The organism is Streptomyces sp. RLA012, assembly GCF_056270325.1.
This window is the reverse complement of sequence record NZ_JBWDPA010000002.1, coordinates 1941004-1998674: the sequence shown is the minus strand read 5'-3', so window position 1 is coordinate 1998674 and position 57671 is coordinate 1941004. Positions and strand designations below refer to the sequence as shown.

Below are 57671 nucleotides of genomic sequence, written 5' to 3'. Positions count from 1 at the left end.
GTCGATGTCGGTGTTGACCGCGATGACGGCCGTGACCTCGGCCGCGGGCCGCTCCGTCTCCTCCGCCCGGTGCCGGTGCGCGCTCTGCAGCGGGACGAGCGTGAGCTGAGCGCCGATTCCCAGGAGGCGGTACGGGGACACCGATTCCTCCTGGTACTCCGTGGCGGCGTACAAGAGGTGCCAGGGCAGGTGGAGTTCGTTGGAGACGATCTCGACGCGCGGCGCCGCGTCGGGGCCGAGGGCACCGAGTGCGGCGATGAGCGTGTCGCCGGCCTTCTTCAGATCGAGGCTCCCTCCTTCGGGACGGAACAGTTCCCGGAAGAACCGGATGCCCGACCGGGTCACCGTGCGCAGGTCGGCCAGGTACATGTCCTGCGGAATGTCGAGCGATTCTTCGTACCGCTTCCCCCGCGGTCCCAGCAACAGGCCCCCGATGCCGGCCCGCACGTCCCGCGCCAGGGCGTTCAGCTCGTCCCGGCTGTGCGGCAGTTGCGCCCAGACCGCACCCGAGGGGCCTTTCACACCGATGTGGTGGACTTCGCCGGCGGAGACGACGATGACGGAGACCGGGACCTCGTCGGTGGCCGAGCCGGATGCGATGGCGGAGCCGGACCTCCACGGTGGCAGCAGCGTCTCCTGTTCGACGCCGCCCGCCGGATGCACGGTGATGGGCAGGACCTGGGACGGACGGCCGTCCGGTGTGCTGATGACGGCCAGCAGTCGTACCGGTCGGTCGTCCCGCAACAGCGTGATGTCGAACAGCGCTTCGGCCGGTTCGGCGGACGGGGCCGGAACCGTCCGTCCCACCGTCAGGGACCGCTTCACGGGCTCCACCCGGACGGTTTCCGGAACGCCGTGCACCGCGACGGTCAGGGTTCCGCTGTCCGCGCCGGGGGGTGTGGCCAGCCCGAGTTGGGCGGAGGCGAAGGCGTGCGGATGGGCGAAGCGGTCGACGCCGAGGATCAGCCGGTGGGGGTGGTGGGCCCGCAGGGGCTGGGGTCCGGAGCGGCCGTCGAACCGGGCGTTGATCCACTGCTCGTGTTCCGCCGCCTCCAGCAGCCGGCACAGCGCCGCCCAGTCGGCGGATTCCACTCCGGTCTCGACCGACCTCCGCCCGCTGTGGTAGGCGGCGCCGAGGACGCCGCGCACCTCCGGGTAGGGGATCAGCAGTTCCAGCAGGGACTCGGTGTGTTCGACGCGCTCCTCGTCGGTGCGCGCACGGCGGAGCCGGTCGATCAGCGCCAGTGCGTCCGCACGGACCCGTGGCCAGTCGTGTCCGACCAGCCGCGGTAACGCGGGCCACAACCGCACCAGTTCGGCGGCGGCGTCCTGAGCGGCCATCGGCTGCCCCCTCGATGGTGCGCGGGTGATGGTTGTGTCCCGTATGTCGTTCACTTCATCGTATTCCAGTAGTGCTCGGCGGAGCCGACCGCCGTGGTGGATCTCTGTGCGAAGGATGGCGGGTCAGGAGTCCGCCGGCGGGGTCTCCCGCGCGTCCCCGAAGTCCCAGACGCAGACGACGGTGCGGTCGCCCCCGGGGGACCGCACCGGCACATTGACCTCGGAGAGGAACGAGGTGAGGTAGGGCTGGCGCCCCGCCCACCGGGTGGCGAACCACTCGCCCGCCTCGGGGCGCTCCAGCAGCTCCGCCAGGGACGAGCTGCACAGCGCGAGCAGGTCGCCCGGCCGTGTGGTCAGCCGGACGCAGCGCACCTGCTGGGCGGCCGCGGGCAGCCGCAGACCGCGCTCGGCCACGGTCTCGCCGGGCGTGAACACCCGGGTCCAGACTCCGTCGCGCAACACCATCAGCGCGCCGTCCCCGATCCCGAAGGCCACATGCTCCCGCTGCCGGCTGTCGCCCAGGCGGGACAGCAGCCCGGTCAGCGCCACCTCGATCGCGGCGTCGTCCGGCTCACCACCCGGTCCCTCACCGCGCGTCACCAGCCTCATGGAGTGCCCGACACCCTGCAGCGCCGTCCGCAGCAGCCCGGTCAGATCGTCGTCCGACCCGGACGGCTCGTACAGCTGCTGGGCCAGCGTCTCCCCGTAACGGGCGACCTGGGCGGCGAGATTGCGGCAGGCACGGTCGGCCGCCGACTGCGACCAGCGGCCGTGCGGGACTCCCGCCGCCACCGCGCTGAGCAGGGTCGGCGTCCGGATCTCCTCGACGAACCGGAGCACGAACGCCTCGCGCCGGTGCTCACCCTCGTGCCGGGCGCGGTCGCCGCGCACCGACGCCGCCCGTACGACGACCGGTCCGAGGTCCGCGCCGTCGACACTGCTGTCCGACGTCGCGTCCCGGCCCAGCGGCAGCCGCCGGGGGATCGCCGGGGTCAGCGCGTTCGGACCGAGCGGCGCCCCGCTCTCGGCCTCCGCCTCCGCGAGACGCCGCTTCAGGCCGTCCGCGTCGGAGCGGGCGTCGTCCCGCTCCCGGGCCAGCGTCCGCAGCTCGCCCTCCAGCGTCCGCACCCGCTGCCGCGCCGCGTACAGCTCCTGTTGCAGACCGGCGGGCTGCATGGCCGCCGCGGCCGCCCTGTCCTGCGCCTCCTTCAGCATCGCGCGCACCCGGGCCAGTTCCAGGTCGCGACCCCGCAACAGCTCGTGGGCCGAGGCCAACTCCTGCTGGGTGTACTTCGACTGGGCCCGCAGCGCGGTGAGTTCGTGATCCGATTCCGCCGACCGAGGCAGCACGGCCGGAGCGGGCAGCGGCGGCGGCGTGGCGCGGCCCGCCAGGACCAGCCGTACGGCGAGCGCGGTGTTCACCGCGAACGACAGTACGAGAAGGACGATCAGCCAAGTGGTGGAGGTCATGGTCCGATGGCTCCCCGTGAATCGTGTGGATCGTCGGCAGGGTCGTACGGCTCGACGGGTCCGGCGGATGCGCGGTCCCGGTCCGGGGACGTACCGGATCCGTCGGCCCGGGCGAGCCGCAGCACGGCCCGCCCGGCCAGTGGCACCGCGGCGAACCGGTCCAGTTCGTCCCACAGTTGTTCGGCGGTCACGCCCGAGGCGAGGACCTCGGCCGCGGTCGCCGGTCCGCGGCCCGCGCCGCGCGGAACGTCGTACCCGTCGAGCCGGATGTCGTGCAGTGCCGCCCGGAAGCGGCGGGTGCTGAGCTCGGTCGCGGCCGTGCGCGCACGGCGCAGGGCGGGCGCGAGGGCGGCCGAGCACAGGACGGGCAGTCCGCTCGCCGACCAGTCGTCCCGGGCCCGCGCCAGGGCGGGCGAGGCCCGGTCCGCCGGGCGCAGCAGCACACGCAGGGCGTCCTCGGCGGGTGGCAGCGACACCACGTGCACGGGCAGGCCGCGGGTGAAGGGCCCCACGGTGCGCGGGAGCGTGCCGCGCAGCCAGCCGGCCAGACCGGCGAGGAAGTCGGCGCCGTGCCGCTCGGACACGCAGGACACCAGGGCCGTGAGCGGTCGGCAGGGGCCGCCCACGGACCGCGTGAGCAGCGCCGGGAACACGGCGGGCAGCGGTTCCCGGCCCGCGAGCTGCGGGTGCGGTGCGGCGGCCAGCACCAGGTGGGAGGAGTCCAGGACCTCAAGGGCGTACACGGGCAGGGCCCCGTCCGGCGGCACGGGCAGGTCCGTGACCGTCAGGCGCACCCCGTCGCCCGCCGGCGGCCACGGCAGTGGACCGCCCGCGAACTGCGCCGAGAGCGTCGCCGGTATGTCCGGTATGTCCGGTACGGAGGCGGCGGCCCGGGTGTCGAGCGCCATGCCCGCCACCGTCACGTCCTGTATCCGCCGCCAGGCACGGGCCACGGCGTCCTCACCCCGGTAACGCGTGGCGAAGAAGCGGTCCCGTCCGTGCTCCGCGCGGATCCGCAGCCAGGTGAGCGTGCCGTACCGGTCCGCGGCGGCGGTGCGGCTGCCACGGTCGTCGGTTCCGTCCCGCAGGAGCAGCCGGGCCAGCCGGTCCAGGGCTCGCCTCCGGCCGTCCGGGAGGCTCAACTCCGGTTCTCCGTAGGGCTGGTGGGCGTAGGCCAGGGGTACGACGTCGGCCGCGGCCGGGGGTTCGGGCAGGTGGACCCCGGTGAGCGCGGGGACGAGCCCCGCGGCGGCGACGCCGGTGCGCAGAACGGTCACCCGCAGCACGAGGGTGCCTCGCCGCGCCGGGTTCCCCGACGGATCGTGCAGTGCGGTGAGGTCCGCCACCAACTGCGGGGAGAGACCGTTCGCGCGGCCTGTCGCGCAGGCGCCGAGCAGCCGGCCGAGGGACGCGGCGCCATGCGGCGTGGCGGCGGGGCGCGAGGTCATCGCTCACCGCCGGGCGCCAGGTCGACGCTCACCGCCAGGTGCCCGGTTCGGCCGGGCGCACGACGACTCGGCCCTTGTGCTTGTTGGGCCCGAAGCCCTTCTGGCGCCGCAGCATGGTCCACACCACCCACTGCACCTCGGGTTCGCTGGAGCCGGGGACCCCTTTCACGCTCTCCTCGATCGTGTACTGCCGCACGAAGTCCCGGCCCAGGTCCTCCAACGGCCTGATGATCACCTCGTAGTTGGCCTCGGAGGCCAGCGGGGCCAGGATCCGGGAGACCCGGGTGCGCCACTGGTACCACCAACTGTCCGGTGCGGCCGGGCGCTTGTGCACGAGGCCGCCCAGGAGCATGTCCAGGTGGTGGGCGGCCCCCAGTTTGTTCTCCCTGGGCCAGCCCTCCTTCTCACCCAGTGCCTGCCCCGCGGTGAGCAGGAGCGAGGTCAGCCTGCGCTCGTAGCTGTCCCGGCTCTCCTCCGTGGCGAGGCTGCCCGGTTGGTGGTCGTGGTGGAGCGCGACCTGCAGTTCGGGGTCGAGTGCGGCCAGCCGCACGGCCTGCGCGGCGCGCACCGCCCAGGCCGGCCGGGGATCGCCGGGCGGGAGCTTTCCGAGCTCGGCCGCCGAGAGGCCGAGGGCCTTGTGGAACTTCGGGGGCGCCTCGGCGGCGGCGGCCGACAGGTCGGTGAAGTCCAGCGGCAGCCGTTGCGCGGGGCACAGGTCCTGCGGCAGCCCGGTGACGATCACGTCGAGATCGGCGATGTCCTCGTCCGCCACCGGGTGGCCCGCGTCGGCGGCCGTGGCCGCCGCTGTCGTACGCCACTCCGCTGCGACGGCGGAGGGAAGCCGCAGCAGTGACATGTGGACGCGCCGCCAGGTCCGGGCGACGAGCTCGGCGGGGTCCCCGCCGCCGTCGTCCCGACGGGCCTGGGTCGGCGGCGGGAGATAGCGGACCTGTTCGCGGCGGAGGTTCGCCTCCAGCCGGTCCAGCGCGGTGGCGAACTCCGTCAGCGGGTCCGCCACGGCGACGGCCGCGGTGGGTTCCGTACCGCGCGTGGTCGCGACGGCCGCGGTGGGCTCCGCGCCGCCGTGCGTCGTCGCGTCGGGGGTGCCGTCCTCGCCGGGGGCGGACGGCGCCCGTGGTGGCTCCGGAGTGTGGGGCGAATCCGGTGCCTGTGGGGGATCCGCCGCCGCGGGGGCCGCCGGTCCTGCCGCTCCGTCATGCCCGTTCGGCAGGTCCACCGGTCCTGCCGATCCCGCCGGTCCCGGTGGGTCCTGCTGCGCCGGTGCTTCGTGCTCCTCCGTCGATCGGCCGACCACTTCGGTCCGCTCGGTCTGTTCGACCTGCTCGACCCGATCGACCTGCTCCGTCCCCTCGGCCGGTTTGGTCGGTTCAGGTCGTTCAGGTCGTTCGGGCAGTTCGGACCGTTCGGTCCGCTCGCCCCGGTCCGCTCCGGTCCCCTCGGGGACGGTGTCCCGCGCGGCGGGACCACCGGGCGTGGGCGCCGTGCGGGCCGCCGCCTCGCGCAGTGCCACCCCCAGTTCCGTACGCGCCCGTTCGAGATGCTCGACGACCTCACGGGGGTCGTCCACGTACGGCGGGAGGTGGCCCGCCACGCCCTGCAGGGACTGCCAGCACTGGTGCAGCGCGTCGAACAGCGCCGTACGGCACCCCGAGGGCGAGTCCAGCACGGCGGTGGCGGCCTCGGCGAAGGCACCGAGCCGCAGCGCGTGGGCGCCGCTCGGCCCGTGGTCGTGGGCGTCGGTCATCAGTGCCTCCCGCTGTTGGGGTCCCAGTGGTGGTTGAAGTTGGTGGTGGGCCGGTCCATGCGCCGGCGCAGCACCCGGCCCGGAACCTCCTCCACCTGACGCAGCGTCTCGGCGGGCAGGTACGGCACGACGCCGCGGTGCACCCGCAGTCGTCCCCGCCCGTCCAGGCTGGCGTGGTGCCGGCCGTCCTGGACCGCGGCGAGATAGCCCAGGAAGACGGGCGAGCCGTCACCGCGGTCGAGGAAGAACTCGTAGGTGAAGGTGCCCTTCACCTCGGTGGGCGGCACCGTGATCGGTACGACGCGGCCCGGCATCGGCAGATCGTGCAGGTCGAGAGTGGAGTGGAAGGACTCCGGCAGATAGCCGTCGGCCGACACGGCCGCGTCACCGGTGTGGTCGGGCGAGGAGGGCGGGAACACCTCCACCAGCCTTCGCACGCCGTCGTCGTCGGTGCCGGCGCTCACACAGATGCGGCCGGGCACCGAGCAGCTCGGCAGTTCGGCGTCGAAGGCGAGCCCGGGCGCCGCTCCGTCCAGCTCGATGCCGGGACCGTCGACGAGCAGATGGGCCGGACCGTTGCACAGCAGGATGTACGGCACCAGCCGGTTGTCCATCTCGATCTGGTACTGCACCCCGCGCCCGCTGCCGCTGGGCGGGCGCCACACCGACGACGTGGGCGTGAATCCCTCGGCGCTCGCCGCCAGGGCGAGGTCGAACACGCCCCACTGCAGGGAGTCGCCCGAGCCGATGTAGCGGTGGAGGGACAGCACCCGGCTGAGGGCGTGCCAGCCGGTGCGCACCCCGAGCCGCCCCGACCTGTCGAGTTCGACGTAGGGATCGCCCGCCCGCAGCAGCGGAGTGACCCGGTCCATCTGGCCGCGCGGGCCGAAGTCGCAGGGCAGGCTGGAGAACAGCCCCTGCAGCCTGATGTCCAGATCGCTCAGCCGGATGGTGGCCCCGGCGCGTCCGCCCTTGGTGTGGTTGCGCTCGACCTGTCCGGCGACGTTGCGCACCGAGTGCGCCCAGGCCGCGCCGAGCGAGGTGACCTGCTTGGCGAACTTCACCTCGGCCGACACCTGGGTGGACCTGAGCCGGCCGAGACCGTCGCCGCCGTCGCCGCCGTCCGCGCCGTCCTGCCGCAGCACCGCCTCGACCTCCTGCTTGAGCTGGGCCATGCGGCTCGTACGGCCCGACAGCACCACCTGGTCGAGCAGGGGTTCGGGCAGCTCCGGCAGGCCCTTCTCGCGCCGCTCCTCGTTCTCCTCGTGGATCCGGCGGAACGAGCCGCGTACGAGGTCGGCGCCGAGCGCGGCGGCCCGCCGCAGCACGGGCTGCACCAGCTTGCCGAACTGCCCGGCGTCCAGGGTGATCTGGCCCTGCACCGCGCCCAGCCGGTGGTGCGGGCCGGCGTTCAGGACGTCCGCGACCTTCTCCGGCTCCAGTACGGCGTCCACCGCGCCCGGGGCACTCAGCTCGCGCTTCTTGAGCTCGGCGAGCCGCCACAGCAGCTCGAACCGGGTCTTGCGTTCGTCGCGCTCGGCCGCGTCGCCGACCACGGCCCAGTCCGTGGGCAGTGCCTCCGCCAGGACCGCGCCGACCTCGGGGGAGACGATCGTGTCCAATTCGTCGGCCGCCCGCTCGACCACGGCGTCGGCGTACGCGCGCCGCGGTACGCCACCGTGCCCGGCCGCGGCACGCTCCTCGACCCCTGACCCGTAAACCTGATCGTCCCCGTAGCCCCGGTCGTTCCCGTAGCCCGGGTCGCTCCCGTCGTCCTTGTCGGTCCCGTACGGGGAGGCCGGGGTGCTCAGCTCGTCCACCAGCCGTGCCTTGATCCAGTAGAAGACCTGGAGCGTCAGCAGGTCGCCGCCGAGCCGTTCGTGGCCCGTGGACCCCAGCAGCTCGGGCTCCAGCCGGTAGTCGCGGCCCGCGACGAACTCCTGGTCCTCGCTGAGCGCCGGCGTCTGGTCGACCAGGGTCAGCCGCAGCAGCGCGATGTCGGTGGTGCCGCCCCCGATGTCGACCACCAGCATCACCCGCTGCCACGTGGGCGGGTTGTCCCCGACCCGGCGGCAGCAGGCACGCAGTGACTCCAGGCCCGCGTTGAGGTTGTCGGTCAGGCCGCCCATCAGGAAGTACAGCCCGGCCGCCAGCCCCTCGTCGAAGTCCATGACGACACGCGGACCGCCGAGCGCCGTGCGGACGAGCTTCTCCAGCTTCTCCTTGACCTCCGGCAGGATCGTCGTCGGATACGTCACGACGACCGTGGCCATCCGGCTGATCGTGTCCAGGGCCGGGTTGTACGTGGTCTGCTCGGCGCCGTCGACCAGGAGGAGGTACATGTGCTGGGCCAGATGGTCGGCGGACAGGTCGGAGTCCGCGACCGGCTCCGGAGTGAGCTGCAGCGCCGCCCTCTTGATGCCCGTGAGTCCCTTGACGCCGGGCAGCCCCTCGGGGCCGTTCCCGCACAGGGCGAAGCCGCGGTCCCGGGGGTGCTCGGGCACGACGCCGTCGGCGTACTCCAGCTCACGCAGCGCACTGGACGGGGCGTCGGTGAGGCGGCCGGAGTCGTCCGGGTACTCGACGGCCTTGAGCGCGTGCCGGTTCAGCGGCGGAGTGCCGATGACCTCCGCGTACCCGGTGTGCAGCCGCCGGTTGAGCCAGCGGCGCAGCTCCGGTCCTGCCTGCTCGCGGATGGCCTCCACGCGCAGCATCAGCGCGTCGGCGACATCGGAGTCGCTCAGCCGCGCCAGCGCCTCGGCGCCGCTCAGCCGGGCTCCCCTGCGCGGCAGTTCGACCGACCCGGCGAGCAGCGCGTCCACTTCCTTGCGCCACTCGGTGGGGGCGCCGGCGGGCGGTGCGAGCAGGTCCCTCAGCAGCTCCGTCAGGGAGCGGGCCTGCGCCGGGTCGACCAGCTGCGCCTTGATCCGGGTCGGGTCGTGCAGGGTGGCCGTGGAGGCCGTGGTCCCGAAGTCGACCACGATGAACTCGTGTTCGTGCGTGCTGCCCGTGACATCGCGCAGGGTCAGGAACTCGTCGTCGTCCTCCGGTGACGGCGCCGCACCGGGCTCCTCGCCCGGTGGCGCGAACTCCAGCATGACCCGGCCGTGCGCGGTTCCCGCGTGTTCGACGGAGGCGTAGTCGACGCTCCAGTGCACGTCGACCCGCAAGGGCTCCTCGCCCGGGGCGGGCGGCGGCCCGGACACGGGGTGCACCAGGGCCGTGGGCAGCCTGGCGTCGTCGGACAGGGTGCGCGGCCCCTCCACGGTGATCGACGTGTACTGCTGGGGCACCCAGCAGTCGACCAGGGCCTGCGCCAGCTGTGGCGGCACCAGGCCGCCGCTGGGGGTGAGGACCTCGATGCGGGCGGGCAGATGCACGGTCACCATGCGGCTGCCGCCCGTGCCCTCCTGTTCCAGGACGACCTCGGGCAGCGCTATGCCGCCCGGGCCCGTGTACAGGCGGAACTGCCTGCGGCCCAGCGGGATCACGCCCGACGCGGGATCGGTGTGCGGGGCGCGGAAGACGATGCTCAGCTCGGTGCTCATGTCAGTTGTCGCTCCAGGCTCGGATCAGGATGTCGATGGGTTCTCCGTCCGGTGCCTCGTCGGCGCCGGTACCGTCCCCGGCGGTGGGCGGCTCGGTCCCGAGGGGTCGGCGGGGCGGGCGTACCTCGTTCTCCCGGGGCAGGTACTCGACGGTCTTCGAGTAGAGGGCGACCAGGTCTTTCTCGATCAGGGCGACGGTGCGGCCGAGGTGTTCGGTGACGAGCCGGGCGGCGGCGTCCGCGGTGTGCTGGCGCAGCTGGACCACCAGCAGCGGGTGCCGTTCGCGTTCTTCGGAGCGCTGGTCCTCCAGCCGGGGCGTGCGGTGGTCCCAGGGCAGCGCGTGCGGGGCGCGCATCGGGAAGCGGTTCTCCCGCTCCGCCTCCGTCGGGCCGGGCACGGACGCCAGTTCCTGGACCCGCTGCCTCGCCTTCACCGGGTTCAGGGCCGTCCACAGGTGGTTCAACTGCCCGTCGGCGCGCTGCGTGCTGCCGCGCAGCCGGGTGAACAGCTCGCTGAGCAGGGCGTCGGTCGCGGGGTCCGCCATCCACTCGCGCAGCGGCCCGAACTCGTCCTGCCAGTAGACCGCCCAGTTGTCGAACCAGACGCGCAACCGGTCGTGCTCGTCGTCGGAGCGCCGGTCGACCAGCGTGCCGAACTTCTCCAGGAAGGTGCCCGTCACGTCCGCCGACTCCTCGATCCCCGGCGAGTCCGCCACGACGGCCTTCTTCTGGCCGGGCCGCACCTCGATGGCGATACCGCCCTGCACGGGAGGTTGGCTGCGGGGCACCAGGTGGCCGCGGTCGCGCTCGGCCCGGCCCAGCAGTTCCTGCCACTCCCGCCAGTCGAAGACGTCGTCGCGCACCGACTCCGCGATCTCCTCGCGGTGGGGCGGCCGTCCGCCGAGTTCCGCGGCGTACGAGGCGTCGTGCGGGCCGTTCCCGCGCTGCGCGGGACTGCTGAGCTGATACAGCGTCGGCAGCATCAGATCGAGCAGTGCGCGCAACTCGGAGAGTTTCTCGGCCAGTTCGCGGTACTCCTCGGGCTGCTCGCCGCCCGAGGCCCGCCGGACGAGCCTTTGCAGCACGGTCAGTTCGCGCCAGAGCTTGCGATGCGAGCTGCGGGCCCGCTCCAGTTTCTGCTCCAGACCGTGCCGGCGCACATGGCTGTCGATCAGCAGGCGCAGCCGCTGGATTCCGCCGTCGTTGTCATAGGCGCGCAGCCGGTCCGTCCACGGGTTGGCCTCGTCGGCCTGGCGCAGCCGGTCGGCGATCCTCTCCCACCGTTTGGCGCCCGGCGGGTCGAGATCCTCCAGTGCCTTGCGGATCCGGTCACGGGTCTCCGGGGACGTCTCGGTGTAGGGGAGTTGATGCGCGCGGACGGCCGCGATCGACGAGACGACGACGATGCCGTCCTCGCGGTGCTGCACGAACTTGTTCCCGTACACGTGTACGCCGTTGACCTCGGCCGAGTGCGACAGCAGCCGCCGCAGCGGCAACGGTCCCTCCGGCACCTCGCGCAGCGCGGGCGGCTTGGCCAGGTCGAAGGCGTTGGCCGCGACGAGGGCCGCGCTGGCCAGGGCCTGCGGCTCCCGCCCGTCCTCGGTGAGCATGTCCCAGAAGGCCGAGGCGCCCTTCGATTCGGGGCGTACGGCACTGATGACCAGCAGGATGGTGTGTACGGACACCAGCTCGCGGCGGCTGAGGAAGGTGTCGCGGCCGTAGGAACCAGCGGCGTTGATGCCCGGGAAGTCCAGCAGCCGTACCGCGGTGTCCTGCGAGATCAGCCCCGCCAGGTCCCAGTGGTCGGGGGAGACCGTGACCCGCAGCGTCACCTTCTCGACCAGCGGGAACGCGCGGCGCAGCACCTCCGCGGCGACCGCGGGGTCGGAGTTCTTGAGCTGAGCCGTGTCGAAGGGCTGCACGACCCGCTTGGGCGGGGTCTCGGGGGTGCGTTCGGCCGCTCCGAGGAGCAGCGCCGCCCTGACCGCCGCGCTCGACACGCCGACGGACGTGCCGAGCAGATCACGCTGGCTCAGGGCCGCGTCCCGGATCCGGCACAGTTCGGTGACGGCGTCCCGGTACGCGGCGCCGATCGCCTCGTACGCGACCGGTCCGCCCGGAGCGGGCCACAGCCGCGGGTACCACGCCTCGAAGGGGGCCCAGCCGCGCGGGTCCGTCACGGGGTTGTAGCCGCCGAGCGCGAGACCTGCGCCGAGTTGCGGGTGCCGCTCGTCCAGCACCCGGACCAGGTCGTCGAGGACGGCTCCCACACACGCGGCGAGCTGCTTCTCGGTGAGGAGGGCGACGTCCGCGTTGTCGTCGGCGGTCGTCGGGGAGCCCGGTTCGCCGCGCGACAGTTCCAGCACGGTGATGTTGCCGGTGCTGGGTCCGGCCTCCACCGGCAGCAGATCGGGCTTGCCCAGCAGCGTGCCGAGGAGCAGGGACTTGCCGACCGAGTACTCACCCACCACGCCGATGGTGACCGGTGCGTTGAGTCGCGCGTCGAGTTCCGCCGCGAGTGCCTGGATCCGGTCCCGCGACTCGTAGGCCTCGGGTGTGTCGGGGATGTTCTGCTCGCTGAGCATGGCCAGGGTCTGGGTGGTGAACTCTCGCAGCTCCGAAAGGCTCGGGTTCTTCTGGAAGACGGTCACGATGCTCCACGCTCCGTTGGGCTGTGGCTGGCTGGCTGGCTGGGTGGATACATACGGCCCGGCCGGTCGTGTGCGGCCGGGTTCGGCCGGGGCGCGGGAGGGGTCACTGCAGCAGGAAGAAGAGCTCGATCCGGGCCGTTCCGGACCTGATGTCGCCGCTGCTGTCGTGGTAGCCGCGGATGATCTTCTCGGAGTACGGCGGGAAGAACGCGGGCTCGGTCTTCGGCAGCAGCCGGGCCACGGCGGTGGCGTAGGCGTCGCTCCGGCCGCTGTCGACGGCGCCTCCCGGGCCGTGGACCGTCCCGAAGACCATCACGAAGGCCGCCGTCCGTCCCTTGAACCCTTCGATCCTGTCGGCGACCTGGCGGTCCAGATCGGCCCGCGCGGCCTGCGAACCGGCGACCAGGGCGGCGGCGTCGGTGTGTACGGTGATCGACCGGGTCGCCGGGTCGAGCCCGCCCGGCCGGGTCCGTCGCTTCGGTTCCGGGGTCGGTCCGGGCGACGGGGACGTGTGCGTGGTGGGTGTCGGCGACGGCGTCGGGGGCAGCGGGATCGCACGGTGGGGCGGTGTCGTCTCGCCTCCGAGCACCACCAGCACGATCACCAGCAACAAGTCGGCGAACAGCCACCCCGCGAGGTAGGGCACCGCGGCCCGCCTCGACTGCCGGCTCACCGCGTCCCTTCCTTCTGTTCGTCCTTCTGTTCGTCCTGCCGTTCGCCGTCCCGTTCGTCCTTGTGCTCGTCCTTCTGCGCGTCCTTCTCCGGGCGGTCGAACAGGAACTGCCGGGGGTCGGGGACCGGGTGAGGACCGGCCGTCGGGGGTACGGGGTCCGCGGACCGTTGGTGGGGCGGTTGCGGCCCGGAGCCGGAGCCGGACCCGTCGGCCGTACGGCGCATGTGCTCCGCCGCCGAGTGCAGTTCGGCCGAGCCCCGTACGACCGCGCGCCCCGCCTCGTCGAGGCCGCCGGTGACACGGCGCAGGGCCTGCTCGAAGTCGGCTGTCGCGGAGTGGAGCCGCTCGTGGATCTGCTCCTGGCCGGTGTTGAGGTCGCGCTGGATCGACCGCTGGGCGTTCACGACGGTGCGCAACTGGTCGATGCGGTCGGCGAGTTCGGCCGAGACCTCGCGCACCTCCTGGCGCAGCGAGGCGGCCAGTGCGGTGACGGCCATGTCGTACGCCATGCCGATGCGGTCGGCTCCCTCGGCGGCCGAGCCCTCCAGCGCGGTGGGCAGGGAGGTGAGCGTGCGGTCCAGTCCCCGCACGGTGGAGGCGAGGTGCTGGGCCGACTCGGTCAGAGAGGTCTGCGCCCGTTCCATGGTGTCCCGGACCTCGTCGCGGATCCGCTCCATGGACTCGACGGCACGGTCGGTGACGGCGGACTCGCGGAGTTCGGCGGCCGCGGCGACCGCGTCGAAACGGTCGGCGACGGACGCGCCCGCCGCGCCGATCCGTTCGGCGGCGATCCGGCCCGCGTTGCCGACCGACTCGCGCAGGGCGCTCACGGAGCTGGCCACCTCGTTCGCCAGCGTCTCCGCGCCCTGGGCGACCTGACCCGCCGCGGTGGACGCGCCCCGGGTCGCCTCGCGTGCCTCGGAGGCCCCCGCGCGCAGGATGCCGAGCGCCGAGTCGAGGTTGGTGAGAGCGGTGACGGTGCGGTCGGTGGCCCCGTCCGCCTGGGCCACGGTCCTGCGCGCCCCCTCCTGGACGTCGACGGCTCCGCCGATGAGTGTGCGCAACTGCTCCGCCGCGCCCTGCAGTTCCTCGGTGAAGCGGCGTGGGGAGGTGGCCGCGGCCCGGGCCGCCAGCGCCTCCGTCTGGGCGAGGGCGCCGGACAGCCGCTGGGAGAGCACCAGGCGTTCGCGCTCGTCCCGTTCCTCCCACCGATGGCGCAGCATCGTGGTGGTGGCCAGCGCGGCCAGCGCCAGGACCGTCCAGACCGCCATCATGTCGAAGCGGAGGAACGGCCACAGGTGGCCGTCGAAGCCCTGCTGCCACAGCGTCAGGAAGGAGTCCTCGGACGTGCCGCCGGCGGCGCTCATGCGCTGGTTGGCCCAGGCGGCGGCGCCCAGCCCGAACCAGGTGATCAGCAGCGGGACGAAGACGAGCACCGTGGGCAGCAGACCGAGCCGCCGTCCCCGGCCGCCGCCCTCGACCGGGCCGTCACCGAGCGCGTCGGGCCCGCCGTAGGCCGCGACGAGGCTGCCGGCCGCCCACACCTCCAGGCCCGTTCCGGTGCTGACCGCCTCGGCCAGCTGGTGCAGGGCCGCACGGTGTCTGACGAGTCTGGGATGTCCGGCCAGATCCGCCAACTCGGCTGCCAGAGCGACTGGTTCGCGATGCGTAGGGCCCGGTTTCGGAGGCTGCGCGGATGCGCGCCCTCGACTCCGGTGCGGAACGAGACGGAACAGCCTCACAGCACACCACCCCCCGTCAGTGGCCGGTTGTCCCGGACCACTGTCGGGGCGATGGAGCGACGAGATTCGGTCAGGTGACGTATTCGGCCGAGGTATTCACCGCGACCCGCCGGAACGGCGTGACCTGCCGGAGCAGTGTGACCCGCCGGAACGGCGCGACCCGTCCCGGCGCGGTGCCGCGTGGGTCAGCCGACCTCGGACAACGAGGTGCCTCCGTCCGTCGCTCCGAGTTCCGAGGCCGGCTCGACATGCGGCGCGGGCGGTTCCAGAGGCGCCCGCTTGGGCTTGGGCGGCCGGGGGCGGCGGGGCACGGGTACGCCCGGCAGAGTGCCGCCGTCGGCCGCGGGCCAGCCACTCTGTGCGGCGATGGCCCGCAGGATGTCCGGGTCGCGGATCACGACGCCGCGGTACTTGGTGGTCACGGCCCCGGCGGCTCTGAGACTGCGCAGCGCGCGCTGCACACTCGCGTCGGAGATACCCGCCAGCGCGGCCAGGTCGGTGTGACTGAGCGGAACGTCGATCCGCAGGCCCTCGGGCACGGCCCGGGCGTAACTGCGGACGAGATTGTCCAGGGTCCTGGCCAGCCGGACGGTGGCCGTGCCGCCGCTGGTGTCGATGCGGTGGCGGGTGGCGCCGCGCAACTTGCCCGCCACCGATCGCTGCACCACCTCGGCCGCGTCGCGGTTCTCCCGCAGGAAGGAGTGGAACGCCGCACTGGTCAGGGTGCGGGTGACGGTGGGGCGTGCGGCGATCACGGTGGCCGAGCGCGGCTGACCGTCGAGCGCCGAGACCTCGCCGACCAACTCGCCGCGCACCCGGAGGGCGAGCAGCACCGTGCCACCGTCCTCCGCGGCACCGACGACCTTGACGCAGCCGTCGGTGAGCAGCAGCACGGTGGTCTCGGGGCCTCCTTCGCGGATCAGGACGTCGCCGGTCCCGTACCGCACGACACGGCCGAGCCGCAGCAGCGCGCCCCGGTCGTCGGGCGGCAGGTTGGCCATGAGTGTTCCCTGCGGCCAGCGGCTCACGGCCGTCGTGTGGCTCCCGGGACTGGAATGGGTGTGGTTGCGCATGTGGTCCCCCCTCGGTCGACGCCGCCCGCTTTGCGCACGGGCCTGCGTACCGGTGCGAGGAACTTAGCGCACAAATGAGTTGTCGGAGTATCAGAAGGACAGATCGGTCTTGAGGTCGAAAGAGTGCACGAATTACCTTCGGCCGGTTCGGGCAACCGGTCACCTGACCGGGTCTTCCCCCGCCCGCTCCGGCACCATGGCCCCGCCGCGCGGGTGCCGGCGCCGGTCCCGTTGGCCGTTCCCCTGCCCGCCAGCCGAAGGAGCCCGATGGACATCGTCATGCTGGGTCACAGCGGGGTGGGGAAGACCAGTTACGTCTCGCTGATGTACGCGGCGATGCGCGACGGCATCCAGGGGTTCGGGCTGTGCGCCCGGGAGGAAACCCGGCACGAGGAGCTCACCGCGACCGCCGAGGAGGTGCTGCGGGGACGCTACCCCCAGGCGGGCCACCGGCGGGACGTCCTCGATCTCGTGCTCCACTACCGGGGACGTGCGGTGCTGCCGGTGCGCTGGCACGACCACCGCGGCCTCGGGGGCCCGGACGGGGAACGGCTGCACCGCCGTCTGACCGGAGCCGACGGGATCATGGTGTTCGCCGACGCGCCCCGGCTGCTCGCCGACGAGACGTACCGTACGGCGCTGCACCGGGCGGCCGTGCCGGTGCAGCGCGCCCTCGCCGAGCGTGACGGCCGACTGACGCCACTCGTACTCGTGTTCACGAAATGCGACCGCGTCGACTCCGGCGCGGGCCCGGCGGCACGGCTCGACGCCTTGGTGGAGCCCTTCGAGGACGTCATCCGGAAGGTCGCCGTCACCGAGAACCTGCGCGGCGCCGTCGCCCTGGTCGCCTGCGGCCGTGAGCCCGCCAACGTGACCGTTCCGGTCCTGTGGAGCCTGCACCACGCGATCGTCGGGCGTGGCCTCGCCCTGCACGCCGCCCTCAGTCCGGCACGCACCCTCGCCTCGGCGGACGAGGCCGCCGAATACGAGCGTCTGGAACCCCTGTTCGCCCCCGCCGAACGGCTGGTGACCCTGTTCTCCCAAGTACCCAGCTTCTGACCCACCGGCCCCGACCGGGGGCCCGGACCCTGTCGGCGAATCCGCAGCGGAGCCATGCTCCGCGGAAGTCGTGAGCACTAAATCGATTTAGTGCTCACGACTTCCGGCACACATGCTGGGCAGCCGACATGACCGACCGGATTGGCCAACAGCATCCGGGCCCGGGCGGGGCCGGCAGGCCGGCCGTTCATCACCCGCCGGTCGGTGTGCGGTGGCGTACGCCGACCGCCGGCGCGGCGATCCGGACGGCCCCTGCCGCCGCCCGCAGCCGTTCGCACAGGCCGTCGAGACCGGCGCCGCCGGACACCCCGTCGAGCAGGAGCAGTACGAGGACCGCGATCGCGCCCTTCCGCGTCGGCCCGGCCCAGCTCTCCCAGCCGCTCACCCGCTTCATGGCGGTGGCCAGGAAGAACCCCGCGGCGGCCGGCAGCAGTACGCCGATGGGGCTCAGTACCGCGTCGAGCGTGCCGCCCGCGTCGGCGAGCTGGTCGGAGGCGGAGCATCCCGGATCGGCCTGTCGGCATCCCTGGCGCTCGAACGCCGAGAGCAGGTCGCCGAGGCCGAAGAGGGACGCGGCCGGCAGGACCGTGCCCACGGCCGCCGGGCGCCCCGCCGCCCGCAGGGACGGCCACAGCGACAGCCGGGCGTTGCCGGCCAGCGCGAGGGCGCCGTCGTCCCGTGTCAGGACCCCACGGGTCCCCCACCAGCGCACGCGGACCGCCCACCACAGCGGACTCCTGAGCCTTCCCCGACACGGCACAACCCTGGCGGTGCGGCGGGGTGGTGCCGTCCGGGCGGAAGGATGCGGTACGATTGATCTTGAGCTTCCCGCCGGAACACTCGGTGGAGAGCCTCGCGTTGGTGGTCCAAGGAAAGACGCCCCGCTTCCTGCGGGGAGATGCAGGTGCAAGGCCTGCCCGGCGCTCCACACGAACCCCGCCCCCGGTCTCCGGAGGCGGGGTTTTTCTCTCCCGACGACGGTTCACGCCGCGCACTCCGGCGTGTCCGCCCGCGTGGCTCAACCGCGAGAGCGTACGGGGGTGAGCGATCGGTTCCGTACGCTTCCGCTGCTCGGGGGCGCCCCGCCGTTGCCCTCCTGTCCGCCCTGCGCCGGGTGGGAGCATGTGTCCGAGCAGGCCGTGCGCCACCGGAGAAGGAGTCACGCGTGTTCGACAACCTCAAGGACCTCAAGAATCTCAAGGACAAGGCCGAGGGACTGGCCGGGGATCACAGTGACAAGATCTCCGACGGGTTGGAGAAGGCGGGCGACCTCGTCGACGACAAGACGGACGGCAAGTACAGCGACAAGATCGACACCGGTGTCGACAAGGCGCAGGACTACGTCCAGCAGCTGGGCGGGAACGGCGAGAACAAGGACTGATCCTCAGGGCGCCGAGTCCTTCGTACCGTCGGCAGCCGCGTAGGCCTGGGCCGGGGTCATGGCGACGCCGTCCAGGCTGACGGTCCTGTAGGGGCTGACCTTGGCGCAGGTCTTGGACTGGTCGGCGGTCTCGGCGTGCGCGTCGGAGGTGGCGGCCCCGGTGTCGGCCGGGGCGGCGGAGGCCGCGGCGCCGGGGTAGGTGGTGCCACTGGTCCAGTCGGTGCCGATCACCAGGGTCAGGCCGCTGCCCGTGCCCTGCCTGAGGCGCGAGGAGGCGAGGCCCAGCGCGCGGGTGACGGTCTGGGCCTCGGCCTTCTGCCCGGCGCCGTACGTGAGTGTGGTCGTGGATGTGCCGACGGGGGCGTTGCCGGTGGTCGTGCCGGGGCTGAAGCCCTTGTCGATCAGGGCGGTGGCGACGGAGGAGGCACGGCCGCCGATGCTCGTGCCGTTCTCCACCGTCACCGCGATCCGCGCGGCGGGCATCGCGGTGGCCGTGGCGGTCGCGGAGGCCGCGGCGGACTTCTTGCCGGACGCGCCGGTCAGCGACTGGTCGTTCGCGATGGTGGCGAAGAGGCTCTGCGCGGTGGAAGCGACCACCAGCCGGTTGCTGTCGTTCGGGTCGGGCGCCGTCTGCATGGTGGTGAACGTGATGCGCTTGGCCGGGACCTTGTCCAGATCGGCGGCGAGCCCGATCAGCTTCCTGACGCTGCCCAGCCCGGTGTCCACGGTGAGGGCCTTGGTGGCGGCGTCGGCCAGGTGGTAGACGGCGCCGGGGTCGGTGAGGGTGCCGGCGCTCTTGAACTTGCGGATCATCGAGCTGAGGAAGAGGTGCTGGGAGTAGGTGCGGCCCAGGTCGCCGCCGTCGCCGAAACCGTGCCGGGAGCGGACGAACTCCAGGGCCGCGACGCCCTTGAGGGTATGGGTGCCCTGGGCCAGCTTCAGATGCGAGTACGTGTCGTAGACGTTGTGGTCGACGCACACGGACACCCCGCCCACCGCGTCCGACATCGTCACCACGCCGGAGAAGTCCAGTTTGACGAAGTGGTCGATGGGGATGCCGGTGAGCTTGTGCACGGTGGCCACCTGGCAGGCCGGTCCGTACTCCAGAGCGCTGTTGATCATGCCGGAGTAGCCGGACGTGGAGATACCGGTCCCGGTGTTCTTGCAGGCGGGAACGGAGACCACGGTGTCACGCGGGATGCTCATCACGGTGGCGTTGGAGCGGTCGGCGGATATGTGCATCACCATCTCCACATCCGCGTTGGACCCCGACTGCACGCCGGTCTGCGAGCAGCCGCCGCCGAGCTTGCAGTCGCTCTTGCTGGTCCGGCCGTCACTGCCCATCACCAGGATGTTGATCGGGGTGCGGCCGAAGGCGTCGGCCTTCTCCTTGCCCGCGCTGTCGCTTTTCGTGCCGTCGGTCAGCGAGACGCTGTGGAGGTTGCTGTTCAGATGCTCGTAGAACCACCATCCGGCGCCCGCGGTGGCCAGGATCAGCACCGACAGCGAGATGGCGGCCATCCGCAGAACGCGCCTGCCGCGCGGCACGGGCTTGGCGCGGCGCCGCGCCCCGGCACGAGTGCGCGCACGAGACCCGGCCGACGGCGCGGAGTGCGAGGCGGCGGAGCGGGGGGTGGAGGACTGGGAGCCGGAGGACTGTGAGGTGGAGGAGCGAGAGGTGCGCGAGGTCGGGGCATGGGGCGTCGCCGAGCGGGACCCGGCCCGGTGGCCGGCCGCCTGTCGCGCCGCCTCGCCCCCTTCCGTACGCTGCTGGGGCACCCCACGTCCGCGCCTGCGCGTGGCTTGGCCGACGGGGCCGTCCCCAGGTTCAGTCATCTCGCACTCCCACGAAACGGTCGGGCCGGTCAGGCCGTCGGTGCTGCGGCCAGGTGCGCGGCCGTGTCCGTCGAGTGAGGCGGGATCCCGCCCCACTTGCGTGGTTGCGCAATATAGCAATCGCAGGTGAAAGCCATAGGGGTGCTCGTTCAAGCGTTCGGTAAGGATCCGTTCGCGGCGTGCTCCTCAGAAGGGTTCCGGGAGCGGCACGCGCCCCGACCCGCTGCGGACCCGCTCGATGAGCGCGGCATAGGCGGCGATCATGCGGGTCCGGCTGAACCGTTCGCGGCTGAGGGCGAGGGCCGGTGCGAACTCGGGGCCACGCGCCACCGCCTCGCACCAGGCCAGGGCGATCGCTTCGGGGTCGGGCGGGGTGACGAAGCCGTGCCCGGCCACGATCGAGGCGCTGTCGCCGACGTCGGTGGCGACCGGGACGGCGCCGCACATCATGCCCTCGATCAGGCACAGCGGTGCCGCCTCGCCGCTGGAGGAGGTCAGCGACACCACGTCGGCGGCCGTGTACACGTTCTCCATGTCGTTCCGTACGCCGAGCAGGGAGAGCCGGTCGGCGAGCGGGGCCTCGTCGCCGAACGCGAGGGCGATGTCCTCGCGCAGGCCGAGGTTGGCCCGCGTCATGCCCGCACCGCACATCAGGATGTGACCGTCGGGCTGTCGGCGCAGCCAGGCCCGGGCGGCCCGCAGGAACAGCGGCACGTTCTTCATCGCGGCGTAGCGCGCCGCGAAGACGATCACGGGCGCGGTCTCCGGGATGCCCAGGGACGTCCGCAGCAGGGCGCGTCTGAAGGGGTCGGGGCGGAACCGCAGCAGATCCACGCCGTTCGGAATGACGTGCAGCAGCCCGGCCGGGATCCCGGCCGCGGCGTACGCCGCGCGCGTCGACTCCGCGCAGCAGATCCCGGCGGCGACCCGGCCCTCTGCGATCGCGGTGCGCAGCTCGTCCAGGGCCGTCCCCTGGTTCTCCGGATCGGAGCGGTGCAGACACACCACGACGGGCCGCCGGGGCAGGCCCGCCTGGTTGAGCAGGCCGAGCGGCTGCTCCTTGAGGGACAGGATGACGTCCGCGCCCGCCACCGCCCGCGCGGTGGCGGCCAGCTCCGGCCCGCTGAAGGCCTCCGCGCCGCCGGGAGCCCCGCCGGGGGCCCCGGGGGTGCGGCCCAGGGAGGTGACCGGAATGCCGGCCGCCGTCAGCGACCGGTAGCAGACGTCGTCCTCCATCCGCTGGCGGGTCGCCTCCCGATACATTTCGCCATTCACGCTCAGCACGGCGTGCCGCTGGCCGCCCTCTTGAAGCCCCAGTACGACATCGCTGTGCACGATCCGGGCCCCGCCCGAAAAGAATCCTTCATAGATTGACAGCACACGCAGTTCGTCCATCACGCGCACCTCTTGGCCCGTCTCGCAGAAAGGGAGGAAACCTTTTCAACCCCTGTGATCTGCGGGTTAGCCGCTATGGACACAGGGGAAACTTGCGCGCCTGTGAACTCGTCGTTTCAAATGTGGACACGCTCGGTTACGGCGCACCGTTCCGGCGCGCAAGGCGCCCCAAGAGGCGAGGTACGCGGCGGTCGGCCGTCCTCACACCAACCGAGCGGTAAAGAACAGGCCAGAAAAACGGGCTCCACCACGGGCCGTGCGGCAGGGCACGGCAGGCTGCGCGGCCGGGTACGGCAGGCTCTGCGGCGGGTCGCGGCGCGGCCGAAGTGGAAGGGCGAATGTCTGGGTATTTCCGGGTTCTGGTCGACCGGCGCATGCCACACTGACGCAGGGGGGAAGCGGCACCGGAGACGCGGGGCCTCGCGTCTGGCTCCCGTACCGCCGCGCGCCATGTGCTCGGGAGGATCGCTGAAGCATCCGCAGTGGCCCGGTTGCTCCGTGACACGACGTCCGGACGCGGCGGTGCGCTGTTCATCGTGGGGGAACCCGGACAGGGCCGCACGACCCTGCTCCGCAGGATCCTCACCCTCGACGACACCGTCCGTGCGGTGCATCTCGCCGGCACCGCCGCCGAGTCGGGACTGCGGCACGCGGGTCTGCACCAGGTCGTCCAGGCGTGCCGCTGCGATCTGCCGCGACTGCCCGCACCCCAGCGCGACCTGCTCGGCCATCTGCTGGCCACCGGGCAGCAGCGGCCGGGAGACACCGGACTCGCGGTCGGCGCGGCGACGCTCGGACTGCTCGGTGCCGCGGCGGCCCGGCGCCCCCTCCTGCTCGCGATCGACGACGCCCATCTGCTCGACACACCCTCGCGGGAGGCGCTGCTCTTCGTGGCCCGGCGCATCGCGGACGAGCCGATCGCCCTGGTCCTCACCGCCGGACACCGCCGCTGCGCCGACGGATCCGCCCTCCGCCCGGCCGTCACCGGCGTACCGGAGCTGAGACTGGGACCGCTGGCGGCGGCCGACGCGCGGACCCTGCTCCAGCAGTCCGCCCCGTACCCGCTGCGGCGGTTCGTCGCCGACCGGCTGCTCGCCGTCGCGGAGGGCAATCCGCTCGCCCTCACCGAACTGCCGGCCGTCCTCACCGCGGGCCAGTGCTCCGGGAACCTGCCGCTCGACGACCCGCTCACCCCGGGCGAACGGCTGCGTGACACCCATCTGCCCACCCTGGCCCGGCTCTCCGACACCGCCCGGGACGCCCTGCTGGTGCCCGCCGCGGCGGGCGACATCACCGACGGCGACCTGCGGCGCGCGCTGGAGCTGCTAGGACACGCCCCCGACGCGCTGCTGCCCGCGGAAGAGGAGGGGATCGTCGAACCGCGCCGGGGGCGGCTGGTCTTCGCCGACCGACGGCTGCGCCTCGTCACCTACCACGACGCCCGTACGTCACGACGGCGCACCGTCCACCAGGTGCTCGCGCGGGTGCTGCGCGGCCCCCTCGCCGGACGCCACCTGGCGGCCGCGCACAGGGGCCCGGACCAGGCGGTGGCACAGGCCGTCGAGGCCGCGGCGAGCGCGGCCGAGGAGACGGACCCGGACACGGGCGCCGAACTGTACGAGCGCGCCGCGGGGTTCGCCGACGACCACGACGAAGCGGCCCGGCTGCTGTGCCTGGCGGCGGTCTGCCGGCAGCGGGCCGGAGCCGACGAGCACGTACAGACACTGCTGGGCAAGGCCCTGGCGCTGGCCCGCGCGCCGGGACTGCGCCGCGAACTGGGGGTCGTCCAGGCACGTCAGCGTGGTGCGACCGGCCACCCCAGGATCGCCCACCGGGTCCTGCGCGACGCGGCCGGACGGTTGACCGGCGAGCCCGACCGGGCCGCCCAGCTCCTGCTGGAGGCCGTCGATTCCGCGGTCCACGCGGCCGACAGCAGGGCCGCGCTGGGCAGTGCGTGGCAGGCGTACCGGCTCACCCGGCTGTGCGGCGGGGATCTCGCGGAGGCGGCGGCCGTCCATCTCGCACAGGTCCTGGCCCTGCGCGGGGAGCGCGGGCAGGCCCGCGAACTCCTGCTGGGGCAGACGGCCGGCGAGGCCGCGAGCGCACTGGTGGGCCGGGCGGAGGTCCTGGGCTGGCTGGAGGAGTACGAGGCGGCCCGTGTACTGCTGGACCGCGTGCTCGGCGACCAGCCCGGCACGGACGACGGCACCGAGGGCGGCACGGGCACGGCACAGCGGGCGGCCGCGCTCGGCTGCCGGGCCTGGATCCGGCTGTGGACCGGGGACTGGCACGGCGCCCGCACCGACGCCACCCAGGCCGTGGCCTGCGCGGAACAGCGGCAGGAGACCGCCTCCCTGGCCCAGGGACTGGTGGCGCTCGGACGGCTCGAAGCCGCGCAGGGCCGGGTCGCGGAGTGCGGGGCGACACTGGCCCGCGCCGCCGGGGTCGCGCGGGCGCACGGCCTCGAACTCGTCATGGGGCAGATCGCCGTGGCCGAGGGCCTGCTGGCCCTGGGCGCGGGCAAGTACGAGGAGGCGGTGGCCGGTTACGAACGCGCCGGGGCCCTCGCGCGCGGCGCGGGCATCGAGGACCCCTCGGTGGCCCCGTGGGCGGCGAACCTGATCGAGGCGTATCTGCGCAGCGGGCGGATCGGGGAAGCGGTGCGCGAGCACGGCCGCTTCGACACCGAGATGCGGCGCTCGGGACCCTCCTGGGCGCTCGCGGTGAGCGCCCGGTGCCGTGCCCTGCTGCTCGAAGCCGAAGGGCACGGCACGCCCGGCGCGATCGAGGCGGCCTTCCACGAGGCACTGGAGTGGCATGCGCGCGGCGCCGTCGTCTTCGAGCACGCGCGGACCCTGCTCTGCCACGGGGAGTGGCTGCGCCGCACGGGCCGTACGCCGGAGGCACGCGAAACCCTGGACGAGGCGCTCGCGGTGTTCTCGGCGCTCGGCGCCGTCCCGTGGGAGGAGGCGGTCCGCAGCGAACTGCGCGCGGCGGGGGCCCGCACCGGCCGTACGAGCCGTGCGCAGCTCACCGAGCAGGAGGGGCGGATCGCCGCGCTGGTCGCGGGCGGCGCGACCAACAAGGAGACGGCGGCGGCGCTCTTCCTCAGCCCGAAGACGGTGGAGTTCCACCTCGGCAATGTGTACCGGAAGCTGGGGGTGCGCTCGCGCAGTGAGCTGGCGCGGCGGGGGCTGTGAGCGGGAAGCCGGTCAGGTGCGCCGCTTGAAGCGCATCCTGATCCTGGTTCCCCGCTTCAGGCCCACCATCGCCTTGTAGATACGGCTGCCGAAGATCCGGTTGATCGTCTTGTCCAGCATGCGCATCAGCGATGTCTTGTCCAGGCCGCCGAGTTGCAGCTCGACGGGATGATCGACGTCCTGGCCCTTGAGCCTCACCAGCGCTCTCCTGCCCTCCGCCGCCTTCGCCTTGCCTTTCTCCTCGTTGCCCGCCTTCACCATCTCCTTTCCCTTTTGCACCACCGCCCGGTATTTCTTCTCCATCGACCTGCGGTACGCGCGGGTCCGGGACGGATCGCGTTTCGGTTTCGTCTTCTTGAGCTCGCCGCGCTCACTGGCCTGCCGGAGCGCCCTGATCTTCGCGTCGAGGTCCTTGGGCGGGTCGGGGCAGAACCATGTCGCGGTGAGAGTCGCCGAATTCGTGCCCGTCCTCCTTCTCGTGATCGCGAGCTCGAACGCGACCTTCTTGTGCGACTTCCCGATGATTTTGGGGTTGACGACGCCGTGTACGTACCAGACGCCGTCCTTCGCGACCGGTTTCAGGGATGCCATGCGATAGCGCACCTGGACGGCGACCAGCACAGGGCGGATCACCTTCGCTCCGACGTCGCTGCCCGAGAGCGCGTTGACGGCGTTCGTCGCGACCTCGACACCCTTCTCGGCGTCGCGTTTCTTCTCCGCGGGCGTACGCCGGTCCGCCTTGCCCACGAGCTTGCCGAGGGCCTTCTTGCCGCCCGTCATGAGCTTCTTGCCGTACGCGGCGGCCCTGGCGATCAGCCGGGAGACGAAACCGCGGACGGGGGCGCCGACCTTTTCCAGGACGTTCTTGATCTTCGCCGGGATCGCGCCGAGTCTGAGAACACGGGCGAGGAGGTCGATGGCGAGCGGGAGGGTGCGGGCGAGGGAGGTCTCGATCCTGGTGGCGACCTTCTGGGACACGCCGTTGCAGATCTCTTCGAGCGTGTCGAGGATCGAGTTCACGAATTCGGCGAGGGCACGGGCCTTTTCCACCAGGAAGGTGAGGAAGTCGTAGACGGCCATGACCGCCTTGACCAGGGCGCCGGCCGGAGTGATCAGGGACAGCAGCCACGTGACGCCCGCCTTGAGGACGGTCTCCACGACAAAGCTCTTGATCATCTCGAAGGCCTGCTGCTTGAGGTCGCCGACCTTCTCCCTGATCTCCTCCCACAGGCCCCCGACGCCCTTGTCCCGGATCACCCCGATGACCCTGATCGCGCCGATCACCGTATTCAGTACCGGCTCGGGCATGTGCTTGAGCAACTCGGAGCGGATGAACGCCCAGCTGATCCCGAAGAGGGACAGCACCGTCTTCACGATGCCACGCAGATCCCACTGCTCCGGCAACTCCACCCCGGCCGCCGCGAGATTGCCGAACAGCCAGTCCTTCAGGGCCGCCTTGAGGTGGGTGACGACGTTCGACAGGAACGAGGTCAGCCCGGCCCTGACGGAGGCGCCGAGGTTGGTGAGGAAACGGATCGGGTCCCGGACGATCCGCTCGGCCACGCCGGCCGCCCGTTTCACCACACCGACCAGCAGGTTCTTCAGGTCGATCAGCAGCGTGACCGCGCCGACCACGGCGTCGCGGGCCCGGTCCCACAGGCTCCTGTTGGCCTGCTTCACCTCGGCCAGCGCCGCGTTCGTCTCCTCCTGCGCCCGCGTGTAGCACTCGGCGAGCTGGTCGACGACCGCGTCGGCCTTCTCGTCGACGGAGGCGTCCAACTCGTCGAAGCGCGCGGCGAATCCGGCGGCCGCCTGCTCCCCGAACCCGCGCAGCGCCGGCTCCAGACCCGCGACATGGTCGGCCATCCGGCGGCGGCCGTCCGCTGCCCGCTGCCGGGCGTCGTTGACGCGTTTCTCCACGAGGGTGGCGACCTCGTCGACCACGCCCCGGATCTCGGCGGTGTAGACGGCCGCGTGCTTCGCGTAGTCGGGAGCACCGGTGAAGAAGTCCCACCAGCTCTTCCTGCACGCGGCGAGGAAACGGTTCCTGGCCTGCCCCGCCCGCTCGTCGAAGAGCGCGCGGACCGTGTCGTCGAGGCCGGCGAGTGTGGCCTCGACAGCGTGTCGGGTCTCCTCGTAGATCCCGGTCAGCTGGGCGGTGACCTCGGCGCGACGGGCCTCCGTACGAGCCTGGGCCGCCTGTTTGCCGCCGCCCACCGACTTGCCCGCGGCGACCCGCAGACCCGCCATGGCGGCCATCGCCGAACTGCCCGCACCGGCCGCCCGCTGCTCGGCCGTGGCCCGCTGCGCCGCCTCCTGCGCCCGGAAGGATCCCGCTGCCGTCGCGGAGTCCTTCTCCGCGGTCCGCTTCGACCGCAGGGCGGCCGAGAACGCCGGTTCGTCGGCGCGCTCCAGGGTCTCGTCGGTGAGCCCGGCTTGGTCCATCGCGGCCGTCGTGCCGCTCGCATGGGCGGAGAGGTCCACCGCGGCGGCGGGCAGCGGTGCCGGTACGGCGTCCGCGGCCCGCGGCGGGGCCGGGACGGGCGGCGGCCGGTCCGGCGTCAGCGCCACCGCCGGACGTTCCGGTACGCGCGTCGGGTCGGGCGGGGCCGCCGCGGTCGCCCGTACCTCACCCGCGGAGGCCTCCGCGGCGGTGTGCACCTCGCCGGAGAGCTGCGGGGTGAGGGCGTCGGGGCGGGAGGGGTCCGCGAACTCCTTGGCCCTTTCGGGGTTGGCCGGCTCCTGGTCCTTGATGCGCTTCTCGAACTTCGCGATGAACTCGGCCCGGGCGAAGGGCTTCGCCTGCGCCGAGGCGATCGCCGCCGCCTGGTCCTGCCCGGCGAGGGCGACACGCTCACCCGGGGGCGACACCGCCGCGCGCCGGGCGGCCGCGGCCTCGGCGGCGGGTGCCGGATGGTGCGTCAGGACGCGCTTGCCCGCGGTGACCTGGGCGGCGATCCGGCGCAGCCCCGGCACGGCGGCCTTCTTGCCGGCGGCGGCCCGACCGCGGTCCTTGCCCGTGCCCTCGCCCTCGCCCTTGCCTTCGCCCTGGGTGTGGCCGGCCGCCGCGTCCGCGCCCCGGGCGGCGAGCGCCACGGCGGCGGAGTTGCCGACGGCGGGGTGCACCCGGCCCGGGCGCCCGCCGGCCCCGCCGCTCCCGGCCCCGTGCTCCGCCACGGCGGCTGTCCCGAGCGACTGCGCGGCCACGGCGGCGGACCCCGGCGCTCGCGCCTGCGCTCGTGCCGACGCGGCGGCAGGCCCCGGGGACCCGGGTGCGCGTACCGGAGCGATGGCGGCGGACCGCGAGGTCCGGGAGAACGCACCGCGCGCCGGAGCGGGGCGTTTCCGCAGGGCCTTGAGCTTGCCGGGGGAGGAGCGGGCGGGACCGGTGCCCGTGTGGGTCACGGCGGGCGGGGGCGCCGGGGTGCCGGGCGTCGGGCTGCTCATGGCCGGCCACAGGGGGGTGCCGACGTCATCGGCGCGCCGCGGTCGGGTACGACGGGTGCCGGACCGAGCGCCAGGTCCAGTTCGCCCGAGCGCAGCAGTCGCGACTCCTGACGGAACTGGCGGGCGATCGCCTCGGCGAGGTGCTCACGGCCGATGACCGCGCTGTCGTGCTCCGCCGCCAGCAGCGCGGCGCCGCGCGCGACGGCCATGACGCCCGCGCCGGTGAGATCGAGCCGCGCGAGGCCCGTGAGGCTCACCCGCGGGTCCAGTGGGGCACTCGGGGGGAACGCCATCCGCCACAACCGGTTCCGCTCCCGCTCTCCGGGCCTGGCGAAGTGCACCACGAACTGGAAGCGACGGGTGAAGGCCTCGTCCAGGTTGCCCTGGAGGTTGGTGGTGAGGACGACCAACGCCGGGCTGCGCTCCAGGCGTTGCAGGAGATAGCCGACCTCCAGATTGGCGTAGCGGTCGCTGCCGCGGCCGACCGTGCCCCGCTTGCCGAAGACCGCGTCCGCCTCGTCGAAGAGCAGCAGCGCGCCCGCGGCCTCCGCGTGGCTGAAGGCCTCGTCGAGGTTCTTCTCGGTCTCGCCGACCCACTTGGAGACGGTCCGCGCGAGATCGACCCTGATCAGATCCACGCCGAGCTCGGCGGCCACCACCTCCGCGGCGAGGGTCTTGCCGGTGCCGGGCTCGCCGGTGAACAGGGCCTTGAGGCCGGCTCCGCCGTGCTGCCCGCCGAAGCCCCACTCCTCGGAGACCTTGGGCCAGGCACGGAACGCCGCCGCGAGTTCGCCGATCTGGCGCGTCTGTTCCACGGCCAGCACGAGATCGCGGGGGCCGCGGGCGGGCGTACGGACCTCGGCGTGGCGGCCCGGCACCGCGGCCAGGATCCGGGGCACGGCCGCGTCCAGCGCCATGCCGTCGGACGCGGCGAGCCGTACGGCCGACCGCAGTTGGGCCGGCGTCAGCCGGAAGCGGGCGGCCAGGTCGTCGAGCAGGGAGGGATCGGGGTCCGTCCCGGCGGTGGCGGCGGCCGTGCTCCACAGCGCCCGGCGGTCCCGGTATCCGGGCTCGTCCGCGGACTCCTCCGCGTACCGGCCCGAGGAGAGCAGGCCGAGCGGGCGCCACGGCGTCCGGCCGGTCAGGACGACCGGAACGCCCGCCCGGGTCAGCAGGTCGACGACCGCCGTCGCGGCCCCTCGCGCGTCCGGGTCGTGGAAGCCGTCGGCGGGCAGCCACAACGCGGCACCGAGCACGGCGGCCGCGGCCAGCGCCCGCCCGGCGGCGGTCCGTACCTCGTCGGGTGTCCGGCACAGCTCCAGGTCCGGGGCGCGGCGCAGCGCGAGCCCGGCCCGCTCCGCGACGGCGTACGCCGCGTCGTGCCGGCTGCCGTCGGGAAGCCCCCACAGCGCGGCGATGCCCGCCGGGTGGGCCTTGAGGTGGTCGGCCAGCCGTGCGGTGCGGGCGCGCGTCGGCGCGTCGAGCAGCGGGGGGAGGGGCGCGGGCACCCGGCCGGGGTCGTGCGCCAGGAGTCCGGGGTCGCCGAGGCCGTGCAGGAGGAACGCGGGCAGTTCGGGGCGGACGTGCAGTGGGTGCAGCAGATCGGCGCCGGAGGGCTCCGGGCCGCCGTACGTGTCCGGGACGCCGTCCTGGACCAGCAGCCCGAAGCGGCGCAGCCGCCCGTACGGTCCCAGCGCGGGCAGCCGCTGCAGCCGCTCGGCGGGCGAGGACGCGAGCACGGTGAGGATCAACTCGGCGGTGGGACGGCGCTGGTCGAGGTCGTCGACGAGATACCCGAACAGCGGCGCGTGTTCGGGTGCCAGCGCCGGGGCGAGGCACAGCAGCAGCGCGTCGCACTCGAAGGAGTCGAGGTCCGCGGCGTGGGCCAGCGCGTCGAGCGGCAGCGAGGCGCCCTCGGCGGCGGCCCGGCGGCGCAGTTCGCGCTCGGCGTCCGTCTGCGCGGCGGCGGGTTCGGCGGGCCGGGGCGACGGATGTACGTCGGCGGGATCGGTGAGGTCCAGGAGCAGGCCGGCCTGCTGGTCGGTGACGCAGTACGGGGACAGCTCGACCCCGGCGAGCAGTGCGGAACGCTTCGCGCGCCGGGCCGCGGCCATCCGCAGCGCGCGGTGGACGGCGCCGTAGCGAACGGCCAGGTGGGCCGCCGCGACGGCCGGCCGGATCGGCACAGGCCGGCTGATCGGTGCGGGGCGATTCGGGACAGGGTGGTTCGGCATCTCACCCTCCGGTGAAGACGACGGTGCGGCCGCCGAACCACGGCACGTCCGGCACGTCCGCGAGGAGCCGGTGCCGGTAGAGGTCGGCGTGCCGGGCGCCCAGCGGGAGACGTATCTCCACGGTGCTGTCGTGGACCATCACGCGGGCCCCCAGGTCGGCGAAACGGTCGAGGGCGTCCACGGGATCGGTGGCCTCCCGCTGCGACCACAGCGTCCAGGCCAGGTCGGCGAGCGCGACCCCGGCGGCCAGCGTCGTCGTCCGTTCGACCGCCGGGGCCTGGCCGGTGCGGACGGCGGGGCGCAGCTCGACCAGCGCCTCGACGAACCGGGCGGCGCGGGAGGCCTCGTACGGCAGTCGCCGCGCGGCCCCGAGCAACGCGTCGTCGGAGGCGCTGCGGGACGGGAGCCGCGCCCCGGTGTTGGTCCAGCAGCGGCGCGGGCCGGGTACCCGGCTGAGCCGTTCGGCGCGGGAGGGCGGCAGATCGGTCACGAAGCCGATGCCCAGGGCGTCCAGAGCGTGCGTCAGCCCGGCGGCCGCGGGGACCTCGGGCCGGGCGGGCAGCAGGACCAGGGGGGTGCCCGACAGTTCCCACGGCCGGAACAGTTCCGCGGGCCGCTCGGCCTCCCACACCGGGTACAGGCCGTCGAGGTCCAGCAGGAGCAGCCGGTCCGGGGCCACCGCGTACAGCAGCAACGGGCTGGTGGCGGTGTGCCCTTGGGCGGTCTGGAGCCCGAGCCGCGCGTCGAGCAGCGCGAGGAGCGGGCCCAGCCGGCGTTCGAGATCCGCAGCGGTGACGTCCGACACGCCGTGGCCCGGGGGTGCCGTTCCCGCGAAGACGGCGACCGCGTGGGTGTCCCGCGGTGCGCGCAGCCAGCCGTGCGCGGGCGGCGGCAGCACCTTGTGGGCCAGGCAGGCGGCGAAGGCCGCGCCGTCGGCGGCCCCCGCGCCCCCGCCGGTGAGGACGGCGGCCAACGCCTCCAGATAGCCACGGTCCTGGAGCGGCGGGAGCAGCAGGAAGGGGAGGACGCGGTCGATGTCGGTGACGGTGCCCGACGCGGGGCCCGGGTGGTGCTCCCGGGACCGGCCGGGCGCCGGCGTGTGGTGCGCGGGCGGTGGGGTGCCGGCGTCCGGGGCGGGCTCGGGACCGGTGGGGGTGGCGGTGTGCGGGGTGTCCGTCCCGGTGGGCGGCAGGGAGCGCAGGGCCGACAGGAGGGCGTCGGCGAGCGCGTCCGGGTCGGGCGGGGCACAAGCGGCGGGCGTCCCGGCGGCGTCCACGGTGGTACCGGGGGCCGGAGCCGCCGGGACTGCCGGGACCGTCGGCGGACCGGGCGCCTTCGCCGTGCGGCTTCCCGCGGCGTCGAGGGCGCGCAGCAGGAGCCGCAGCGCCTCCGGCGCGAGCCCGGCCAGCACGGTGTCGAGCGCGCCGCAGGCGGCGGCCTCGTGGAGGAGGCCGACCAGGACCCGGTCGGGGTCGAAGGGCGGCGCGGGCGGCGCGGGCCGACCGGATCTCCGTAGCGCCTCGGAATCCGGGTCGTCGCCGGCACCGGATCCGGAACCCGCCTCGGCGCCGGCCGGTGATCCGGCGGCCCGGGCGGACGCCGTCGCACCCGGAGCGGTCGGCCCCGGGTGGCCGCGGTGGCGGCGGAGCACCGCCGGGTCGGGGCCGGGCGGCACGGCCGCGCCGCCCCCGTCGGCCGGGTGCCCGGCCGCCGCCGAGAGTTCGTCGAGGGTGGCGTGGGCCCTGATGCGCACGGGGACGGTGACCTCCATGTCCTGGGGTGCGGGGCCGGAGTGCGGGGACCGGACGGTGCCGGGCGCCGGGAGCGGCAGGCCGGTGCGCCGGAGTGCCCCGGCGAGGTGCGTCCGCAGCACGCGGGGGAGCAACGCCACCGCGCCCAGGGCCAGTTCGGACGGATCGGTCCCCCAGCCCCAGCCGCCGGTCCTGACCAGGCGTACCCGGCAGTCGAGCACGGTGCAGCCGCCGAGCGCGGCGATGAGACCGTCGCCGCCGTCGGCCGCCGTGTCCGTTGGAAACGTCGTCATGCGCGTCGTAGCTCCGTCCTGGTGTGGTCCGTGGGCGACAGTGCGTCAGTCGAGCAGCCCCGTGAGGTACGCGCTCGCCGGTCGTCCTCGGACGAAGACCAGGGCCTGGTCGTCCTCGTCGAACGGGCCGAGGACGGCCGCCCCGGTCCCGTCGAGCTCGGCCGCGAGCGTGCGGCCCACGGCGGTGCCGGCTCCCCATGGGGCCGGCGGGTGGACCAGGAGGAGGACGGGGGCGTTCTTGTCGTCGGGCGAGGAGATGTGCAGCGACCCGGCGTCGACGTCGACGGACGGGGCGGCGCCGGAGACCTGCTTGAGCTGTGCGGCCGCCGGCGTGGCGGCCCGCGGGTCGCCGGTGTCCACGTACCAGTGCCAGGGCGCGGTGAGGAGCTCGGGCGGCGCGTCGCCGAATTCCTCGGCGGTGAGGAGGTCGGCCGGGATCAGGACCAGCCCGGCGGCGCCCGGGACGGCCAGCGGGAAGGCCTTGCCCGTCAGCTGTCCCGCGACGGGCGGGGGAGCGGCGCCCGCCCGGGTGAGGGCGGCGACCACATGGCCGGTGTGCTGGAGACGGACGACCGTGACGGTTGTCCCGGTGGGCTGCCCGGCCGCCGGGGCCGGTACCGCGATCGCCATGACTGACTCGCTCTCGTCACTGCCGTTCGGACGGATACGGATACGGATACGGATACGGATATGGATACGGACACGGATGTGGATGTGGATGTGGATGTGGATGCACGGTGCCGGGGCTCGGGTCAGCCGGCCGGACGTGTGGCCAGGACGACGTAGTCGGCGGCGCCCGGCAGCACCGAGAACAGGCCGAATTCCCGGGCGTGGCCGAGCCCCGTGTACCAGGCGATCAGACAGGTCAGCCGGCGCCGCGCGTCCACCTCGCAGCGCAGCACCACGGGCAGCGCGCCGAAGCCGGACCTGTCGCCGCCGGCCTCGGCGGGAGCGCCGTACGTCTGGAGCCGTGGTGCCACCTGGACGTGCAGCACGATCTCGCCCGACTCCACCTGGTCCGCCGTCACCGGTGGGGGCAGCGGCAGGATCACGCCGTGCGTCGCGGTGCCGGACTGGACGAGGACGCTGCCGGTGACGAGGGGGCTGTCCACGCTGCCGGTGACGGTCAGCCCGCCGGAGACCCGCACATCGCCGAGGATCCGGGTGCTGCCGTCGCCGAGGACGCGCAGCGCCGGGGCGAGCGCGCCGGCCGCGTTGAAACGGCCGATGTCGAGGCTGCCGTCCGCGCCGCCGATCCGGACGCCCACCTTCCCGGCCACGGGGCGGGGCTCGGCAGCCAGTTCCAGGGTGCCCCCGCGCGCGGACACCCGGTCGGCGAGGACGCCCGCGTACCGGCGGCCGACCCCGTTCGCCCGGGGCAGTACCGCGGTGAAGCCGCCGTCCTGACCGCCGCCCCAGGTGACGAAGGAGAGCAGCACCCGGCCCCGGTCGCCGCCGCCCAGCCGGTCGGGCCCCGCGTCGGGCGCGGGCGGCCGCTGCTCGCCGAGGTCGAGCTCGTCGCCGGGGGCCCCGACCACGAGCAGGAAGCCCTCCGTGGTGCGCGCGGCGCCGCCGTTCGCCGAGCAGCGGCCGAAGGACACGGGGGCGACGCCGGTGGCGGGCTCGTCGCTCCACATCAGCATGAGCGGGCGGGGGGCGGTGTTGTCGGGGTCGGCGATCACGAACCCCTGGTCGGGGGTGGAGAGTTCGACCGGCGCAGGCACCACGATCTCGCGGCCCGACGGGTCGACGAGGGTGCCGCTGCCGACGACGACCGTCTTGTGGACGTCCGAGCCGGCCCGCGCGCGGACCGTCACCTCCAGACCCGAGGCGATCCCCCAGGTGTGCAGGTGCCGGTGGTGGCGCGCGGCAGCGTCGCGGTCGTACCGCACCACGGCCGACAGGTCGTCGGCGGCCAGGATCTGGCCCTCGTGGAATTCCGGGCGCAGAGGTGCCGCCATGGTCTGCTCCTTTCACGTCTCGCCGGGTCGAGCGGTATCAAGCCGGCGCGGGCTGTGCCTCGCCGGGTCGCACAAGGCCTTGGTGTCTTGGCAGGTCTCGTCAGGTCTCGTCAGGTCTCGTCAGGCCTCGTCAGGTCTCGGTCGGCCGTGGCAGACATCCGGTGAGATCGAGGAGGTCCAGCAGGAACACCAGCAGCTCCACCGTCGTGGCCTCGTGTGCGAAGAGCCGGGCGAGCCCGCTGCGCCACTGCTGCTCCACCGGATCGGGCAGCCGGGTGCCGCGCCGTCCGGCCGGCACGGCCCGTACGACGTCGCAGCCGTCCAGCGTCACCTCGGCGATCAGCACCTCCGGGACGCAGCCGCTCGGGCAGGGCACGACGAGGAGCGAGCGGACGGCCGAGCGCAGATAGGCCTCGAAGGCGCGCCACGCGAGCACCTTGCGGAGCCGGTTGTGCTGCACGTCGTTGCCGGGCGGTTTGGACGGCACGTCGCACAGCAACGCCAGCGGGGCCCGGTCGCACAGGTCGCCGTTGACGTCGAGGCGGGCGGTGAGCCAGTCCGCGAGGTCGTCCGCCGGGGGCCGTGTCTTGTCGCTCACACACGCGGCCAGGAACTCCCGGTCGTCGCCGAACCGGCGGCGCAGCAGCGCGCACAGCCGGTCCTCCGGCGGGCCGGGGAGACAGCCCATGGAGTAGCGGTGGCCCTCGCGCACCCGCGTGGGCACACACCCGACCGCCGCGCAGCCGTCCCCGGGATCGTAGGGAGCGGCGGGCTCGGCGAACTCCTCCTCGTAGCGCAGGAAGAGGCCGTACGTACGTTCGGGACCCGGCGGACAGGGGTCGGGGCAGCCGCCGCCCACGGCGCGGAACTCCCGTACCAGGGCTACGACATCGACGTCCTCGGCGCACGTCACCGGGATGTCGTTGCCCGCGCCGTCCACCGCGTGGCCCGCCCCGACGCGCACCACGCCACGTGCGCAGGAGTCGCAGCCGACGCCGAGCCCGCACAGGACCGCGCCGTGTCCGTCGGCCGACACATGGCGCAGCCGGTTGTGGGCGCGGACGCGTCCGGTGGTCCAGGCGGCGAGGCCGCCGAGGTCGTCCTCGGTGAGCAGCTGGCCCGCGAAGAAGACCGGGCGGACGGGGCCGCCGGGGCGGAACCCGGCGGTCGAGTCCGGGGAGCCGGCCGAGGCCGGGAGAGCGGTCGTGCCCCCGCTTCCGCCGCAGCCGCAGCCGCAGTCGCGCGGACCGGTGGTGTGGGTGCCGGAGCTGGTCATGGCCGCCCCTCGGTGGTCTCGCCGTCGGTGTCGCCGTCCTCGGCCGCGGGGTCCGCTCCGGTACCGGCCTCCGCGTCCGAGTCCGCGTCGGAGCCCGAGCCCGAGCCGGTGTCGGTGTCGGTATCGGTATCGGTTTTGTGGTCGTGGTCGTGATCGTGGTCGGGCCGGTGGTTGTCGATGAGGATCCAGCTCTCGAAGACGCCGGCCGCGCCCGTGCTCGTCCCGGACGTGCGGGAACCGGACCCGTCGGGCGGCAGGAGCCCCGGCCGGTGCGCGAGGGGGCCGCCCGGCTGCGGTACGAGGCCGCCGGTGTGGGTGCCGTCCACCGGGTCGCCGCAGACGTCCAGGACGAACGGGGCGCGCAGCACCAGATGGATCCGGTCGCCGTCGTTGAGGTATTCGCGGTCCGTCTGCCGGATCCTGAGCTCTTTCGTGGTCCCGTCGGACGCGTGGCCCTCGCCGGGCTCGTGACGCTCGACGGTGTGGTCCGGCGGCCGTGCGTCGACGCGGGTCTCCAGACGCATGACGGTGCCGTGGACGCCCCGGCCACCGGTGATCTGGAACAGGTCCACGATGCCCTGGTCGCGGACGTTCGCGGTCCGCACCGGCCGCGAGAAGCGGATCCGCAGCCCGTCTCTGCCCAGCAGCGCGCGTGCCTGCTGGGTCGTCAGCCGGCCGCCGTGCGGCCAGGAGACGCTGGTGATCACGGTCGCCGGACGCCGGGCGAGGGGGCGGCGGACCTCGGGGTGGATCTGCTCGGGGGCGAGGGCGCGTTCGGGGTGTACGCGGTCCACGCGGGCGAGCAGCAGGCCGGGTCCGACGACCCTGCCGTCACCGCACCCGTGCGCGTCCGGGGCGCCTTTGCCGGGTGGCTCGCAGGGGCAGTCCGGGTCACAGGGCTCCGGCTCCGGCTCCCGGGTCGTCGCGCGCAGCACGAAGCCTTCGCGGATGTGGGCGTAGGCGGTGCGCGGGAGCCCGTCGCAGGACTCGGTGTAGACGGCGCGCACGCTGTCGACCGGCTCCTCGCAGTGATGGATCGTCAGATACACGGTGACGCCGTCGGCGCCGGAGCGGACGCTCTCCAGGGCCCGGCAGCGTTCGTCCTCGTCGAGGAGGCGCCACAGGTCGTGCCGGGGCAGGACGCCGCAGGGCACGATCAGCTCGGCGCCGTGCCGGTCGACGGCCACCCCGTCGGTCACCTCGAACCAGGGCGCCGCGCGCCTCGGATCGGGGCACTCGTCGTCGGGCACCGGGCGCGTCCACAGCCCGTGGGCCACGCCGTGGCCGTGCAGCGCGAGGTTGTGCAGACGCAGCCGGGCGAGGAACTGCTCCTGCTCCTGGCGGAGGTCCTGCGCGGACAGCAACTGGCCGTGGAAGTACGTCAGCCGCCGCCGGCCGGTCCGTGGGGCGCTGTCACGCCCGGTCGGAGGAGCCGTCATGGGGTCCTGCCTTTCTTCTCGTCGGGCTGTCCATCGGTGTTCTCGGCGGTGGGTCCGCCCGCGCCGCCGCCGTCCAGGGCCACCGTGCGGACGCCCGCGCCCGACGTGCCGTCCAGCCGGATGCCGCGCCGCGCCGAGCGGTCCGCCCCGAGCACGCTGTCCGCGCCGAGGACGGCCGCGCCGGCCGGGGACGTCACGGGACCGACCAGGAGGGTGTCCACGCCGACCGCGCTGCGTTCGCCGACGGTGAAGCCGAGCCCGCCGACGGACACGGTCGCGGTGGTGTGGGCGGGCGAGAGCCGTTCGACGAGATCCGCGGCGGTCCTGGCGGCGCCGGCGATCCTGTCGGCGCTGCCACTCCTGTCGGCGCTGCCGACCCTGCCGGTGCTGCCGGCCCTGTCGGTGTGGTCGGTGTGGTCGGTGTGGTCGGTGTGGTCGGCCGGGAGCGGCGGGAGGAGGACGCGGAAACGGAACGCGGTGCCGGTCAGCGGGTCGTCGTCCGGGTCGCCGAGCGAACGCAGGGGCGCCCCGCCCCGCCGGGCACCGGGTCCGGCCAGTCGCGAACCGAGGACCGCGGACCCGCCGAGCCGTACCCGTGACGCCGACCGCCCGAACAACCGCACCTCACCCAGGCGGGTGTCCCGGCCCACCGCGCCCCACGGGGCGGCGGCCGGTTCCAGGATCGCCGGGCGCACCCCGAGCACGATCTCCAGCGCCAGCGCGAGCCCGCAGGGTGTGCCGCGCCGTCTGCGCAACTCCGGTGCCGCCGCGATGAGCCGGCGCAGCACGGCGGGCGGCAACTGCGCGGTCCCCGGGTCGGGTGCGCCGGGGTGCGCGGTGCCGCCCGGGCCGCCGCCGGAGCTCGCACCGGGCGCCGGGTCGGGGTCCGGCCCCAGATCGAGGCCGAGCAGCCCCGCGATCCACGGCAGTACGCCCTCGGGCACACCGGCCGGGTCGAGCAGCGCGGGCGCCCGTTCCGCGGCCCGGTCTAGGGTCTCGACCACCGAGTCGAACAGGGCGAGGAACCGCTCGGTGAAGTCGTCGGCGGTCGGATCCTCGCGGTAGACGGCCGGCAGCAGGTCCGCCGAGGTGGCACGGGGCAGGTCGAGGCGCAGCTGCCGTACGGCGGGTCCGGGCGCGGTGGCGTCGCCGCGGCCCAGCAGCAGCCGTACGACGAGGTACCGGCCCGGCGGCTGGTCGACCAGGACGTCGTACCCCGGTCCCGTGACCGTCTGCCAGTCCGCGGGCCCCGGCGTGACGGTGGGATCGTCGCCGGTGGTGGCCAGTTGGACGACCAGCGCGCTGCCCGAGGGCACGTCGGCGGCGACCCGCAGCCGGTGCCAGCGGCACCGGGAGATCCCGCTGTCGAGCGGGACGGTGACCAGGGCCGCCTCGGTCACGCCGGGCGGCAGGACGAGCGCGTCGCCGTCCTGGACGGGCGCGGGCAGCGGGGCCGCCGCTCCCGCGGCCGGACGCCAGCCCGAGCCGGCGTCCAGCAGCAGGTGCGCGGGCGCGTCGGTACGGATGTCCACTGGTCACCTCCCTCGCTGATCGGTGGTGGGGGCGACGACGGAGGCCGTCACCCGGCCGACGCGGACCAGCGCGTGCGGCGGCAGCGGTGTGTCCGTGCACGGCGGTACCGGCCGTCCGTCCACCGTGAGCGTCAGCAGCGGCACCGCCGCGACCGCGTCGTCGGCGAGCAGCCGGCGCAGCAGCTCGGTGTGCACGAGGGGCGCGCCGAAGGGCCGGCCGTCGCCCGCGGCGCCCCCGTCGAGCGGGTGCAGGAAGCGGCGCAGCCCGTCCTCGGCACGGCGTACGGCCGCGGCCCGGTCGGCGCCCGCGGCGAGCGCCAGCACGATCCGGGCGTCGACGCGGACGTACCGGGGCGCGGCGGTGACGACGGTGATGCCGGTCGGGGCGAGGGCGCCAGTCAGATGGTCCGCGACGGCTTCCAGGTCCCCGGCCGTGGGCAGCGGCGCCCCGGCGGTGGCGGGATCCTCGTCGGGCGGCACCAGATAGACGCCGACGATGCCGGGCAGCCGGGCGGCGGGATGGTCCGGGTGGTGCCCGGGCACGGCGTGGGCGCGGGCCACCCGGGCGCCCGGGGCGCGCAGCGCCAGCAGCGCGTGGTCGGCGGGGGTGACGGCCCGCCCGGCGGTGCGGATCTCGGCGGCGCCGCGCCGCACGGTGGCCTCGAACCGTTCGGTGTCGCTGCCGCCGCTGCCGGGCAGCGGGTTGGTCACCGAGGCCACTCCCGGCACGGCGGTACGCAGCACGGTGGCCGTCTCCGCCGCGACCGCGCCCCGCCTGCCGCCCCCCGTGCGGTAACCGAGGGCCCGTACGTTCCCCACTCCCGGCGGCAGCGCGACGCCGTGCACCCCGTCGCCGAAGGTGAGGACGCCGGTCTCGGCGTCGAGGGCGAACACCCGGTCGGCGGGGCCCGCGAGCGCCAGGTCGGGCACCTCGCGCCACACCGGCAGCGGTGCCCGCGCGGGAGCGGCCGGCACGTCCCCGGCGGGCAGCAGCGGCGCGGCCGGATCGTCGGCGACGGTGACGGTCAGCGAACCCGGCACGACGGGCGGCGTCGCCACCCCCAGCCGTACGCCCGCCCCGCCGTCCTGCTCCCCGGGATCCACGGGCGGGGGACTCAGCACCTCGTCGCGCACGGTCCGCACGGCGAGGGCGAGCACCGTGTGCGGCAGGACGGCGACGAGCCGCGGCGGCTCGGCGTACGTCCCTCCGGTGAGCCGTACGCGCAGCCAGCGGGCCTCGGGCAGCTGGGCGCCGCCCGGCGGCCGGCCCGGCCGCCACCCCGACGGCAGCCGCAGCTGTACGGTCCCGGTGCCGGCCAGCGCGCCGGTGTGGTCCACCACGACATCGACGGTCCGGAAGGTGTCCCCGTCCAGGACCGACCAGCGCAGTTCCGGCGGGGGCGCCTGGGGCGGAGCCACGGTTCCGCGCGCCGCGGCGGCGGGACCGTCCGGGCGCGGGGCGGCGGCGAAGGCGAGCGAGAGGCCGCCCTCCATCGCCTGCGGGGCGGTGAACCCCAGCCACAGCGCCGAGCCGGGCGTGCCCCGGGCGCCGAACGGGAGGAAGCCGTCGGCGGCGGCACCCTCTCCCGGCACCACCTCGTCCACCGGCCCCGGCAGCGTCCCCGTCGCGGGGCGGCCCACCGCCAGGGACGTGAGCTCGGCGGGCGACACCCACATGTCGTCCACCGTCTCCATCACCACTTCGGTGCCGTCCGCACCGGGCGCGCCGGCCTGGAAGCCGGCCGGGACCTGAACTCCCGGCCCGGCGTCCGCCGTCGCCGTCAGACGCAGCAGGACCTGGGCGGGCGAGGCGGGCAGCGGGGAGACTCCGGCGATCCGCAGCTGCTCCACGAGCAGCTTGGCGGGCAGCCGGTCGACGCGTTCGGCCACCGCCTCCGCCATCAGCCCGAACAGCCGCAGCAGCGCCTCTCCCGCGTCGTCGGGGCCGGTGCCGGTCCAGTCGGGGGTGAAGCCGCCGACCCGGGCGCGCAGCGCCGCGACCAGCTCGTCCCGGGTGACGCCCAGCGGCACCGGGCGGCCGTCCGCGTCGAGCAGCGCCGTCCGCGCGGCCCCGGCGGACAGCGTCCACCACGGTTCGTCCACCGCCGGGGCGAGCCGCGCGACGGGATCGACCGAGACGGACAGACCGGGGTCGGGGCCGGGGTCGTGGGCGTTCATGCGCGTACCTCCCGGGGGACGGCACCGGACGGCGGCGTGCCGCACACCAGGACCTCGACGGGGCCGGGGAGTTCGCCGGCGCGCAGCGGCACATCCCCGCAGGACGCGTACGGCCCCTCGTCCAGGGCCACGGCCACGGCCTGTACGGGGGTGCGGTCGCCCGCCGCCTCCAGCGCGCGTTGCGCCGCGCGCAGCAGCGCCGAGGGGCGCAGCACCCCGCCGAAGGGCCAGCCGGTGCCGTCGCCGCCGACGAGGGGGTCGAGGTGGCGGCGGAGTGCCGCTTCGAGGAGCCGCCTGCGGGCGGTGTCCGCGGCGAGGGTGACCCGCACCCGGACCGGGCGGTAGCGCGGGGGCGCGACGAACACCCCGGCGCCGAGGAGGCGTCCGCGCTCCAGCCGGGCCCGTACGGCGCTCAGGGTGCCGGGGTCGGGCACCGGCAGCGGCACGGCGTCGGGTCCGGCGCTGTCGGCGGGGGCGCGCGGCACCCGGGGGACGACGAGCGTGGTCACGGCACCGGGCACGGTCCGCCCGGGGTGCGCGGGGTGCGCGCCGACCAGCGCGTGGGCGCGGGCGACGGCGACCCCGGGGGTGGAGAGGGCGAGTTCCTCGTGGTCGGCGGCGGTCACGGCACGGGTGAGGACGGCGAGCGCGGTGGCGGCCCGGCGGCGCGCGGCCGCCGGGGTCTCCGGTTCGGCCCCGCCGACGGACGGCACGAGGGCGCGCGCGGTGCACGGGGCGTCGGGCGGCTCGGTGTCCGCGGACCCGCCGGTGAACACCCAGTCCCCGGGCGGCGACTGCTCCCCGGCCGCCCGCCGCCCGGCGAGACCGGCCAGCGCGGGGAAGGCCAGCAGGGCCGTCGGCACGGCGGCGCGCACGGCGGGATCCGCGCCGCCGTTGCCGGCGGGGCCGCCGCCGAGCCGGTACTCGGCCCACACCACCGTCCCGGAGCCGGTGCGGCCGACCCGGGGGATCCGTCCGGTCAGACCGTCACCGAAGCGCAGCGCCCCGAACGCCCGGTCCACGGTGAACACCCGGTCCAGCGGGCCGCTGAACGCCAGATCCGGCACGGCCGTCCAGTCGTGGGCGCGAACGCTCCCGGCGTCGTCGGTCTCCCGCAGCGTGAACCGTCCGACGTCGATCAGCCGTCCGGCGGCGTCCCCGGGCAGCGCGACCACGAGGCCCGGCAGCGGCGGCCGTCCGGCGAACCGGGCCACCACCGACCCGCCCGCGTCCTCCTCCAGACGGACCCGCCGCGCGTGGTGCGCGGGAACCGCGTTGGGGGACAGACGCAGCAGCCGCGGCGGTGCGGCGAACGCCGCGTCGGGTGTGTCCAGGACGAGTTCCCGTTCGGTGCCCGCGGGCGTCGCGGGCAGGGTCAGCCGGACCGGTCCGGACCGGCGCAGCCCACCGGTGCCGTCCACCACCGCCCCGGCCGGCAGGACACGTACGTCCCCGACGGGCCCGTACGACCACCGCAGCCGGACCGGCGGCGGCACATCGGCCACCGCCTCCGCGCTCCACCCGTCGGGTGTCCGGCTCCCGGTCCACGGTCCCGCCGGCTCCGCCAGGACGAGCAGCAGCGAGAGCGCCCCGCCGTCCGGGAAACCGTCCCCGGACACGGACAGACGTACGCGGACCCGCGCGGGACGGCCGTGGGCACCCGCCAGGGGCACCGGGCGTCCGGCTGCGAGGTCGGCCGTACGGTCCCGGTCACCGGAGGTGTCCCGCACCGACAACCCGGTCACGCGCACCGGCAGGACGTCCAGATCGCGGTCGAGGTGGAAGTCGGTGCCGCGCCCCGGTTCCCGGCCGAACGAGGCGCCCTCCCGGATCCGCAGCCGGGTGCCGGGCTCCTCCGGAACGACCTGAAGCACCGTCACCGCGGCCGTCGCCGGGGCGGGTCCCGGCACCCCCAGCAGCCGCAGCACCGCGTGCACGACCGCGTCCGGCACCTGGTCGAGCCGGTAGACCTGCTGCTCCAGCAGATAGGCCTGCAGGTCCAGCAGGGTCATGCCCGGGTCGACAGGGGCGTGCAGGGTCCAACGGCCCGCGGACTCGGCGGGGATGCGGGTGCGGACCGCGTCCACCAGATCGGCCCAGGACAGATCGTCCAGCCGCAGCGGTGACAGGGTCATGAGAGGCCACCCCCGCCCGCCTCGAACGCCCCGGCTCCGCCGACGAGTCCGGAGCCGCCGTCGAGGTAGTAGGGGAAGACCAGCGTCTCGTGCCGCCCCGTCGCCCTGACCCGGTAGTCGACGGAGACCGTCACCCGCCACTCCTCACCCGGCTGCGCCTGCGCCCGTACGTCGTCCACGGCGGCCCGCGGCTCGAAGTCCCGGACGGCGAACCGCACCGAGTCCTCCAGTTCGCGCAGGGCACGCGAACTGCCCGGCGCGAAGACCAGCTCCGGGGCGCGGGTGCCGAGCTCCGGGCGCATCACCCGCTCGCCCAGCGCGGTGCGCACCAGCACCAGCAGACAGTCGCGGACGCTGTCCTCACCGGCCGCGTACGCCAGTCGGCCCGAGGCGTCCGGCAGCAGCGGGAAGCGCCAGCCCCGGCCGAGGAAGGCCTCCGCGCCGCCCGGCGCACCGGCGGTCACGGCGCCACCCGCACGGTCGTCGACATCGGCGCCGGGACGCCCGGTGGGGGGACCGCCTGAAGGGTCGTGCCGGATCCGGGGACCGGGTGGGTGTGCTGGGTGAACCAGGGCAGGAACTTCTCCCACGAGACCGCGTGGTCCGAGGCCCCGGTGCCCAGCTTCACCTGCGGCGCGTCCAGCGTCACCGAGTCCGCGGTGATTGTCACCGAGCCGCCGCCGATCGTCACCGGACCGGAGCCGGCGCTGATCTCCACCGAGCCGTCGGCGGTCACCGTCACCCTGCCGCCGGAGGCGGTGCGCACCACCACCGAGCCGCCGGCGTCGTCGAGTTCGATGCGGTGCCCGGCGGACGAGGTGAGCCGCACGGCCTCCTTGCCGGAGCTGTCGTCCAGGGCCAGTTCATGGCCGTGCTTGGTCCGCAGCAGCTTCTCGTCCCGGCCGCCGGTCCGGTGCGTGGGCGGTTTGTCCACGCCGTTGTAGAGGCAGCCGATGACCACGGGGTACCGCATGTCGCCGTGGTTGAAGGCGACCAGCACCTCGTCGCCCTGCTCCGGCACGAAACTCGCCCCGTACCCGTTGCCCGCGTACGGCTGTGTGACCCGGCACCAGTCGCTGATCATGGCGCCGTGGAACCACGGCAGCTTGAGCTTCACCCGGCACTCCTTCTCCGGGTCGTCCTCCACCCGCACCACGATCGCGGTCACCACACCGAAGTACATGTTGTCCAGGACCGGTCCCGGCATGGCCGTCATCGCCCCGTCACCGCCCCTCGGACGTGCGCCGCGCCTCGAACGAGGTGAGAAATCCGGAGGAGTTGAGGGAATGCGTCACCTTGGTCGTGTAGTAGGTGCCGCCGAACCGGCCGCCCACTCCGCCGATCCGCAGCGAGTCGCTCGGCACCAGATCCGGCAGCCCGGCCAACTGCCCCGCGCAGGTGACGAACTCGTAGGACCTGCCGCGCAGTACGCTCACCGCCAGCGCCCGGGCCTCCTGCTCGGAGCTGACCGGCCGGTCCACGATCACCTCTTCCCGGTCGCCCATCTCCTGCGCCGCCGCCGCGGGTCCGCTGCGCCCGGCGTCGCGCTCCGCCCGCAGGTCCGCCTGTGTGGCGACACCGACGATCGCCTGCTTGCGCCGGGGGTCCCAGCCGCGGACCGTCACCTTGGCGACCTGCCCCGACAGGGTCAGGGTCGGCCGGAACGAGATCAGGTTGGGCTCGGGACGCCCGGCCGGTGCCGGGGGCGGGCCCTCCTTCGCGCCTCGCGACCGGGTGCCGCCGGCCGGCACCGCGTACCAGAGGTCGAAGGTGTGCGGCTGCCGGGCCGTCGACCCCGCCCGGCCGTCGGCGGGGGAGACGAAGTACAGCTTCTCCACCCCGGTCCTGGGGCAGGGCGCCACGTAGCACTCCCGGTCGATGCGCTTGGCGCGTTTCAGCAGGAAGGTGATGTCGTCCTGGTTGTCCTGTGTCACCCGCGGATGCACCACGCCCTCCTTCTCGGCCACCAGCTCCAGCTGGTGGCGCTCCGCGATCTTCTGCGCGATCTGCCAGTCGGCGAGGTTCTCGAACGTCGTCACGTCCTCGGGCCGCGGCTTGCGCTCCTTCATCCGCGTCGTGCGGTCCTGGCCGGTGATCTGCAGGGTCGGCGGCCCCGACGAGGGGAAGTCCGGCTGGACCGTGGTGACCTGGCCCTTGGCCACCACCGGCGGCCGGCCCGGCGAGGTGTAGCCGAGCCGGATCTCCACCAGCTGGCCGGGGGCGAAGTGCTTCGGGTCGTCGAAGCGCAGCAGGCGGTTCAGCTCGTCCCAGTTGCTCAGCTCCAGGGAGAACGTCCCCGTCCGGTCCAGCTCGCGGACCACCTGGATGTCGAGCACACACTCGCGCATCCGACCGGCGATCTCGGAGCCGTCCAGGGCGACCTCGAAGCACGGGGCGTACGTGTCGGCCGGCAGGGGTGTCGCGGTCGCTGTCGACAGCGGTGCCATCGCCCCTCACCCCCGTTCCAGCGCGGGCACGACGAGCGCCGTGCCGGGGGTGAGCGCCCGTGGATCGGCCAGGGCGTTGGCGGCCGCCAGCTCCCGCCAGCGGCCGGAGTCCCGGTACACCGCGGCGGCGATGGAGGAGAGGGTGTCGCCGCGGCGTACCGTCCAGACCTTCCGCACGGTCGGGGAACTCTGCGCCGTGGTGAGCTGCTGCTCCTCGGCCGTCCTGAACTCCTTGATCGACAGCGACACTTTGGCCCGGGTCGGCGTACCGTCCCGGTCGAAGAGCACATAGGTGACGGAGAGGCTCTCCACGACACCGGTGAACGGCGGGTTGGCCCCCCAGGCGAAGGTCACCACCGGCGGTGCGTGCGTGCTGCTCTGACGGAGCGTCAGGCGCTGGAAGCCGTCGAGCCAGCGCCGCTGCACATCGCGGCGCCCGCGCACCGGTTCCTCGGCCGCGTCGACGAGCGCGTCCAGCTTGAGGGTGCGCGCGCCGCCCCGGACGAACTGCAGCGGCGGCGCGTCCAGCCCCGGGATGCCGATCTCGGCGAACGTCACCGCCTTGGAGACCGTGTACTCCGTCGGATTGACCGGCAGCGTCAGCAGCGGCTTCGTCGGTCCGGACACGGAACCGGGCGGGTGGACGGTCAGGGTCGCCAGCGTCGGAGCGGCGTCCCGTCCCGTGGGGAGGCCGGGCGGCGGAGCCATCAGGACCCCCCGAAGCAACCGGCCGCGGACCCGCCGGCGGAGTCCCGGCCCGGGCGGTCACCGGTCAGCGACGCCTCCCGGGCCAGCAGCCGTCCGCGGGCCACGACGTCGTTCTGCCGCTGCGACCACTCCCGGATGTGTTCCGCGAAGAGCCGGGCGAAGACCGCCGTGTCGTCCCCGCCGACCTCGAAGTCGACGGACAGATGATGGATCGTCAGCATTGTTCTCTCCCCGAACCGTTGGAGCACGCGAAGTCGTCATTTCGATCACGCGAACCCGTCGTCACGACGTGCGGCACGTCTCCCCGCGGTCGCGGTCGCGGCCGCTCATGTCAGCCCAGCTCCGGTACCGCCTGCTCCACCGACACCAGCCCCTCGTGTGCGATCTCCAGCTGCTCCACGGCCACTTCGCTGCGCTCCCCGTGCAGATCGGGGCCCGTCCACTTCGAGGCGAGGCCGTCGCGGAAGGCCCACACCGCGCCGGGCACGCCGGCCGCGTCCATCAGCAGCACCGCGCCGCTGCGGCGCGCGCCCAGCGGATTGCCGAGCCCCGCCCGGTACCAGGCCCACAGCCCCGAACCCCGGGCCACCCCGCGGTGCAGCACGATCCGGTTCCACGTGTGCCGTACCGGGAACTGCCGGACCCGGTCGTTGACCCCGCCCTCCGGATACGCCGTGACCTCCAGCTGCGCACCGAGCCCGGTGACCTGCTGGAAGGCGCCCTGCGCGGTGAGCGGCAGCAACGCGGCCTGCTCGGGCGGCAGATGGGCGGCGGCCGGGCCCAGCACCACCAGGAACCGGTACTTCGGCAGCGGCTCGGCGAAGAACTCCAGGGCCTGTTCGGTCATCCCTCCACCACCTCCAGCCGGTCCCGGCCCCCCAGCAGCAGCCGTACGGCGATGAATTCCATCGGAGCGGCCGGAGCCACCTCCACCTGGCAGACCAGCTGCCCGAGCGCCGCGAGCTCCGGCGGGTTGAGCCCCTCGTCGCAGCGCACCCGGAAGGCCTCCGCGGGCCGCTCCCCGGCCAGGGCGCCCGCCTCGAAGAGGCCGAGCAGCACCTCGGTCAGCCCCTGCACGAGCAGCAGCCGCAGACCGGGGGTGTCGGGTTCGAAGAGCAGCGGCTCGGCCACCGCGCGGGCGGCCCGCACCAGCCGGTGCACCAGCCTGCGGTGGGCGATGAACCAGCCGTCGCCCACGCCCCCGGCCCGCGACGGCGGCACCGCGGTCCGGCCGCCCCACACCAGCGGGCCCCGGCCGGGCGGGCAGCGCAGCAGATTGACGCCCGAGGTGTACACGGCCGCCTCCTCCTCGGCCCGCAGCACGTGCGCGAGGTCGACGACCTCCTCCAGCGAGGCATTGGCCGGAGTGGCGAACGCGCCCCGCTCGCGGTCGAGCCGCGCCGCCGTTCCGGCGACATGGCCGCAGGCGGGCACCGTACGCAGCGCGGGCGGCACGGTGGCCAGCGGATCGGGCACCCGCAGCGGCGGCCAGTGCACCGCGCAGGCCTGCAGCCCCGCCGTGTCGTGGCGTCCGCGCAGCGCGTCCATCCACGCGGTGGCCCGCCGCGTCGCCGCGACCGGGTCGGCGGCCTGGGCGCCCGTACGGGGCGGGTCGAGCAGGGCCAGCCGGTCGAGCGCCTGCGCGCATCCCTCGACCAGCAGATCGGCCAGCTCCTCCCGGTGCCGCTCGCCGATCCCGCAGCGGTCCAGGTCGGGCAGCGCCAGCAGGGCGGGTTCCGGCAGCTCCGTCATGGTCCGTACGGCGTCGGCGTAGGCGTCGGCGAGTGTGCCGCCGTCGTCGGGGCCGCCGGGAAGGGGGGTGCCGCCGGTGAGGGTGGCGGTGTGCGTTCCCGAGTGGGCCGCCGGGGCCATGGGCGGGGGGCCCTCGGGGACCAGCCGGACGAGCCGGGAGAGCGCGGCCACCGCGTCGGGGAGGTCGGCGGCCCGCAGCCAGCCGAACGACTCGGCGGACTCCCCGGGCGCGTCGATCCGCACCAGCAGCTGGGCTCCGCTTCCGGCCGGCCGGTGCCGGACCGTGACCCGGGTCCCGTCGGCCCAGCCGCCCGGGGAGGCGGCCTCGATCCGGCAGCCCGCCGCGGGCGCGAAGGGGGAGGGCGATCCGGCGGGCCAGGCGGCCGTGGCGGAGGCCGCCCCGGCCGGTTCCGTCCGCAGCACCCACAGCGCGGTACCGCCGTTGGCGAAGAAGCCGCGTACCGCGTACGGCAGGTCGAGTGCGGCGTCCAGGCCGCCGAAGACGGCGGTGTAGGCGGCCCAGTCCGTGACGCGCACGGGGGAGGCGGGCGGGCCGCGCCGGGTGCGTCCGGCGAAGCAGGCCACATCGGTGCGCAGCGGCTGGACGGGATCGGCCGCCGGGACCGCCGTCGCGGTCAGTCCGGGCAGCGACGCGGGGGCGGGCAGCGGCGGTTCGAGGGCGGATGCGGACACGGTGGTCTCCCGGTCACAGGGCGATTTCGAGCTCTTCGACGCAGAGTTCGAGCGTCTCCATCGCGATCTCGTTCTTGGTCGCGCCGAGCGAGGGGCCGGTGTACTTCACCGGCCAGCCGCGGTAGAAGTTCCAGCGCATGACCTCGCTGCGGTTCTCGTCGAGGAGGGTGATGGCCCCCTCGGCGCGCAGGGTCTGGCCGTTCATCGACAACTTGACCCAGTTCCAGAACTCCGGGTGCCCGGTGATGCCGCGCTTCAGGACCAGGTTGGACATCTTCGCGAGGCCCTGACGCTTGATCACATGCGGCTTCTTCGCGTTGCCGTCGCGGTACTCGATCGGCTGGATGTCCACGGTGAGCCCGGTGACCTCGGTGAAGGACGCCGTCACGTCATGGCCGTTGGGGGCGATGCCGACGACCTGCACGAGGAAGTTGTAGGCACCGTACGGATCGTCGCGCTGAACGGGTGGCACAGCCGTCCCCTCTCATTCGGTTCGGTACTGGTCAGGAGGTGGTCGACTCGCGGGTCGCCTGCTGGATCCGGACGATCACGAACTCGGCCGGGAAGACCGGGGCGACCCCGACCTCGCAGACCAGCCGGCCCTGGGCGAGGTCGTCCGGGGTCATCGTGGTCCGGTCGCAGACGACGTAGAACGCCTCCTCCGCGGTGGTCCCGGCCAGCGCGCCGCCGCGCCAGACCCCGGTCAGGAAGGCGCTGATGCTCTGTTTGACCGAGGCCCACAGCTGCTCGGCGTTGGGCTCGAAGACGACCCACTGCAGCCCTTCGTCGAGCGACTCCTCGATGAACAGGAACAGCCGCCGCACGCTGACGTACCGCCACCGGGTGTCGTCGGACAGGGTCCGCGCGCCCCACACCCGCTGGCCCAGGTTGGGGAAGGCCCGCAGCACGTTGATCCCGAAGGGGTTCAGGGTGTCCTGCTCGCGCTTGGTGACGTCGGCCGCGAGGCCCGCTCCGGGGACGATGCCGCGCAGCACGGTGTTGGCCGGGGCCTTGTGGACCCCGCGCCTGACGTCCGTGTCCGCGTAGACGCCGATCATGTGTCCCGACGGGGGCGCGTCCGCGGCGCCGCTGCCGGCCGGGTCCGGCACATGGAGCCAGGGGTAGTACAGGGCCGCCCGGTCGGTGGACAGCACGGCGCGGAAGTTCCGGATGGTTTCGAGGTCGGCCCTGGGATGCCCGTCGAACACGGCGAACCGGTCGCCGAGGATCTCGCAGTGCGTCTTGAGGCCGTCCAGGACGGTCGGCTCCCAGACACCGGGCACGGCGCAGATCGCGACCTCGTCGATGTCCTCGAGGGCCTGGATGCCCGTACGGTTCCCGCTGCCGCCGTCCACGCCGATGTAGTGGGCGGCGGTGAGGCCCGCGCCGTTGCTGTCGCCGTCGTGGAGATCCAGGGTGGCGAGCGGCCTGCTCGGATCGGTCCTGACGAGACGGCCGCTCAGGTACGGCACCGGATCGGCGTTGACGGTGAGGGTGAGCAGCGCGTCCGGGTCCGCGGCGACGGCCGTGGCCAGCGCGGCCGGATGGGGCGCGGGCGGACTGAGCGCCGGGGGGACCGTACGGGTCGCCCGTGGGACGCCGGGCGGCGCGTCGATGATCTCCAGCCGGAACCCGGCCAGAACGAGGGTGTCGCCGGCCTTGGCCGCCTTCGTGGGCGGCCGGTCCAGGGTGAGCGTGACCTCGGCCCCGGGCTGGGGGTCGTCCTTGACGGTGTGCAGACTGGGATTCCCCTCGGCGGGGACGAGGAGGACCGTGCTGCCCTTCTTGATCGCGCCCACGTCGGCGAGCGTCACGGTGGCCGGGGGATCGCCGACGGGAGCTGTCGTCGGTGCGACGACCGGGTACGTGGCGGTCCGGGCGAGCCTCAGTACGGCGTGCAGACCGTTGCCGCCCTCGCCCTTCTGCACCGCCGTGACCGTGAGGAGTGTCGTCGGCGACTGGGCCCCGTCGGTGAGGGTCCGGGAGGCCGCCGCGCTGCCCTGGTCCGGGGGCACGACCCGTTTGACGTACAGCCGTTGCCCGCCGTTGTCGAAGAACCCCTTCACCGCCAGGGGGAGCAGCCACCAGCGGATGCCGTTCCTGTCGGCCGCGTCGACCGCGGCCTTGTCCGGCTCCCGGAGAAAGCCGCCGAACAGCCGGTGGAACTCCAGCAGGCTGGTCACCAGCTTGGGTTTGCCCGAGTCGGGGCCCCGGGCGGTCAGCCCGACCATGCCGGCGGTGCTGGTGGCCACCCCGGTGATCGGCCGCGGGCCGGTGGAGATCTCCTCGACAAAGACGCCTGGGCTCAGGTATTCGGGCATCGGGGCTTCCTCCGCTACGGGATCTCGATGAGCTGCTCGGTGCCGCGGATGTCCTGCGCGGTCAGCTGGACGGACATCTCGGGGCCCCCGGCCCGGCCGGGCTCCGCGAGCGCCGTGACCGTGAACCACTCGGCCTCGGGCGTGGCGGGATCCGGCGGGGGCTGCCGCGGCTTGCTGCCGGCCCGCCGCAGCGGCAGCCGGAAGGCACCGTCCCGCGCCGTGGCCGCGTACTCCGTCCACGCGACGACCCGCGGCAGATGCTGCGCGTCCGCGCGGGCCCGGCCGGCGACCGCCGCTCCCGCCGCCGGATCCCCGCCCTGCCGCACCCGTCCGTGCAGCAGCCGGGTGCCGGGCGGGAACGGATAGGCGGGCAGCGGATACAGCCGTACCCGCGTCACCGGAGGTGTCGTGTACGCCGGGGCGTCGAACTCCACACCGTCCGGGTGTTCGGCATCCAGCAGATACGGCGAGACCAGCCGGATCCGCAGCCGCCGTACGGCACTGGGCGCGGGCGCCGGACGCGCGCTCGCCAGGGACGGCAGGACGATCGCGCCGCTCGGCGTCGTCACGACGGGCACATCGTCCTCGGCGGCCCAGTGTCCGCAGGCCAGCCGCCGTTCGACCAGGGCGGTGACCGGCAGGACGGGGGCGCGTCCGGTGAAGGCGTCCAGCGGGAGCAGACCGACCGGTCCCACCGCGATCCGCACGGTGTCCACCGCCGGGCCCCCGGCCGTCACGGGCGGGCTCCCGCACGCGGTCCGACACCGACGCCGCCACCGGTGACGGCGGACTGCGTGGTGATGTCCCGGGAGGCCAGATTGACCACCCGCACCTCGTAGTTGAGGGAGAGCCGGTACGGCTGCGAGATCGCCCACCACACCTTGGCCCGCTCGTCGAGCGACAGCGGGGCCAGCCGCAGCTTGAGCGACTCCCCGGCGTCGGCCACGCTGTTGCTCTGCGCGGCCGGCACCAGCAACGGGCCCTGCAGGATGGCGTCGTCGTACAGCGCCCGCATCGCCCGGCCGAGGATCCGCTGCTGGGCGTCCGGGGTGCCGCCGGTCGGGATGAGCAGATAGCGCAGCAGTAACGCCATGTCCGCCCGCCGCCGTTCCTGGCGGACGGCCCCGGTGGCCGGGTCCTCGACCACGGTGTGGCGGGGCGGGCGGTTGCGCGCGCTGGGGTCCTCGGCGACTTCGTACAGGAAGAGTTCGAGTCCGAGCTTTCCGCAGCCGCCGCCCTGCTGCTGCCCGACGAGTTCGACCAGATGCACCTTGGCGTGGGGGTCGGACTCGCCCACGGCGCCGGTGAGGACGTGCACCAGGATGTCCGACACATCGGCGATCACATCGGGACTGCCCACCGCGATCACCCCCTGTGCGTGCCCGGCGGCTCGTACGCCGCTGCGGCCGATCACCTGCGAGGCTAGGGCCGGGGGACACCCCGGCTCTTCCGGGAAATCCCTGGGTCCCTCCCTGGGCCTGCCGAGGCCGCGCCCCGGGGGCGGGCGGGCCGGTCGGCGTGGTGCGCCCCGGTCAGCCCTCGGTGACGTTCGCGGTGAGCAGGCGCAAAAGCCGCTTGGCCATGGCGTCCTGTTCGGGGGTCAGGCCCATGGCGTCGCCGATGGCGAGGGGGACGGTGTGTGCCCGTTCGCGCAGCCGGGCGCCCGCTTCGGTGAGGCGGATGGCGACGGAGCGTTCGTCCTCCGGGCGCCGCTCGCGACGGAGCAGACCGGCGGCCTCCAGGCGCTTGAGGAGCGGGGAGAGCGTGCTGGACTCCAGCTGGAGCGCGTTGCCCAGGTCGCGTACCGAGATCGAGTCCTGCTCCCACAGCACGAGCATGACCAGGTACTGCGGATAGGTCAGTCCCAGCTCGTCCAGCAGCGGCCGGTAGCGCGCGGTCACCGCACGGGAGGCGGCGTAGAGGGCGAAGCAGAGCTGGTCGTCCAGCAGCAGGGAACCCTCCTGCGGTGGTTCGGTTGTTGCTGCTGCGCTCACGGTGCAACTCCCGGGTGTCGATGGTTGGTGTCGATGCTTGGTGCTGGTGCTGGTTCTGGTGCCGATGTCGGTGCCATGTCGGTATCAGTGACTGTGCGGCGATTTCCAGCCTACCGTTCAAGTCCCCCCGACCCAATCGCACGCGGATTAGTAGCGCACGACTTAATCGCGCGCTACTCTCACCGTGTGTCGCCGCCCCTCGGCGAAGAGCGCCGGCGGGGTCTGTTCGCGGCACCCGATCCGAGGAGATCGCCATGACCGGCACCGCCGGCAACCGTCCTGTCCTGGAGCCTGCCGCCGCGGCCTTCGCCGAAGCGACCGCGAACCCGCCGTACCTGTTCGACCTCGCCCCGGCGGAGGGTCGCAAGGCGGTCGACGAGGTGCAGTCGGGTGACATAGCCAAGCCCGACGTCGACGAGGAATGGGTCACCGTGCCGGGCGGCCCGACGGGCAGCGTCCGGGCCCGTATCGTCAAGCCCGCCGGGGCCACCGGCACCCTGCCGGTGATCCTCTACATCCACGGCGCGGGCTGGGTGTTCGGCAACGCCCACACCCACGACCGCCTGGTACGCGAACTCGCCGTCGGCGCCGAAGCCGCGGTCGTCTTCCCCGAGTACGACCTCTCGCCCGAGGCCCGCTACCCCGTGGCCATCGAGCAGAACTACACGGTCGCCCAGTGGATCGTGCGGGAGGGTGCCACCAAGGATCTGGACGCCACCCGCATCGCCGTGGCCGGTGACTCCGTCGGCGGCAACATGACCGCCGCCCTCACCCTGATGGCCAAGGAGCGCGGCGATGTCCCGCTCGTCCAGCAGGTCCTCTTCTACCCGGTCACCGACGCCAACTTCGACACCGGCTCCTACCACCAGTTCGCCACCGGCTACTTCTTGCGCCGCGACGGCATGCAGTGGTTCTGGGACCAGTACACCACCGACGAGAACCAGCGCGCCGAGATCACCGCCTCCCCCCTGCGCGCCACCACCGAACAGCTCACCGGGCTGCCCCCGGCCCTCGTCATCACCGGCGAGGCCGACGTCCTGCGCGACGAGGGCGAGGCCTACGCCAACAAACTCCGCGAGGCCGGAGTACCCGTCACCGCCGTGCGCTACCAGGGCATCATCCACGACTTCGTGATGCTCAACGCCCTCGCCGACACCCAGGCCGCCCGTGCGGCGACCGGTCAGGCGATCAGTACGCTGCGCGCGGCTCTCGGCACCGCCTGATCCATCAGGGGGTCGGGAGCCCCTGACGTTCGCCGCCGTCCGCGACGAACAGACGCGAGAGCAGGCTCTCCAGAGTGGAGCGCTCGTCGTCGCTCAGCGAGTCGAGTGCCTGGTGGGTGGCGTGCATTCCGTCGCGGATGTCGGCCACGGTGGCCGCGCCGTCCTCCGACAGGGCGACGTTCTTGACCCGGCGGTCGGTGGGGCTGGGCTCGCGGTGGACGAGACCGCGGGCCTCCAGCCGGTCGATGATCCCGGTCATGTTCGAGGCGTCGCAGCGCAGCGTGCCGGCCAGGGCGCGCATCGGTGCGGGGCCCTGGCGCAGCACGTTGAGCGCCTTGGCCTGGCTGTAGGTGAGGCCGTGCGCGGCGGCGGCGCTGGTGAGATCCGCGTAGAGGCTGACCATCGACGCCCACAGGGTGTCGAGGAGCACGACGTTGGAGACAGCGAGGTGTCCGCCGTCGGGTGCTTCGGTGGAGCGGCTCGTTCCAGGTGTCGCGGACATGGGACCAGCGTAACCCGAAACTTGACTACCTCAACCTTCGATGCTTACCTCTATCGAGTTACTTGAGGACATCAACCTTCGAGGCTCTTCAGCTTTGCGGGCTTCAAGTTTCGCGGCTTCACCCTCCGTGACGCCCGCCGTTCCGACCTACGGTCCCGACCTACGGAAGAAAACCGTGACAACCACAGATCGCGTGGCACCCGGACGCCCCGCCGGCGACCTCTCGCTCGTCCTGGTCCTCGGCCTCGCGGCCATGATCGTCTCGATGATGCAGACCCTCGTCGTGCCGATCCTGAGCATCATCCAGAGCGACCTCGGCACCACCACCGCCAACGTCAGCTGGGTCACCACCGCGACCCTGCTGTCCGCCGCGGTGTTCACCCCGCTGCTCGGCCGGTTCGGCGACATGCACGGCAAGAAGCCCACGCTGATCGGGGTGCTGCTGCTGATGATCGCCGGTTCGGTGCTGGCGGCGACCACCACCTCGCTGCTGTGGCTGATCGTCGGCCGGGTGCTCCAGGGCGCGGCCACCGCGATCTTCCCGCTCGCCCTCTCGGTCCTGCGGGAGGAGATACCCCCGGCGAAGCTGCACGGCGCGATGGCGCTGGTGAGCGGCACGCTCGCGGTCGGCAGCGGATTCGCCCTGGTGGCGGCCGGACTGCTGACCCGCGGCTCGGACCCCGACTACCACCGGGTGTTCTGGCTCGCCGTGGTGCTCGCGGCCCTCGCCCTGGTCGGAGTCGTCCTGCGCGTGCCCTCCTCGAAGTCGACGACCGGCGGCCGCACGGACTGGCTCGGTGCGGGGACGCTCGCCGCGCTGCTCGTCCTGCTCCTGCTGCCGATCTCGCAGGGGCACGAGTGGGGCTGGTCCTCCGCCCGCACGATCGGCCTGTTCGTCGCCGCGGTCGTCATGGCGGCCGTCTGGGTCCTGGTCGAGCGCAAGGTCCGCGAGCCGATGGTGGACATGGGGATGTTCGCCCACCGCCCGGTGCTCTTCACGAACCTCGCCGGTCTGTTCCTCGGCTTCGCGATGTTCTCCCAGTTCATCGGCGTCGCCTATCTCGCGCAGATGCCGAAGGAGCTCACCGGCTACGGATTCGGCGCCTCGGTCCTGCGTGCCTCCGTCGAGTACCTGCTGCCGACCACGCTGGTCTCGCTGTTCGCCGCACAGTTCGGCGGGATCCTCGTCGGGCGGATCGGAGCGCGGTTCACCCTCACCGTGGGCGCGGTGTTCGGCGTCGCGGGCTTCGCCTGGCTGACCCTGGCGCACGACACCTCCGCGTCGATCATCCTCGCGGGCCTGCTGATCGGTGTCGCCATCAGCTTCGGCTACGCCGCCATGCCCGCGCTCATCGTGGCGAGCGTGCCGCACCACCAGACCGGCATCGCCAACGGCCTCAACTCCATCTCCCGCTCCGTCGGCAGCGCGATCGCCAGCGCGGTGATCACCTCGCTGCTGGCGTCCAAGACCATCCAGCACCTGCCGGCCGGCGCGCCCGCGCTGCCCGCCGAGAGTCAGTTCACGCTGAGCTTCGCGATCGCCGGGGTCGCGTTCGTGCTGATCGTGGCCGTGGCCCTGGTCGGCCTGACCAGGGGCGCGACCCAGGAGTACACGTTCGAGAAGAAGGGGGCCGAGACCGCCGCCGAAGCCGCCCTGGAGACGACGGGCGTCAAGGCCTGACATTTCGGGCACGGAGTGACGGTTTCGGGCCGTCGGCGCGGTGACCCCCTTGCCCCTGGAAACCGATCGGTTTACTCTTCTCGCAGAAGGAGACCGATCGGTTTCCTCATTGCTTCGGGAGTTCTCATGACATCCATCGAAGGCAAGGTCGCCCTGGTCACCGGCGGCAGCCGCGGCATCGGCCGGGCACTGGTGCAGGCCCTGTACGAGCGCGGCGCGACGAAGGTGTACGCCACCGCACGCGACCCGCGGACCGTCACACACCCCGACGCCGTGCCGCTGGCCCTGGAAGTGAGCGACCCCGCGTCCGTCGCCGCGGCCGCCGAGCGGGCGCAGGACGTCACCGTTCTGATCAACAACGCGGGCGCGTCCGTGAACGCGAACTTCCTCGACTCGCCCATCGAGGACGTCCGCCGCGAGTTCGAGACGAACTTCTACGGTCCGCTCCTCGTCACGCGCGCCTTCGTCCCGATCATCGAGCGCAACGGCGGCGGCCACATCCTCAACGTCCACTCGGTGCTGTCCTGGGTGGGTGTCCTCGGCTCGTACAGCGCGTCCAAGGCCGCCCTCTGGTCGCAGACCAACTCCCTGCGGCTCGACCTCAAGCCCCGCGGCATCGAGGTCACCGGACTCCATGTCGGTTACGTCGACACGGACATGGCCGCGAAGGTCGACGCGCCGAAGTCCTCGCCCGGGGCCGTCGCGGCACAGGCCCTCGACGGCATCGAGTCCGGAGCCTACGAGGTACTGGCCGACGACCTCAGCCGGCAGGTCAAGGCCCGGCTGTCCGAGGACCTGGGCGTGATGTACCCGCAGCTGGTCGCGTAGGTCGCGTAGGTCGTGTGGGCCGCGTCGGTCGCATAGGTCACGCAGGGCACTTGGGGCACATAGGCCGCGTAGATCGTGCAGGAGGCATCGACTCCGCGCCTCGGCGGTCACACCGGCAGCAGGCGGCCGATCAGCTCGCTGAGCTGGCGTACGTTGCGGCACTCGTGCATCTCGACGAGTTCGGCGTAGTCGGGCGCCGCCGAGTCGCCCGTGCCCCACTGGGACCGCTGCTCGGGGTTCAACCAGTAGACACGGCGGGCCCGTTCGGAGAACCGCCGTACGGCCGGCAGATTCGGGTCGCTCATGTTCGTACGGGCGTCGCCGAGGACGAACACGGTCGTGCGCGGCCCCACCGCGTCGACGTACCGCTCGGCGAACTCGCCGAACGCGACGCCGTAGTCGCTGCTGCCGTGCCAGCCCGTCAGCGTCGCCTCCGACCGGATGCGGGCGCCCAGCCCCGCCGGGTCGGCCGTGCCGTGCGCCAACAGTCCGGTCACCTCGTCGATCCGGTTGACGAAGGCGAACACCCGCACCTTGCTGAACTGGTCGTGCAGCGCCTGCACCAACAGCATGGTGAAGTCCGAGAACCCCGCCACCGAGCCCGACACATCGCACAGCAGCACCAGTTCGGGCCGGACGGGGCGGCGCCTGCGCAGTACCGGCCGCATCGGCACCCCGCCCGTCGACAGCGAACC

42 protein-coding genes and 1 tRNA gene (2 of these 43 only partly in view) are annotated in these 57671 nt (G+C 73.8%); 7 read left to right on the top strand and 36 right to left on the bottom strand.

The window, feature by feature from the left end:
- From RV986_RS09405 to RV986_RS09365, 9 genes are all read right to left on the bottom strand, one after another.
- On the bottom strand, positions 1-1341 hold the 5' portion of the coding sequence (locus RV986_RS09405; RefSeq protein ID WP_475916955.1) for a CHAT domain-containing protein. 582 nt of this gene lie to the left of the window's left edge; the window shows 1341 of its 1923 coding nt (coding positions 1-1341); its start codon is at positions 1339-1341; its stop codon lies beyond the left edge, outside the window.
- A gap of 123 nt (positions 1342-1464) precedes the next feature.
- Complete coding sequence (locus tag RV986_RS09400) at positions 1465-2811, bottom strand: protein phosphatase 2C domain-containing protein (protein WP_475916954.1); 1347 nt, start codon at positions 2809-2811, stop codon at positions 1465-1467.
- Positions 2808-4259 carry a hypothetical protein gene (locus RV986_RS09395; protein WP_475916953.1) on the bottom strand — a complete coding sequence of 484 codons (1452 nt, stop codon included), beginning with the start codon at positions 4257-4259 and terminating at the stop codon, positions 2808-2810. Before RV986_RS09395 ends, RV986_RS09400 begins: the two co-directional genes overlap by 4 nt.
- A gap of 28 nt (positions 4260-4287) precedes the next feature.
- Positions 4288-6024, bottom strand: a complete 1737-nt coding sequence (locus tag RV986_RS09390) for a hypothetical protein (RefSeq protein ID WP_475916952.1) — start codon at positions 6022-6024, stop codon at positions 4288-4290.
- Positions 6024-9572 carry a hypothetical protein gene (locus RV986_RS09385; RefSeq protein ID WP_475916951.1) on the bottom strand — a complete coding sequence of 1183 codons (3549 nt, stop codon included), beginning with the start codon at positions 9570-9572 and terminating at the stop codon, positions 6024-6026. The genes RV986_RS09390 and RV986_RS09385 overlap by 1 nt, the downstream gene beginning before the upstream one ends.
- Position 9573: 1 nt before the next feature.
- Positions 9574-12222, bottom strand: coding sequence for a hypothetical protein (locus tag RV986_RS09380; protein WP_475916950.1), 2649 nt, complete (start codon positions 12220-12222; stop codon positions 9574-9576).
- Positions 12223-12325: 103 nt separating this feature from the next.
- Positions 12326-12895 (bottom strand): hypothetical protein, encoded by a 570-nt coding sequence (locus RV986_RS09375; protein WP_475916949.1) that lies wholly within the window; start codon positions 12893-12895, stop codon positions 12326-12328.
- Entirely contained in the window at positions 12892-14532 is a 1641-nt protein-coding gene (locus RV986_RS09370) for a methyl-accepting chemotaxis protein (RefSeq protein ID WP_475916948.1), read from the bottom strand. Before RV986_RS09370 ends, RV986_RS09375 begins: the two co-directional genes overlap by 4 nt.
- A gap of 290 nt (positions 14533-14822) precedes the next feature.
- Positions 14823-15638: a Crp/Fnr family transcriptional regulator gene (locus RV986_RS09365; protein ID WP_475916947.1), complete on the bottom strand. Its 816-nt coding sequence runs from the start codon at positions 15636-15638 to the stop codon at positions 14823-14825.
- 339 nt (positions 15639-15977) lie between these two features.
- On the opposite strand from RV986_RS09365, the gene RV986_RS09360 reads away from it, so the two are divergent.
- Positions 15978-16769, top strand: a complete 792-nt coding sequence (locus RV986_RS09360; protein WP_475916946.1) for a Rab family GTPase — start codon at positions 15978-15980, stop codon at positions 16767-16769.
- 190 nt (positions 16770-16959) lie between these two features.
- On the opposite strand, the gene RV986_RS09355 is transcribed toward RV986_RS09360, so the two are convergent.
- Complete coding sequence (locus tag RV986_RS09355) at positions 16960-17481, bottom strand: hypothetical protein (RefSeq protein ID WP_475916945.1); 522 nt, start codon at positions 17479-17481, stop codon at positions 16960-16962.
- A 143-nt stretch (positions 17482-17624) separates the two neighbouring features.
- On the opposite strand from RV986_RS09355, the gene RV986_RS09350 reads away from it, so the two are divergent.
- A tRNA-Gly gene (locus RV986_RS09350) sits at positions 17625-17697 on the top strand.
- Between the two features lie 237 nt (positions 17698-17934).
- Entirely contained in the window at positions 17935-18150 is a 216-nt protein-coding gene (locus RV986_RS09345; protein WP_475916944.1) for an antitoxin, read from the top strand.
- A gap of 3 nt (positions 18151-18153) precedes the next feature.
- On the opposite strand, the gene RV986_RS09340 is transcribed toward RV986_RS09345, so the two are convergent.
- Positions 18154-19986 (bottom strand): LCP family protein, encoded by a 1833-nt coding sequence (locus RV986_RS09340; RefSeq protein ID WP_475916943.1) that lies wholly within the window; start codon positions 19984-19986, stop codon positions 18154-18156.
- Positions 19987-20172: 186 nt separating this feature from the next.
- A complete protein-coding gene (locus RV986_RS09335) occupies positions 20173-21366 on the bottom strand; it encodes a glycosyltransferase (RefSeq protein ID WP_475924230.1) in 1194 nt (397 codons plus the stop codon).
- Between the two features lie 467 nt (positions 21367-21833).
- Here RV986_RS09335 and RV986_RS09330 point away from each other — a divergent pair, with 467 nt between their 5' ends.
- On the top strand, positions 21834-24581 hold the full coding sequence (locus RV986_RS09330; RefSeq protein WP_475916942.1) for a helix-turn-helix transcriptional regulator: 2748 nt from the start codon (positions 21834-21836) through the stop codon (positions 24579-24581).
- A gap of 12 nt (positions 24582-24593) precedes the next feature.
- Here RV986_RS09330 and RV986_RS09325 read toward each other — a convergent pair whose 3' ends face one another.
- The 22 genes from RV986_RS09325 to RV986_RS09220 all read right to left on the bottom strand — a co-directional run bounded on the left by RV986_RS09325 (position 24594) and on the right by RV986_RS09220 (position 52742).
- Entirely contained in the window at positions 24594-28028 is a 3435-nt protein-coding gene (locus RV986_RS09325) for a hypothetical protein (RefSeq protein ID WP_475916941.1), read from the bottom strand.
- Entirely contained in the window at positions 28025-30214 is a 2190-nt protein-coding gene (locus RV986_RS09320) for an ATP-binding protein (protein WP_475916940.1), read from the bottom strand. The genes RV986_RS09325 and RV986_RS09320 overlap by 4 nt, the downstream gene beginning before the upstream one ends.
- A gap of 49 nt (positions 30215-30263) precedes the next feature.
- Positions 30264-32306, bottom strand: coding sequence for a hypothetical protein (locus RV986_RS09315; protein WP_475916939.1), 2043 nt, complete (start codon positions 32304-32306; stop codon positions 30264-30266).
- 45 nt (positions 32307-32351) lie between these two features.
- Complete coding sequence (locus RV986_RS09310; RefSeq protein ID WP_475916938.1) at positions 32352-32936, bottom strand: hypothetical protein; 585 nt, start codon at positions 32934-32936, stop codon at positions 32352-32354.
- A gap of 122 nt (positions 32937-33058) precedes the next feature.
- Positions 33059-34267 (bottom strand): hypothetical protein, encoded by a 1209-nt coding sequence (locus tag RV986_RS09305; RefSeq protein WP_475916937.1) that lies wholly within the window; start codon positions 34265-34267, stop codon positions 33059-33061.
- A 130-nt stretch (positions 34268-34397) separates the two neighbouring features.
- On the bottom strand, positions 34398-35543 hold the full coding sequence (locus RV986_RS09300) for a hypothetical protein (protein WP_475916936.1): 1146 nt from the start codon (positions 35541-35543) through the stop codon (positions 34398-34400).
- Entirely contained in the window at positions 35540-36982 is a 1443-nt protein-coding gene (locus tag RV986_RS09295) for a hypothetical protein (RefSeq protein WP_475916935.1), read from the bottom strand. The genes RV986_RS09300 and RV986_RS09295 overlap by 4 nt, the downstream gene beginning before the upstream one ends.
- A complete protein-coding gene (locus RV986_RS09290) occupies positions 36979-38514 on the bottom strand; it encodes a hypothetical protein (protein ID WP_475916934.1) in 1536 nt (511 codons plus the stop codon). The genes RV986_RS09295 and RV986_RS09290 overlap by 4 nt, the downstream gene beginning before the upstream one ends.
- A gap of 3 nt (positions 38515-38517) precedes the next feature.
- Positions 38518-40692, bottom strand: coding sequence for a putative baseplate assembly protein (locus tag RV986_RS09285; RefSeq protein ID WP_475916933.1), 2175 nt, complete (start codon positions 40690-40692; stop codon positions 38518-38520).
- Positions 40689-42827 carry a baseplate J/gp47 family protein gene (locus tag RV986_RS09280; RefSeq protein ID WP_475916932.1) on the bottom strand — a complete coding sequence of 713 codons (2139 nt, stop codon included), beginning with the start codon at positions 42825-42827 and terminating at the stop codon, positions 40689-40691. Before RV986_RS09280 ends, RV986_RS09285 begins: the two co-directional genes overlap by 4 nt.
- Positions 42824-43291 carry a GPW/gp25 family protein gene (locus RV986_RS09275; RefSeq protein ID WP_475916931.1) on the bottom strand — a complete coding sequence of 156 codons (468 nt, stop codon included), beginning with the start codon at positions 43289-43291 and terminating at the stop codon, positions 42824-42826. The genes RV986_RS09280 and RV986_RS09275 overlap by 4 nt, the downstream gene beginning before the upstream one ends.
- Positions 43288-44043, bottom strand: a complete 756-nt coding sequence (locus RV986_RS09270) for a phage baseplate assembly protein V (RefSeq protein ID WP_475916930.1) — start codon at positions 44041-44043, stop codon at positions 43288-43290. The genes RV986_RS09275 and RV986_RS09270 overlap by 4 nt, the downstream gene beginning before the upstream one ends.
- 7 nt (positions 44044-44050) lie before the next feature.
- Positions 44051-45274 carry a phage late control D family protein gene (locus tag RV986_RS09265; RefSeq protein WP_475916929.1) on the bottom strand — a complete coding sequence of 408 codons (1224 nt, stop codon included), beginning with the start codon at positions 45272-45274 and terminating at the stop codon, positions 44051-44053.
- 6 nt (positions 45275-45280) lie between these two features.
- Positions 45281-45982: a CIS tube protein gene (locus tag RV986_RS09260; RefSeq protein ID WP_475916928.1), complete on the bottom strand. Its 702-nt coding sequence runs from the start codon at positions 45980-45982 to the stop codon at positions 45281-45283.
- Positions 45982-46203: a putative phage tail protein gene (locus tag RV986_RS09255; RefSeq protein WP_475916927.1), complete on the bottom strand. Its 222-nt coding sequence runs from the start codon at positions 46201-46203 to the stop codon at positions 45982-45984. The genes RV986_RS09260 and RV986_RS09255 overlap by 1 nt, the downstream gene beginning before the upstream one ends.
- A 110-nt stretch (positions 46204-46313) precedes the next feature.
- Entirely contained in the window at positions 46314-46829 is a 516-nt protein-coding gene (locus RV986_RS09250) for a phage tail protein (RefSeq protein WP_475916926.1), read from the bottom strand.
- A complete protein-coding gene (locus tag RV986_RS09245) occupies positions 46826-48427 on the bottom strand; it encodes a phage tail sheath subtilisin-like domain-containing protein (RefSeq protein WP_475916925.1) in 1602 nt (533 codons plus the stop codon). The genes RV986_RS09250 and RV986_RS09245 overlap by 4 nt, the downstream gene beginning before the upstream one ends.
- A gap of 13 nt (positions 48428-48440) precedes the next feature.
- Positions 48441-48899: a phage tail protein gene (locus RV986_RS09240; RefSeq protein ID WP_475916924.1), complete on the bottom strand. Its 459-nt coding sequence runs from the start codon at positions 48897-48899 to the stop codon at positions 48441-48443.
- A 31-nt stretch (positions 48900-48930) separates the two neighbouring features.
- Positions 48931-50748: a phage tail sheath family protein gene (locus RV986_RS09235; RefSeq protein ID WP_475916923.1), complete on the bottom strand. Its 1818-nt coding sequence runs from the start codon at positions 50746-50748 to the stop codon at positions 48931-48933.
- A 14-nt stretch (positions 50749-50762) separates the two neighbouring features.
- Positions 50763-51485, bottom strand: a complete 723-nt coding sequence (locus tag RV986_RS09230) for a hypothetical protein (protein ID WP_475916922.1) — start codon at positions 51483-51485, stop codon at positions 50763-50765.
- On the bottom strand, positions 51482-52162 hold the full coding sequence (locus RV986_RS09225; RefSeq protein WP_475916921.1) for a Pvc16 family protein: 681 nt from the start codon (positions 52160-52162) through the stop codon (positions 51482-51484). Before RV986_RS09225 ends, RV986_RS09230 begins: the two co-directional genes overlap by 4 nt.
- Before the next feature lie 118 nt (positions 52163-52280).
- Complete coding sequence (locus RV986_RS09220) at positions 52281-52742, bottom strand: MarR family winged helix-turn-helix transcriptional regulator (RefSeq protein ID WP_475916920.1); 462 nt, start codon at positions 52740-52742, stop codon at positions 52281-52283.
- Positions 52743-52996: 254 nt separating this feature from the next.
- Here RV986_RS09220 and RV986_RS09215 point away from each other — a divergent pair, with 254 nt between their 5' ends.
- A complete protein-coding gene (locus RV986_RS09215) occupies positions 52997-53965 on the top strand; it encodes an alpha/beta hydrolase (protein ID WP_475916919.1) in 969 nt (322 codons plus the stop codon).
- Between the two features lie 4 nt (positions 53966-53969).
- Here the strand turns inward: RV986_RS09215 and RV986_RS09210 are convergent, their stop codons facing one another.
- Positions 53970-54467 carry a MarR family winged helix-turn-helix transcriptional regulator gene (locus tag RV986_RS09210; protein WP_475916918.1) on the bottom strand — a complete coding sequence of 166 codons (498 nt, stop codon included), beginning with the start codon at positions 54465-54467 and terminating at the stop codon, positions 53970-53972.
- Between the two features lie 175 nt (positions 54468-54642).
- Between RV986_RS09210 and RV986_RS09205 the strand changes: the two genes are divergently transcribed.
- Positions 54643-56148: an MFS transporter gene (locus RV986_RS09205; protein WP_475916917.1), complete on the top strand. Its 1506-nt coding sequence runs from the start codon at positions 54643-54645 to the stop codon at positions 56146-56148.
- Between the two features lie 126 nt (positions 56149-56274).
- The gene (locus RV986_RS09200; RefSeq protein ID WP_475916916.1) at positions 56275-56976 is read left to right on the top strand and encodes an SDR family oxidoreductase; all 702 of its coding nucleotides are present in this window, start codon (positions 56275-56277) and stop codon (positions 56974-56976) included.
- 107 nt (positions 56977-57083) lie between these two features.
- Here the strand turns inward: RV986_RS09200 and RV986_RS09195 are convergent, their stop codons facing one another.
- Positions 57084-57671: the 3' end of a VWA domain-containing protein gene (locus RV986_RS09195; protein WP_475916915.1), read on the bottom strand. 792 nt of this gene lie beyond the right edge of the window; only the last 588 of its 1380 coding nucleotides appear in the window; its start codon lies beyond the right edge, outside the window; its stop codon occupies positions 57084-57086.

Bases quoted from the DNA above. Each gene is read 5' to 3' on its own strand.
- RV986_RS09285 (WP_475916933.1), bottom strand. From the start codon at position 40,692: ATGAACGCCCACGACCCCGGCCCCGACCCCGGTCTGTCCGTCTCGGTC.
- RV986_RS09385 (WP_475916951.1), bottom strand. From the start codon at position 9,572: ATGAGCACCGAGCTGAGCATCGTCTTCCGCGCCCCGCACACCGATCCC.
- RV986_RS09305 (WP_475916937.1), bottom strand. From the start codon at position 34,267: ATGGCGGCACCTCTGCGCCCGGAATTCCACGAGGGCCAGATCCTGGCC.
- RV986_RS09390 (WP_475916952.1), bottom strand. From the start codon at position 6,024: ATGACCGACGCCCACGACCACGGGCCGAGCGGCGCCCACGCGCTGCGG.
- RV986_RS09235 (WP_475916923.1), bottom strand. From the start codon at position 50,748: ATGCCCGAATACCTGAGCCCAGGCGTCTTTGTCGAGGAGATCTCCACC.
- RV986_RS09260 (WP_475916928.1), bottom strand. From the start codon at position 45,982: ATGGCTCCGCCGCCCGGCCTCCCCACGGGACGGGACGCCGCTCCGACG.
- RV986_RS09315 (WP_475916939.1), bottom strand. From the start codon at position 32,306: ATGACGACGTTTCCAACGGACACGGCGGCCGACGGCGGCGACGGTCTC.
- RV986_RS09360 (WP_475916946.1), top strand. From the start codon at position 15,978: ATGGACATCGTCATGCTGGGTCACAGCGGGGTGGGGAAGACCAGTTAC.
- RV986_RS09280 (WP_475916932.1), bottom strand. From the start codon at position 42,827: ATGACCCTGTCACCGCTGCGGCTGGACGATCTGTCCTGGGCCGATCTG.
- RV986_RS09310 (WP_475916938.1), bottom strand. From the start codon at position 32,936: ATGGCGATCGCGGTACCGGCCCCGGCGGCCGGGCAGCCCACCGGGACA.
- RV986_RS09200 (WP_475916916.1), top strand. From the start codon at position 56,275: ATGACATCCATCGAAGGCAAGGTCGCCCTGGTCACCGGCGGCAGCCGC.
- RV986_RS09215 (WP_475916919.1), top strand. From the start codon at position 52,997: ATGACCGGCACCGCCGGCAACCGTCCTGTCCTGGAGCCTGCCGCCGCG.
- RV986_RS09400 (WP_475916954.1), bottom strand. From the start codon at position 2,811: ATGACCTCCACCACTTGGCTGATCGTCCTTCTCGTACTGTCGTTCGCG.
- RV986_RS09325 (WP_475916941.1), bottom strand. From the start codon at position 28,028: ATGAGCAGCCCGACGCCCGGCACCCCGGCGCCCCCGCCCGCCGTGACC.
- RV986_RS09300 (WP_475916936.1), bottom strand. From the start codon at position 35,543: ATGACCAGCTCCGGCACCCACACCACCGGTCCGCGCGACTGCGGCTGC.
- RV986_RS09340 (WP_475916943.1), bottom strand. From the start codon at position 19,986: ATGACTGAACCTGGGGACGGCCCCGTCGGCCAAGCCACGCGCAGGCGC.
- RV986_RS09255 (WP_475916927.1), bottom strand. From the start codon at position 46,203: ATGCTGACGATCCATCATCTGTCCGTCGACTTCGAGGTCGGCGGGGAC.
- RV986_RS09365 (WP_475916947.1), bottom strand. From the start codon at position 15,638: ATGGCCAACCTGCCGCCCGACGACCGGGGCGCGCTGCTGCGGCTCGGC.
- RV986_RS09295 (WP_475916935.1), bottom strand. From the start codon at position 36,982: ATGACGGCTCCTCCGACCGGGCGTGACAGCGCCCCACGGACCGGCCGG.
- RV986_RS09250 (WP_475916926.1), bottom strand. From the start codon at position 46,829: ATGACCGAACAGGCCCTGGAGTTCTTCGCCGAGCCGCTGCCGAAGTAC.
- RV986_RS09270 (WP_475916930.1), bottom strand. From the start codon at position 44,043: ATGACGGCCATGCCGGGACCGGTCCTGGACAACATGTACTTCGGTGTG.
- RV986_RS09395 (WP_475916953.1), bottom strand. From the start codon at position 4,259: ATGACCTCGCGCCCCGCCGCCACGCCGCATGGCGCCGCGTCCCTCGGC.
- RV986_RS09265 (WP_475916929.1), bottom strand. From the start codon at position 45,274: ATGGCACCGCTGTCGACAGCGACCGCGACACCCCTGCCGGCCGACACG.
- RV986_RS09210 (WP_475916918.1), bottom strand. From the start codon at position 54,467: ATGTCCGCGACACCTGGAACGAGCCGCTCCACCGAAGCACCCGACGGC.